The sequence below is a fragment of the Streptomyces sp. XY006 genome (genome assembly GCF_002237655.1).
GTDB lineage: Bacteria > Actinomycetota > Actinomycetes > Streptomycetales > Streptomycetaceae > Streptomyces > Streptomyces levis.
Window position 1 is genome coordinate 57,672 of record NZ_NOKT01000028.1, and the last position, 56,102, is coordinate 113,773.

Genomic DNA, 56,102 nt, shown 5'->3' on the forward strand with positions numbered 1-56,102 from the left:
CAGCCGCTCCAGACCGCGCAGCGCGTACGCCGCCCGGGCCGGGCCGGACAGCGTGGACAGCCGCTGGTCGAGGGCGAGTTCGTCGGCGCCGCCGGAGCGCGGGAAGAGCTTCAGGCCCCACACCTGCGGCAGCAGCGGCGGCAGCTGGGACCGCTTGGGCCAGGCCCGCAGCCGCAGCGGCAGACCCGCCTCCAGCGCCGTACGCAGCACCTGGAGGCGGACCAGGGCGTATCCCGGGTCGCCGTCCCGGCCGGTGGACTGGGCCGGGATCACGGGCGCCGGGGTGCGGTTGCGGGGGAGGGCCCGCTGGGTGAGGGCGTGTGCGGTCAGGACGCGCCGGCTGCGGCCCAGGCCGGGCGGCAGCACCAGATAGGCCAGCCGGACGAGCCGCGGGTAGTGCTCGACGAGGGCGGCCTCGGCCTGCTCGACGTCGACGACCGGGCCGGCGGGGGAGGAGGGTGCGGGGCGCTGGGCGACATCCTGTGACTGCACGTTCAGCAGAACGAGCGAATCGGTGGATGGTCACCTGACCACGGGGGCGTTCAGGCCCCGGGCCGCTGCGCGGGCTCGACGAGCAGCCGGGCGTAGTTCGCCATCGACCGCTGGTAGCGCGGCAGATGAGGGGCGAGGGCGCCCAGGACCAGCGACAGGCCCTCGCGGTCGCGGCCGAGGCCGGACAGACACAGGGCGAGGCAGGCCCGCACGGCGTCGTCCAGCTCGTCGGACGGGGCGTCGAGCTCGGCTTCGAGCAGCTCGACGCCCTCCTCGGCCCGCCCGATGTTCCGCAGGGAGCTGGCCAGCTGGATCTTCGTCCGGCGGGTCTTGTAGCGGCTGACGTCGGCCAGACCCCGGGCCAGCGCCTCCCGGTACAGCGGGACCGCCCGGTCCGAGTGGCCGGTCGAGTCCCAGGCGCAGGCCTGCTCGAACGGGCCCAGCGGGCTGTCCGCGGGCAGCTCCGCCACGAGGGCGTCGACGTCGGCGCGGAAGCGGGACTCCTCCTCGGCCGTCTCGGCGTAGTCGTCGAAACGGGCCCACAGGGCGGCCACGCGCTCTTCCCAGTCCTGGTTCACCGGCCCACCCTCGCACGCCCGTGCCCACCGGGGCAGCGGAATTTTGAGCAGTCCGGGCCCCGCGGCCGTATCGAAGGGGAGAGCCTCGTGCCAGGGCTCCGTGCGGCATGCGTCCGGACCGTGCCGTGACAAGGACCGGAGGAACAGATGAGGGTGACCCGACCGATGCTCGCGCTGAGCGGCGCGGTGGCGATACTGACGCTGGCCGGCTGCGGATCCGGCGGCGGACACGAGGCGGCCGTGCCCGAGGCGGTGACCGGCAGCCTGGAGCACATCGCTGCCGAGGCCGAGTGCAAGCCGAACATGCAGACCGACGCCGACACCATCCGTCAGGCCATCTGCAAGAAGGGCGAGGAGAAGTACATCCTCGCCACCTTCGCCACCGACCGCGGCCAGCGCGAGTGGCTCAACAGCGCGAAGGACTACGGCGGCTACTACCTCGTCGGCCGCAAGTGGGTCGCCGTCGGCCAGCAGAAGACGGTGACCGCGCTGCAGGGCACGCTCGGCGGGACCATGGAGGAGGGCTCCGAGCACATGAACCCCGGCGGCAGCCACAACAGCGGCAGCCATCACGGCTGACCGGGGGAATTCCGGAACGAGCGAAAAGCCGGCGGTGGGAATTCCCACCGCCGGCTTTTCGCGGTTCTCACCGGGTGCGGACTACTGGCAGTCCTCGCCGTTGTTGATGCACTGGACCATCTCGTTCATCACGTCCTCGTCGAAGAAGTTGATGAAGTCGTTGTGGTCGGTGATCGGCTTGTGCAGCTGCTCCGGGAAGGAGTCCACCGCGAAGGCGTTCTGCACCTGCCCGTTGTTTATCTGCGGCGCCTGGACGTCGTAGACCAGCCGGACCTGGAGCTGGGGGATGGCCTGGAAGCCGTTCGAGCAGGTGCCGTCCGCCTCCACGAAGTCCACGTGGGTGCGGTGGTTGGCGCTGTCGATGTTCTGGCCGTCCCAGCAGCTCTGGAAGTTGGACGTGCGCACCACGGAGCTGCCCTGGGGGCAGATCGGGTACTTGTCCGTCACCTGCCGGTCCTCGAAGCCGGTGCAGCTCCAGGAGGTGTTGGCGTTGTTCAGGCCGTTGGTGAAGGACTTGGCGTCACCGGTGATGATGCGCAGGGCCTTCGGCATGGCGACGACGTCGCTGGTGCGGTTGCCGACGAACTTCAGCTGCGCCTCGGCCGGCTCGACGATCTTGCCGACGTTGCCGTCCTGGCCACCACCGGGCTGACCCTGGTCGATGTCCTGCGAGCCGTCCTGGATGCGCAGGACCGGCCAGAAGTACGAGGACTTGTCGCCCTGGTTCTGGCAGGTGGTCTGGGCGTTGGCCAGGTCCTCGTCGCTCGCGAAGGCGTTGTTGCTCTGGTTGCCGACGTAGTCGTGCTGGTGCTGCGCGCCGTTGGAGACGCCCGGCGCCACGATCACGTTGTCGGAGTTGCGGTTCTCGTTCTCGTTGGTGCCGCAGTTCGTGGTGAACGAGCCGGTGGAGCCGCCGTCGCCGTTCGCGGCGAGGCCGTTGGGCAGGTTGCGGGAGTTGGGCTGGACGTCCTCGATGTTGACGAAGTCCGCCGCCGCCGGGCCGTTGCCGGCCTGACCGCCGTTGCCTCCGTTGCCGCCCTGGCCGTTGTCCTGACCGCCGTTGTTCTGTCCCTGGTCCTGACCGCCGTTGTTCTGGTCCTGGTTCTGGCCGTCGTTGTTCTGACCGCCGTCGTTCTGGCCGCCCCCGGCGTTGCCGTCGTTGGTGTTGGCGTCGGCGGCCATGCCCCGGCACCGGGCCAGCTTGGCGAGGTTGAACGGTGCCTTGCCGCCCACCCGCCGGATGTTGATGCCGATCCGGTCCAGAGCCGCGGTCCGCTTCGACTTCAGCGGCCCGAGGATGGCGTTGTCGACGAAGCCGGGGTCACCGGCCTGGGCCTGACGCGTGGAGGCGAGCCGCGAGTACGCCTCGCTGATCTGCTTGTCGAGGTTCGCCAGTTCCCGGTCCACCCCCCGCCGGGCGCGCTTCGGCACGTTGGTCAGTTTCTGGCCGACGTCCGGGCACTGGATCGTGGCGATCTGCGCGCCCGCGGACTTCGTCTGGTTCGCCGAGTTCTCCTCGTGCGCCGATGCGTAGAAGTTTGCCCAGATCAGCCCGCCCCCACCGAGCGCTAGGGCCGCCGATGCGGCTATGGCCTTGGTGGCCAGCGGCGTACGGCGTTTTCTTGTGTTGCGTCCCATGGAACTCCTCTGACTTCCTTTTTCGGGGGCATCGAGGCGCCCGACAGGAGTGAAGCGGCTCCCTTCCATACGGAGGCCGTCCCACGGGTGTTCAGAGGTCTCGGAAATTGATGCGAGATTCGTGTGGACCCTGTGCCCTCAACAGCCCCTGAAGTACCGGGAGTTGTTGATCCCGCACCGTCGGTGCACGGGCGGGTCCGGTTTCACCGGCCGTGGTCGAGATACGCGAGAACCGCCAGCACGCGCCGGTTGTCGTCGTCCGAGACCTCAAGGCCCAGTTTGGCGAAGATGTTCGCGGTGTGTTTGGCGATGGCCCGTTCCGTCACGACCAGCTTCCCGGCGATCGCCGCGTTGGACCGGCCCTGCGCCATCAGCTCCAGCACCTCCAGCTCCCGGGGCGTCAGCCGCGCCAGCGGCCGGTCGCCGCCCGACTGCCGCGCCAGCAGCTGCTGGATGACCTGCGGATCCATCGCCGTCCCCCCGCCCGCCACCCGGCGCACCGCGTCCACGAACTGCTCGGCGTCGAACACCCGGTCCTTCAGCAGATAGCCCACGGCGCCGCTGCCGTCGGCGAGCAGCTCGCGGGCGTACAGCTGCTCCACGTGCTGGGAGAGGACCAGTACGGGCAGCCCGGGCCGCTCGCGGCGGGCGTCGAGCGCGCACTGCAGGCCCTCGTCGGTGTGCGTGGGCGGCAGGCGCACGTCGACCACGGCGACGTCCGGGTCCAGTTCGGCCAGCGCGGCGGCCAGTTCGGGCCCGGACTCGACGGCCGCCGCGATCTCGAAGCCGTGCGCCTGCAGCAGCCGGACGAGCCCGTCGCGCAGCAGGAACAGGTCTTCGGCGAGGACTACGCGCAAGGGATCTCCATGGTGACCATGGTGGGGCCGCCCGCGGGGCTGCTGACGGCCAGGACGCCGTCGAATGTACCCAGTCGCCGCTCGACCCCCGCCAGGCCCGAACCGGGTTCGATCACCGCGCCGCCCCTGCCGTTGTCCGTCACGGTCGCCCGCAGCCTGCCGTCCGCCTGGTGCAGGTCGACCCAGATCCGGTCCGCGCCGGAGTGCTTCACGGCGTTGGTGAGCACCTCGCTGACGGCGAAGTACGCGGCCGACTCCACGGGTGCCTCCGCCCGCCCCGGCAGGTCCACGCTCACCTCGGTGACCACCGGCAGCCGCAGGGCCAGCGCCCGGACGGCGTCGCCGAGACCCCGCTCGGCGAGCACCGGCGGGTGGATGCCGCGCACCAGCTCGCGCAGCTCGGTCAGGGCCTCCACCGAGGACTTCCGGGCCTGCGCGATCAGCTCCTTGGCCCGGTCCGGGTCCTTGTCGAGAAGCGCTTCGATGGTGCCGAGGTCCATGCCGACGGCGACCAGCCGGGCCTGTGCCCCGTCGTGCAGATCCCGCTCGATGCGCCGCAGTTCGGCCGCGGAGGCGTCGACCGCGTCCCGCCGCGTCTCGGTCAGCACCCGCACCCGCTCGGCCAGCTGTTCCTGGTCGCCGCCGAGCACCGCCCGGGTGAGCCGGAAGTGGATCCGCAGCAGGCGCGGGGTGAAGAAGTGCGCGAGGAACAGCAGGACCAGGCCGAGCGCCGCCGCGCCGAAGGCGGACGCCTGCCCGGTGACCGGCACGAACCCGTACCAGTACCCGTCGGGGAAGACCCGCCACAGCCCGAGGGCGAGCGCGAAGCCCTCCAGCGGGTAGAGCAGCAGCACCGCCGGCAGCAGGGCCGTGAAGAACCCCGCGGTCATGTCGACCGGCAGCCACCGCAGGTCCCGCCAGGTCGCCGGGTCGCCCAGCATCCCGAAGGTGCGCGCCCACGGGTTGGCGTCCTTCGGCAGCGGCCGGTACGCCGGGGGGATCCGCACCCCGCCCCACTCGGCCGCGAGCACCCGCCGCCCGTTGGCGAACGCCCGCACCCCCGTGAGCACGTACGGCGTCGTGACCAGCCCGATCCCGATCGGTATGAGCCCGATGGAGAGCGCGGCCAGGCAGAAGCAGAGCACCGCCCCCGGCAGGGAGATCAGGGCCAGGGCCAGCCCCCGCACCGCGGCGAGCCCGATGTTCCGCCCCGCCGTGCGCACGTCGCCGTTCTTCGTGTCGATGGTCATGGCGTTCAGTCTGGTCGAGCGGGGAAGCGAGGTCACGGGGCCGGACACCCGGCCGGGGGGTGGTGCTACCTCCACCCCCCGGCGGGCATCGGCCGGTGGATCAGGACCCCGCGCCCGCCGCGAGCACCTTCGCCTCCACCTCCGGGTCCAGTCCCTTCACCGTCCGGTCCGGCCGCTGCGGCGCGACCCCGCCGATGGAGCGCAGCCAGCTCCAGGTGTCGGCCACGGTCTCCTCGACGGGCCGGCAGCGCAGACCCGTCGCCAGGGCCCGGGAGACGTCGGCGCTGTGCAGGGCGTCGTGCAGGTCGCTGCCCGGCGGCACCCACACCGGCAGCTGGGTCCACGGTTCGATGCCCGCCTCCACGATCACCCCGGGCTCGGTCCACCGGAGTTCGGCCGCACCGCCGGTGACCCGCGCGCAGGCGTCCAGGAGCGTGCCCATGGTGGCGTGCCCCTGGGGACCGATCAGGTTGTACGGCCCGCTCAGCCCCTGCTGCGCCGCGCCGAGGATCCACTCGGCCAGGTCCCGGACGTCGATGTACTGCAGGGGGAGCTCCCGCGGCCCCGGCGCGAGGACCGGGCCGCCGCGGGCCGTCCGGGCCAGCCACCACGGCAGGCGGCCGACGTTCTCGTACGGGCCGAGGATCAGCCCGGCCCGCACGAACACCGACCGGTCCGGGCCGAACGCGTCCAGCACGGCCAGCTCGCCGCCCCGCTTGTCCCGGGCGTAGTCGGTCTGCCCGGCGTCGGCCGACGCGCCCTCCACCACCGGCGCGTCCTCGCCGTACCCGGCGGGCGGCGCCCAGGCGTACACCGAGCAGCTCGACACGTACACGTACCGGCCGGCGCGGTCCCGCAGCAGCCGCGCCGCGTCCCGTACGGCCCGGGGCGCCGCCGACCAGGTGTCGACGACGGCGTCCCACGCGCCCGCGTCCCCGGCCAGGGCGGCGAGCCCGCCGGGCGCGGTGCGGTCGCCGTGCAGCGACCGCACGCCCGGTGGAGCCTCGTGCCGTCCCCGGTGGAAGACGGTCACCTCCCAGCCCCGCGCGAGCGCCGCCTCCACGACGGCCCGCCCCGCGAACTCCGTACCACCCAGCACCAGAAGTCTCATGCCGAGGACTCTGCCCGGTGCGGCGAGGGGACGGAACGGGAATCTGCTGTCGGCAGAGGCCGGTTCACCCCTCCGTCGGCGGCACGTACTTGTAGCCGACGCGGCGCACCGTGCGGATGGTGTCGCGGTGCTCCGCGCCCAGCTTGCGGCGCAGGCGGGCGACGTGGACGTCGACCGTGCGGCCGTCGCCCACGTGGCCGTAGCCCCACACGGTGCCGACCAACTGGTCACGGGTGTGCACCCGGCCCGGGTGGGCCACCAGGTGCGCGAGGAGCTCGAACTCCAGGTACGTGAGGTCGAGCGGCCGCCCGGCCACCTCGGCGGTGCGCTGCACGGTGTCGACCCGGATCAGCGGCTCGCCGCCCGGCTCGGCCCCGGGGCCGGTCGTCGTCGCGGGACGGTCGGGCACCGCCACCGGGAACGGGGGCTGCTGGTCGGCGGGGACGAGCACCAGGTAGCCGATCATCGGCGGCTGCCCGGGCAGCGTCGGCAGGGTGTGCGGGGGAGCCGGCAGCCAGGTGGCGCCGGGCGGCAGCAGATCCGCGACCGTCACCACCTCGTCCCGGTCGACGGCGCGCAGCCGGTGCCGGGGGGCGTGCGGGGCGGGGGAGTCGAGGGTGGCGGTGGACAGGGAACGAGTGGTCGCCATGAGAGGTCAGCTCTTTCGCGCGAGGAGTTCGTCGGGAGGTCGACGGCCGCGAGTTCGTGGTCGGGCTCGCCGAGGACGTACGCGGTTCGCGCTGGCCGAAGGCCGGGGTGTACGGCTTTAGAGGGCCGGCGCGTTCGTCGCGCGGCAACACACCCGGTCGAAGTCGTGGTGCTGACGGGAAGGCCAGAAGGGCTCGAGGTCATGGCGACCCGTCGCGGCGTTCTTCTGGTAGCTGGCCATGAGCCCATTGAAGCAGACGGGGGCCGACTGCCGGGACCCTTCTCTCACTGCTTGGACATCGAGCCGCTGTCGGCTGCGTCACCCCGCCGGCCGTTCGCGCGGCGGCAACGGCGAGGGGGCGCCCACCGTCAACGGTGGGCGCCCCCTGCGCGGGCCGTGCGGGCGGATCAGACCTGGCCGGCCTTCTCCAGCGCCGTGCAGCAGGTGTCGACGATCAGGCGGGTCACCACGTACGGGTCGACGTTGGCGTTGGGACGGCGGTCCTCGATGTAGCCCTTGCCGTCCTTCTCGACCTGCCACGGGATGCGGACCGAGGCGCCGCGGTCCGAGACGCCGTAGGAGAACTTGTCCCACGGGGCGGTCTCGTGCAGGCCGGTCAGGCGGTCGTCGATGCCGGCGCCGTAGTTCTTGACGTGGTCCAGCGGCTTGGAGCCCTCACCGAGCGACTCGCACGCGGTGATGATCGCGTCGTAGCCCTCGCGCATCGCCTTGGTGGAGAAGTTGGTGTGCGCGCCGGCGCCGTTCCAGTCGCCCTTGACCGGCTTGGGGTCGAGGGTGGCGGCGATGTCGAAGTCCTCGGCGGTGCGGTAGAGCAGCCAGCGGGCCACCCACAGCTGGTCCGAGACCTCCAGCGGGGACAGCGGGCCGACCTGGAACTCCCACTGGCCGGGCATGACCTCGGCGTTGATGCCGGACAGACCGAGGCCGGCCTTCAGACAGTTGTCGAGGTGGGCCTCGACGACGTCACGGCCGAAGATCTCGTCCGCGCCGACGCCGCAGTAGTAGCCGCCCTGCGGGGCCGGGAAGCCGCCCTTGGGGAAGCCGAGCGGGTAGCCGTCCTTGAAGAACGTGTACTCCTGCTCGATGCCGAAGATCGGCTCCTGCGCCGCGAACTTCTCCGCCACCTCGGCCAGCGCGGCCCGCGTGTTGCTCGGGTGCGGGGTGAGGTCGATGTTCAGCACCTCGCACAGCACCAGTACGTCGTCGCCGCCGCGGATCGGGTCCGGGCAGGTGAAGACCGGCTTGAGCACGCAGTCCGAGGAGTGCCCCTCGGCCTGGTTGGTGGAGGACCCGTCGAAGCCCCAGACCGGCAGCGCGTCGAGACCGGCGGGGGAGCCCGCGATGATCTTGGTCTTGGAACGCAGTTTGGCCGTCGGCTCGGTGCCGTCGATCCAGATGTACTCAGCCTTGAAGGTCACGGGCCACATCCTTCGGGGGTGTGTCTGGGCGCGTATCGCGGGTGCTGCGGCGCTGCGGCACTGAAACGCCGCGCGGTGCTGCCCGGCAGCCTCGCAACGGGCGATTTCCCGGCCATTGCTCGAATGTGAACCCCGTGTTACCTGGTCACCCTGTGCCCGATCTCACGCTGTGAGGGCGTTTCCCTCCGCGGAAGGGGCGGGGGCGGGGCGGCTCACCGGCTCCCCTCCGTCCAGCCGGTGAGCGCCGCCGCGCGGCCCCGACGTGCCGGTCCTGCCACTCCTGGCCGGGAGCGGCAGGACCCTGACACGTACGAGGGGCGGCCGAGGGGGTGGCCGCCGCCTCAGTGGTTCGATCGACCGTCCGGCCTCACCCCACCTTCTCGATCACGGCCCGGCGGATCAGGAACTTGCCGGGCTCACGGACCTGTTCGAAGGCCGCGTTGTTGAGCAGCACACAGCTGCCGGAGACCGAAGTGACCTCCACCGTCGTGGACTTGTTGTTGTCCAGGTTGGTGACCTTCAGCTTCGTGCCGGCCGGGAACTGGTTGCTGGACGCGGCGGGCGCACCGCCCTCGCCGGAGAGCGTGACCGTGGAGCCGTTGCACACCTGCTGCCCGGCGGCCGCCCCGCCACCGCCGGCATTGCCCGCCGGGGCGGACGCGGCGGGCGGGGAGGCCGGGGCCGAGGCCGCCGGGGCGGAGGCCGCCGGAGCCGACGGCTGGGCGGGCTGCGCCGGCTGCGTGGCCTGGGAGTCCTGAGCCGACTCCCCCACCACGCAGCCCGACGCCTCCTGCTTGCGCTTGATCTCCGCGACGACCGCCTCACGGTTGGCGATCCTGGCCTCGGACTGGGCGTCCGGGTTGGCCCGCTGGTCCGCGATGAACTTCTGGTTGTTGCCCAGGGCGGTGGCGAGACCCAGACAGACCGTCGATTCCGACGCCGACTTGGGAGTCGGCGCGGCGTTCGACGTGCTCGCCATGACGAAGGCCCCGCCTCCCGCCACCGTCGCCGCGCTCACGAGGAGCGCGATCTTCTTCTTCGTGCCGAGAGTTCTCCTGCGCGACATGCGCGCCTCCTGAAGAGGTAGGGGAGCGTACGCCGCTATGTACGAGATACCGAACGAGGTTACTCAGCGGTTGCGGAAGTCATTGAAGTGAGCTGCGCCACACGGTCGTTGGCCGGTGTCAGCGGCCCAGCGCGTCGCGCACGGCCTCGTCGGTGCGGGCCACCACGGCCGTGCCGTCGTCCGCGGTGATGATCGGGCGCTGGATCAGCTTCGGGTGCTCGGCGAGCGCCTTGATCCACCGGTCGCGCGCGCCGGCGTCCCGCGGCCACTCCTTGAGCCCGAGCTCCTTGGCGGCCGCCTCCTGCGTCCGGGTGATGTCCCAGGGTTCCAGTCCGAGGCGCGCGAGGACGCCGCGGATCTCGTCCTCGCTCGGCACGTCCTCCAGGTAGCGGCGGACGGTGTAGTCGGCGCCCTCGGCGTCGAGCAGCTGCACGGCACTGCGGCACTTCGAGCAGGCCGGGTTGATCCAGATCTCCATGGTGCTCACCGTACGCGCCCCGGGCTCTGTTCGATTTTCCGCCGACTCGTCCGCCCCTCCCGCAACGGCCGTGACGGACCGCCAATTCCCCCACTGAACAGGGATTTTGTGAGCCTGCGCGGGCTGCCCGTTGTCAGTGCCCGGAGGTAAACTGTAAGCAGTGTTCGAGGGTGGCGCCGAAGACGCCGACGTCTTCGGCGGACCGCCCGACCGCGACAGGAGGATGCCTGTGCCCGCTGCCGCTCTGAAGCCGAAGCCGTTGCCCACCCAGTCCACCGCGAAGCGTCCCGTCCTGCTCGACCTGCCGTACGCCCCCGTGGAGAAGCGACCGCTGCCGCCGGGCCGGCCCCGCGAGTGGTACGTGGCGCACAACCGCCGTCTCAAGGCGATGCGGCTGGCCATCGCCCTGCTCGACTCCGGCATCCACATGCCGAACCAGGCCCGCAACGAGACGATCCGTGACACGGCGGAGCTGATCGGCGTCCACCCGCCGTCGGACACGACGTGCCACATGGTGCGGGCGTTCATGCGCTACGCGCGCTGAGGCGCTGTGCGTGAGCGCCGGGTGCCCCGCTGCGGCGGGACGCCCGGCGCTTCCTCGTGTCGGCGCCTCATGCCGCCCGGCGTTTGCTCATGCCGCCCGTTCCGGGGCCGCGATCAGCGGCGGGTTCAGCCGGGCGAAGCCCTCCTGGCGCTCGTAGGGGAAGTACGGGTACGGTGCCGGGCGGTGGCTCGCCGCGTCGAGTCTCGCCACCTGCTCGGGGGTGAGGCTCCAGCCGACGGCGCCGAGGTTCTGGCGCAGTTGCCGTTCGTCGCGGGCGCCGATGATGACGGACGAGACGGTGGGGCGGCGCAGCAGCCAGTTGAGTGCGATCTGCGGGACGGCCCGGCCCGTCTCCCGCGCGATCTCGTCGAGCACGTCGACCACGCCGTAGAGGTGGTCGTCGTCGACCGGCGGGCCGTAGTCGGCGGTGCTGTGCAGGCGGCTGCCGGGCGGGAGCGGGGTGCCGCGGCGGACCCGGCCGGTGAGGCGGCCCCATCCGAGCGGGCTCCACACGAGCGCGCCGAGGCCCTGGTCCCGGGCGAGCGGCATCAGCTCCCACTCGTAGTCGCGCCCGACGAGGGAGTAGTACACCTGGTGGGCGACGGGGCGGGGGCGGCCGAGCCGGTCCGCCGCCGCGAGGGACTTCATCAGCTGCCAGCCGGAGAAGTTGGAGACGCCGGTGTAGCGCACCTTGCCCGCCCGGACGAGGGTGTCCAGGGTGTCCAGCACCTCCTCGACCGGTGTGCCGGCGTCGTAGGCGTGCAACTGGAACAGGTCGATGCGGTCGGTGCCCAGCCGGCGCAGGGCGTCCTCGCAGGCGGTGATCAGCCGGGAGCGCGAGGAGCCCGCGTCGCCCGGGCCGTCGCCCATCGGCAGACCGGTCTTCGTGGAGACGATCACCTGGTCCCGGCGGCCCTTGATCGCCTGGCCGAGCACCTCCTCGGAGGCGCCGGCGGAGTAGACGTCGGCGGTGTCGAACATCGTGAGGCCGGCGTCCAGGCAGATGTCCACCAGACGGCGTGCCTCCCGCGCGTCGGTGGCGCCCCACGCCCCGAACAGCGGGCCCCGTCCGCCGAAGGTGCCGGCGCCGAAGCTCAGCGCGGGGACCATGAGGCCGGACGCGCCCAGTCGCCTGTATTCCATTACGGACCCTCCTCGGTCGCTCTAACGGGTCTGTGGTTCCGTTAGGGGTCACTAAAGTAGCAGGGGAGAGCGCTTAATGGAACAGGAGTGCCGTTTATGGCTGACGGAGGCGAGCCGGGAACGCTGCGGCCCGGTGGGCGTACGGCGCGGGTGCGGGAGGCGGTGCTGCGGGCGGCCGAGGACGCCCTGACCGAGGAGGGCTTCACCGGCCTGGACCTGGCCGACATCGCCCGCCGCGCCGGGGTGGGCAAGACGACCGTCTACCGCCGCTGGGGGACGGTGACCGGGCTGGTGGCCGACCTCCTGGCGGACATGGCCGAGCAGTCGTCGCCGCGCACCGAGACCGGCTCCCTGCTCGGCGACCTGACCGCCAACGCCCGGCTGGTGCACCGGACTCTGACGGATCCCCGGCAAGGGGCGCTGTTCAAGGCGCTGATCGCCGCCGCGACCGGCGACGCGAGGACGGCAGCGGCCCTGCACCGGTTCTACGACATCCGCGTCCGCGAGTGGGCCCCCTGCGTCCGGCAGGCCGTCGAGCGGGGCGAGGCGCCCGAGGGCACGGACGCGCAGGAGGTGATCCGTGCCGTCTCCGCGCCGCTCTACTACCACCTGCTCATCAGCGGCGGCCGGCTCGACGAGGCGGTGGCCGACCGCGCGGCTCAGGCCGCGGCGATCGCGGCACGGTCGGGGGTGTACGTACGGCAGCCCGCCGGGGGGTGACGTGCCGGTTCCCTCCGGGCGCGGACCCGTTGCCGCGCAGAAGGCCGAGTCGGCCGCTCAGCCGCCGGGTGTCGATGTGACCGCTCAGCCCGTCGCCAGCTGTTTCTCCAGTGGGGTGCGGAAGCGAGGGGTGATCCTCGTCGGGCCCAGCCAGCCGGTCAGTCGTTGCGCCGCCGCCTCGATGGCTGTGTGGGTCTCCCGGCCGACGCCCTCCTCGTCGAGGAGCCGCCAGACGATCTCCCCGTCGGCCCGCTGGGCCCAGCCGCCGATCACGCGCCCGTTCCACCACACCGTCGGCCCGACGTTGCCGCTGCGGTCGAACAGCGCGGGCCGCAGCTCCGGCGCGAGGTACCAGTCGCGCCCTTGCCAGCCCATGGCCGTGGGGTCGAGGCCGGGCAGCAGCGCGGCCCAGGGCTCGTCCGGCTCCGGCGCCGGGCCGGTGTCGTCCTGCGTCACATAGCCCGTGCCCTCGTCCAGCGACACCGGCCGCGCCCCGATCGCGGACAGCGCCCTGCGCACCTCGCTCACCCGCCACCCGGTCCACCACCGCAGGTCCGCCTCGGTCGCCGGACCGCACGCGGCGAGCCACCGCCCCAGCAGCCCGGCCTGGGCCCCGGCCGCGTCCAGCTCCGGATGCGTGGGCGCGACGGCCCAGCGGAACTGGCTGGACGTCCAGGAGCCGAGCGGCCGGCCGCGGACGACCTTCCCCTCCACGCTCAGCACCTTCAGCAGACGGGTGGAGACCGTGTGCACCCCCTCGTAGCTCTTCCCGGCGCCGTGGACGAACCGCTCCTTCAGCCGCGGCTCGTCCCGGGCGAGTTCGGCGGCCGTCGCCTGTCCGCGCCGGGCCAGGGCGGCCAGCGTCGACTCCTCGACCTCCTTCAGCCAGGCCGCGTCCGGCGCCCCGGCCGCCGCCATGTGCTTGAGCAGCGCGGCCCGCTCCCGGGCGGCCACGGCCAGGCCCGTCGAGGCGTGCACGACGGCGGTCAGGGCCGTCGGGAACACGAACACGGTGTGCCGCATGCCGTGCATCCGCACCAGGGAACGGTCCTCGTACAGCGCCCGACCGGTCTCCCGCACCGTGTGCGACGGGTCCGCGAGCCGCGCCCCCACGGCCAGGTACACCGTCGCCGGGTCCGTGCCGTGCAGCGCGACGAGCGCGTCGGCGACCTCCTCGGGCGTGGCCGCCGCGGCCTGTCCGGCCAGCCGGTGCCGCAGCGCGAGCCGCGCCCGCCGCTCCGCCACCCCGATGTACCGCTCCGCCGCCACCATCCCGGCCTCCCTGGCTCCCTCGCCGCGCCTTTCCGGACCGCAACCGACCGCAGCACCCGCACGGCGCCGACCGCGCTGACCGCACCGGACCCATCATCACGGTCACCACTGACAATGACCGCCCCGGAACGTGCGCCCCGGGCCCGGCCTGGCCCGCCACCCCGCCGCCCTCTCAGACGTACCGCTCCAGCAGCCCCGTCACATACGCCTCCAGCCGCTCTCCGAGGACCTCCGGTGTCAGATCGGTCCGGCCGAGCTCCCGCCACGGACCCGCCAGTTTCGCCGCGTCCGGGGCGTAGGCCAGCGCGTCGAGCAGCCGCCAGTACAGATGCTCCGGGCCGTCGGCCAGGCGCCGGCCGCCCTGCTTTTCGTAACGCTCCCGGAAGGCGAGGCCGTACTCCGCTCCGAACAGCAGCGCGAGCGCCGTTGAACAGTGGGCGACGTCCAGATCGGCGGGCCCCCACGAGGTCTCCACCCAGTCGACGACACCGCTGATCCGCAGCCCGGCCCCCGAACCCGTGAACAGCACGTTCCCCGGGTGGAAGTCCCGGTGCAGGAAACAGCCTTCGTACGGGGGAGGGTCGCGGCGGATCACGTCCACCGCCCGCTCCCACACCCCGCCCTCGGGCGCGTTCACCCGCTCCGGTGAGGTCCACGCCTGGTACGTGCGCGGCCGCTCCGCGGGAACGACCCGGTGGATCGCGGCCAGTTGGGCCGCCAGCAGCTCCACACGCCGGCCGAGATCCGCCGCGGTGTCCACCCTGACCCGCCCCGGCACGACGGTCATCAGCAGGGACGGATGCTCGCAGTGGCCGGCGGTCGCGTCCACGCCGATCAGCCGGGGCGCGGGCACGCCCTCCTGCCCGGCCAGCAGGGTGAGGACGTCCGCCTCGCGCGCCAGCAGCCCGGGCGCGTGCCGCCGGAAGAAGGGCGTCACGAAGGTCCGCAGCGCCAGTGCGGTGCCGTCGTCGAGGGTGAGCCGCCGCACCTGGGCGCTCCAGCCACCCGTCAGGAAGGCGGACTCCACGACCCGGCGGCCCTCGGGGAGCCGTCCGGCCACCCACGCGCGCGTCGCCGCCCAGCCCTGCTCGCCGAGCCCGGCCAGCAGGGACGTGACGAACTCCCGCCGGTCGTCCGGGTGGTCACGGAACCACGGGCCCAACCGGTGCTCCGCGTCGGGCAGTTCCCAGTGGGTGAACTGCGCGCGCCGGGCCAGCGCCGCCGAGACGGCCTCCGTCACGCCGGGCGGGATGACCGCGTCCGTGCCGGGCACCGCGAGCACGGCCCGCCCCTGGTAGGCCCGCAGCACGTCGAGCGCGGGCGATCCGCGCCAGCTCCCGGGGCGCCGGATGAGCTCGCTGAACCGCCCGTCCCCGTCGCCGAACGGCACGTCCCACGCCTCGGCCGCGTACACCGCCGGCGCGCACAGCCCCAGGGCCGCGACCCGGTCCCCGTAGTGCCGCACCAGGTCGGCCACCGTCTGGCCGCTCATGCTGAAGCCGACCAGGATCAGCGGCCCGTGCGCGCCCCCGTGGGCGTCGATGACGGAGACGGCCTGGTCGAGCCGGCGGCGCAGGCTGAGTTCGCGCAGCAGGCCGCTGCTGTGCCCGTGCCCGGAGAAGTCGAAGGCGAGGGCACGGCATCCCTGGGCGGCGAACTCCTCCACCAGCGGCAACAAGCGCTCCTTGCTCCCGCTACCCGCCCCGTGCAACAGAACGGCGGTCACCGCCACGGACCCGCCACCCCGGCCCTCGACCCACCACCCACTGAGCCGCTCCCCGTCGGCACTGTGCGAGAACTCGGTACGGACGAAGTCGTTTCGGACGGCACCGGCCCGCGTGACCCCGGTCGCCGCGGCGGAAGTCAGCTCACTCATCCAGCCATTCACTCACGCGACACGACCCCGTACGGAGATCAGCCGGAAACCGGCCAGGGGCGGCTCCCGGCCGCCCCCGGGCCCGGCAGGGACGTCAGCCGCCGCCCGCCACCGCGTACCCGGGTACGGAGGGCCACCGCACGGTGAGCACCACCGACTCCTCCTCCGCGTACCAGGAGTGATCGACACCGGGTCCCCACACGACGTAGTCCCCCTGCCGCTCCAGCACCACGCTGCGCCCCGGCAACTCGACCCGGAACCGCCCGCTGATCAGCACGAGCACCGCTGTGCGCTCCTCACCGCGCACCCACTCGGCCCGCTCGTCCCCGCGGGGGTGCACGCCCCACTTCACCTCCACGGCGTCACTGTGCCGTGGATCTCCCGCGTCCTTGAAGTGCCCGAGGATCCACCCCCGGTCCAGGGCGGCGTCCTCGTCCGCGTTGCCTGTGTACACGCTGTCGCTCACGGGGGCGGACTCCAGCAGTGGCGGTCAATTGTCAAGGCGCGCGGAAGTTGATGTAGCCGAGCAGGACGATCAGTGCCGCCATGCTGCCGAGGACCACGGCCGTCGAGACCCAGGACGAGCGCGCGGCCCGCCGGCGCGGCCGTCCGTGCTCCGGATCGGGCCGGAACGGCACGGGCCCGGGCGGGTTGTGCTTCCACCGCGCGGCGAGCATCCGGGCCCGCGCGGAGGGCTCCTTGTGCTCGGCGCCGTCCGCCCAGCGGAGATCGAACTCGCGCTCCTGGCCGTCCTGTTCGTGCTCGGGCATCACCGCTCCACCCCCGTGTGGTCCTGCCCACAGAATAGAACAAACGCCCGCGCCCCCGCTGCGCGAGGCACAGCGGGGGCACGGACGTTCGATCCGCCCCGGTCAGGCGTCGACCGGGCGTCGATCACACGTCGAAGTACAGCTCGAACTCGTGCGGGTGCGGACGCAGCTGCAGCGGCGCGATCTCGTTCGTGCGCTTGAAGTCGATCCACGTCTCGATCAGGTCCGGCGTGAACACGTCGCCCTGGAGGAGGAACTCGTGGTCGGCCTCCAGCGAGTCCAGGACCGCCGGGAGCGAGGTCGGGACCTGCGGGACGCCCGCGTGCTCCTCGGGGGCCAGCTCGTAGAGGTCCTTGTCGATCGGCTCGGCCGGCTCGATCTTGTTCTTGATGCCGTCCAGGCCCGCGAGCAGCAGCGCCGAGAAGGCCAGGTACGGGTTGCCGGAGGAGTCGGGCGCGCGGAACTCGACGCGCTTGGCCTTCGGGTTCGAGCCCGTGATCGGGATACGCATGGCCGCGGAGCGGTTGCGCTGCGAGTACACCAGGTTGACCGGGGCCTCGAAGCCGGGCACCAGGCGGTGGTACGAGTTCACCGTCGGGTTGGTGAAGGCCAGCAGCGACGGAGCGTGCTTGAGGATGCCGCCGATGTAGTAGCGGGCGGTGTCCGACAGGCCCGCGTAACCGGCCTCGTCGTAGAACAGGGGCTGGCCGCCGGTCCACAGCGACTGGTGGACGTGCATGCCCGAGCCGTTGTCACCGAAGATCGGCTTCGGCATGAAGGTCGCGGTCTTGCCGTTCTTCCACGCCACGTTCTTCACGATGTACTTGAAGAGCTGGAGGTCGTCGGCGGCGGCGAGCAGCGTGTTGAACTTGTAGTTGATCTCGGCCTGGCCGGCGGTGCCCACCTCGTGGTGCTGGCGCTCGACCTTCAGGCCGGCCCGCTCCAGCTCCAGGGAGATCTCGGCACGCAGGTCGGCGAAGTGGTCGACCGGCGGGACCGGGAAGTAGCCGCCCTTGTACCGGACCTTGTAACCACGGTTGTCCTCCAGGGCGCCGGTGTTCCAGGCACCCGCCTCGGAGTCGATGTGGTAGAAGGACTCGTTCGCGCTGGTCGCGAAGCGGACGGAGTCGAAGACGTAGAACTCGGCCTCGGGGCCGAAGTACGCAGTGTCGGCGATCCCGGTGGAGGCGAGGTAGGCCTCGGCCTTCTTCGCCACGTTGCGCGGGTCACGGGAGTACTGCTCGCCCGTGATCGGGTCGTGGATGAAGAAGTTGATGTTCAGCGTCTTGTCACGGCGGAACGGGTCGACCCGGGCGGTCGACAGGTCCGCGCGCAGCGCCATGTCGGACTCGTGAATGGCCTGGAAACCCCGGATCGAGGAGCCGTCGAAGGCGAGCTCCTCGTCAGCGTCGAACGCCTCCGCAGGCACCGTGAAGTGCTGCATCACGCCCGGGAGGTCGCAGAAGCGGACGTCGATGAACTTGACGTCCTCGTCCGCGATGAACTTCTTGGCCTCGTCGGCGTTCTGGAACATCCAGCTCCTCCTACTCCCGACCGTCCCGCCGGGGTGGTAGATCGATCGTGCGGCCAGTGCGGGTGGCACACGCTGACCTCGACCCTAGGGACGGGTGATTTCTCGGGCGTGACTCATTTGTTTCGCACAAGTTAACCGGACCTCCCTCCACCGTAGCCCCGACGCACCCCGGCCTGCCCTGGTCGATTCGGGGCGCAGTACCGTGGACGGGTGGACAACAGGCAAGCACTCGGATCGTGGCTCTCCGGGCCCCGCGCGGCCGCGGAAGAGGCCGGTGTCGACTTCGGATACCGGGGCGAGCAGCTCGGTCTGCCCGAGGAGGGGCCCGGCTCGATCGCCCGCCCGGGCCGCCGTCTGGGCGCCCTCGCCGTGGACTGGGGCCTGAGCCTGCTGATCGCATACGGCCTCATCACCCAGAGCTACACCGAGGCGGCACAGATCTGGGCGCCGCTCATCATGTTCGCGCTGATGGTGCTCACGATCGGTACGGTCGGCTTCACCCCGGGCAAGCGCCTGTTCGGTCTGCGGGTGCTCGCGCTGGACACCGGCCGCGTCAGCCCCTGGCGCTCCGCCCTGCGCACGGTCCTGCTGTTCCTGGCGATCCCGGCCCTGATCTGGGACCGCGACGGCCGCGGCCTGCACGACCGGCTCGCGGGCACCGTCGAGGTCCGTATCTAGTCGAGGCCGGCATCCAGCGGACGTCCCGTACCGCGCCGCACAGTCGCGACGACGTCGCCTACCGCGCCGCACATACGCCGACGTACCGCACCGCACAGACGCCGAAGGGGTGCCCGGAGTGATCCGGGCGCCCCTTCGGCGTCTCGCGTACGGGTGCGGGGTCAGCGGGCCTTGGGCCCGCCCTTCGGCAGCCGCATGCCCTTGGGCATCGGTCCCTTCGGCAGCGGCATGTTGCTCATCAGGTCGCCGAGGGCGCGCAGCCGGTCGTTGGTGGCGGTGACCTGGGGGCCGGTCAGCACGCGCGGCAGCTTCAGCATGGTCGTGCGCAGCTTCTTCAGCTCGACCTGGCCCTCGCCCGTGCCCACGACCAGGTCGTGCACGGGGACGTCCGCGACGATGCGGTTCATCTTGCGCTTCTCGGCGGCCAGCAGGGTCTTCACCCGGTTCGGGTTGCCCTCGGCCACCAGCACGATGCCGGCCTTGCCGACCGCGCGGTGCACCACGTCCTGGTTGCGGTTCATCGCCACCGCGGGGGTCGTCGTCCACCCCCGGCCGATGTTGTCGAGCACCGCCGCCGCGGCGCCGGGCTGGCCTTCCATCTGCCCGAAGGCGGCCCGCTCGGCCCGGCGCCCGAACACGATCGCCGTCGCGAGGAAGGCGAGCAGGAGGCCCAGGATGCCGAGATAGATGGGGTGACCGATCAAGAAACCGATCGCGAGGAAGACACCGAAGGTGACGATTCCGACAGCCGCGAGTACAAGACCGATCTTCTTGTCGGCCCTGCGGGTCATCTTGTAGGTAAGGGCGATCTGCTTCAGTCGCCCGGTGTTCGCAGCGTCCGCTGCGGTTTCCTTCCTCGCCATGCCACGAAGTCTACGTGGCCGCACAAGCGCGGACGACGGCAGTGTCCGCCGGGGCCCCGTGGGGGAGGGCCCGGACTCAGGGACGGACGGAGACGGACCGGGAAAGGGACTGCTCGAGGACGCGCTGCGCCTCGACCCGGTCCTTGGCGCGACGGCGGTCCTCCAGCACGGAGGTCCAGGCGTTGCGACGGGCGGTGCGCTGACCGCCGCTCATCAGCAGCGACTCCACGGCGCGCAGGGCGGTCGTGAAGGACGGGATCGCGGTGGCGCGAACAGGCGCGGCCTGCATGGGTGAGGTCCCCCCTCGGTCAGGGTGTACGTGCTGTGAGTCCAGCGTCACTGTTTGGTGTTACCAGGGCGTGACCGACCGGTCAAACACCCATGAAGCCCTGGCGGGGGGCGGTGAAACGCCGACGCGGCCCCGACGTGTGCCCTCATCTGCGAGGACGGTCGGGACCGCGTCATATCGGTCGCTACCGGCGGGTAGTCTCTTGTGCGCGAATTCACACGCTTGTCCCCGGCCGGACGGGGAGGGGGTGGTGACGGTTCGTCAGACGGCCTGGGCCGCGATGCGCGCGTCCCGCTGCTCCATGGCCATCCGGTACAGCCGCCCGGCGCGGTACGAGGAGCGCACCAGCGGGCCGGACATCACACCGGAGAAGCCGATCTGCTCGGCCTCCTGCTGCAGCTCCACGAACTCCTGCGGCTTGACCCAGCGCTCCACCGGGTGGTGCCGCACGGAGGGGCGCAGGTACTGCGTGATGGTGACCAGCTCGCAGCCCGCGTCGTGCAGCTGCTTCAGCGCGTCGCTGACCTCCTCGCGGGTCTCGCCCATGCCGAGGATCAGGTTCGACTTCGTGACCAGGCCGTAGTCGCGCGCCTCGGTGATGACCTTCAGGGAGCGCTCGTAGCGGAAGCCGGGGCGGATGCGCTTGAAGATCCGGGGGACCGTCTCGACGTTGTGCGCGAAGACCTCGGGGCGGGAGGAGAAGACCTCTTCGAGCTGCTCGGGGATCGCGTTGAAGTCGGGGGCCAGCAGCTCGACCTTGGTGTGGCCGCCCTCGCGGCCCGCGGTCTGCTGGTGGATCTGGCGGACCGTCTCCGCGTACAGCCAGGCGCCGCCGTCCTCCAGGTCGTCGCGGGCGACGCCGGTGATCGTGGCGTAGTTCAGGTCCATCGTGACCACGGACTCGCCGACGCGGCGGGGCTCGTCACGGTCGAGCGCCTCGGGCTTGCCGGTGTCGATCTGGCAGAAGTCGCAGCGCCGGGTGCACTGGTCGCCGCCGATGAGGAAGGTCGCCTCGCGGTCCTCCCAGCACTCGTAGATGTTCGGGCAGCCGGCTTCCTGGCAGACCGTGTGCAGGCCCTCGCTCTTCACGAGGTTCTGCATCTTCGTGTACTCGGGGCCCATTTTCGCCCGGGTCTTGATCCACTCGGGCTTGCGCTCGATGGGGGTCTGGCTGTTGCGGACCTCCAGGCGCAGCATCTTGCGTCCGTCGGGTGCGACTGCGGACACGACCGGCTCCCTAGCGTTTGATTCTTCGGCGTCCTCAAGGGTACGCCCGTCGATTTGAATGCCTGTGTGTGGTGTCAGCCCCTCCCCGGGCGCTTTTATGCCGCCGGCGTCCTCTCGATCTCGCGGGGCCGCAGCTCGGCGTTCTCCAGGACGTCCCGCAGGTGCCGCTCCACCACCGGCAGGACCTCCTCGATCGTGACGTCCCGGCCGAGCTCGCCGGCCAGCGAGGCCACGCCCGCGTCGCGGATGCCGCAGGGGATGATCCGGTCGAACCACTTGTTGTCGGGGTTCACGTTGAGCGCGAAGCCGTGCATGGTGACGCCCTTGGCGACCCGGATGCCGATGGCCGCGATCTTGCGGTCCTCCCGGCGCTGGCCCGCGTTGGACGGGGCGTACTCCGGGCCGTTCAGCCGGGGGTCGAAGTCCTCGTCCTGCAGGCGCGGGTCGAAGTCCAGCGACAGGCCGCCGAGCGCCGGGCGCTGCTCGACCGGGTCGCCCAGCACCCACACGCCGCTGCGGCCCTCGACCCGGGTGGTCTCCAGGCCGAACTCGGCGCAGGTGCGGATCAGGGCCTCTTCGAGGCGGCGGACGTGGGCCACGACGTCCACGGGCCGCGGGAGCTTCTGGATCGGGTAGCCGACAAGCTGGCCGGGGCCGTGCCAGGTGATCTTGCCGCCGCGGTCCACGTCGACGACCGGCGTGCCGTCGAGGGGCCGCTCGTTGTCCGCCGTGCGCCGGCCTGCCGTGTAGACCGGGGGGTGCTCCAGGAGCAGTACGGTGTCGGGGATCTCGTCGGCGAAGCGCGCCGCGTGCACCCGGCGCTGCTCGTCCCACGCCTCCTGGTACTCGACGGCCTCGTCACCGAACCCCATACGGACGAACCGCAACTCACTCACGGCAAGCGCCTCCCTCGAACGGGTGTGTAAGGCACGTATCGCGCCCAAGCCACTGTACGTCCGGCCCGTGCGCGTCAGTCCCGGGGTCAATCCTCACACGATCGGATGAATGTCCGGGAAAATGTGTGATGGGGTGCTTACTCTCCGCTACATTCGCGCCGTCCAGCAAGGCATAAGGCCTGCTCACAGGCAATCCGCGCACATCACGAAGGCCGGAAGGCAGGAGACCGCACCGCAGATGACGGAACGACCCGCGCAGCGCACCCCCAACCGACAGCTCGCCGCGCTCATCGCAGAAGCGGGGTTCTCCAACGCGGGACTCGCCCGTCGCGTGGACCAGCTCGGTCTCGAACACGGGCTCGACCTCAGATACGACAAGACATCCGTCACCCGGTGGCTGCGCGGCCAGCAGCCCCGCGGCACCACACCGGCGCTGATCGCCGAGGTCTTCACCCGGCGCCTCGGCCGCCGCCTGACCGCCCAGGACCTCGGCCTGGACGCCTGCGCCCCGGTCTACGCGGGCCTGGAGTTCGCCGCGACCCCCGAGGAGGCCGTCGACATCGTCAGCGGGCTGTGGCGCAAGGACTCCGGCAGCCACGCCGAGCTGCGCAAGATCGCCTTCACTCCCGCCGGGCTCGTCGTGCCCAGCCGCGACTGGCTGATCGGGCGGGCCGACGAGAAGGTCGCCCGGGGCGAGCAGCCCGCCGCCCGCATCCCGGCCCAGGGCCGCCCCGCCGCCCGCTTCCCGGTCACGGCCGAACAGGGTGTGCCGGTCCTGCCCCGCCAGCGCGGCGGGGCCGAGCGCGGACCCGGCCAGAAGGTCACCGCCGGGGACATCGCCGCCCTGCGCTCGGTCGGCGACCTGTTCCGCACGCTCGACGACGCCTACGGCGGCGGCCACGCCCGCCAGGCCCTCGTGCGCTACCTGGAGCACGAGTGCGAGCCCATGCTGCGCGGCACCTACGGCGAGCAGACCGGCCGCCGCCTCTTCGCGGCCGCCGCCGACCTGACCCGGCTGGCCGGCTGGACGTCGTACGACATCGCCGCGCACGGGCTCGCCCAGCGCTACTTCGTGCAGGCACTGCGGCTGTCCCAGGCGGCGGGCGACCGGGCCTTCGGGGCGTACGTGCTGGTCACGATGAGCCGCCAGGCCGTCTACCTCGGGCACGGGCGGGAGGCCGTCCAGCTGGCCCGGGTGGCCCAGCAGGGTGTCGGCACCTCCGGCCCGCCCGTCGTCCAGGCCCTGCTGCACGCCTCCGAGGCGCGCGGGCACGGCGTGCTCGGCGAGGTCCGGGCCTGCACGGCGGCCCTGGTCCGCGCCGAGCGCGCCCTGGAGACGGCCCGGCCCGGGGACGAGGTGCCGCACTGGGCGAGGTTCTTCGACGAGGCCCAGCTCGCCGACGAGTTCGGCCACTGCCACCGCGATCTGCAGCAGTTCCGCGCCGCCGCCCAGCACGCCGAGCGCTCACTGCAGCTGAGGGCCCCGTCCTACGCCCGCAGCCGCCTGTTCTGCCGGGTCGTCCTCGCCACCGCCCGCCTGGGCCTGGGCGAACTCGACCAGGCCTGCCAGCTGGCGGCGGAGGCGGCGGGCCAGGCGGCCGAGATGCGCTCGGTGCGGGCGGTGGAGTACGTGCGGGACTTCGAGCGCAGGCTGGAGCCGTACAAGGACGCGGCGCCGGTGCGCAGCTACCGCGACAAGGTGGCGGCCCTGGGGTAGCCGGCTCGGGGGCGCGGGGCCGTGTCGATGTGCGGCCGCGCCGCGTGGGCGCGGCCGGCCCCCGCGCACCCGCACCCGGGGAAGCGCCTACGCGGCCCTCGGCACGGTCGGCAGCGGATCGGCGGCATGCATCGACCGCCCCGCCCCCAGATCCGCCAGGATCGCCGCGGAAGCCCGGTGCCCGCTGTGCAGAGCCCCCTGCACCGTGCTGGTGTCCCGGTGGTCCCCGCACACGTACAGCCCCGCGAGCAACCGCACCGGCCGCCGCAGATCGTGCGGCGGCCGCATCGCGGGCACGGCCTGCGGGGTGTGGTGCACGGCCAGCGTCTCCCACCGCGCGGTCGACACCCCGTACAGCCGGGCCAGATGCATCCGCACGGCCGTGTCGACGTCCCCCGGCGGCCGTCCCAGCACGGTCGACGACACCAGCGTCCGTCCTGCCGGGGCCCGGGTCGGGTCGACCCGGCTGACCACCGCCGTGTGCGCGACCGGTCCGCCCAGGTCCGCGTCGAGCAGCAGCGACGCCCCCGTCCCCGGCGGCTCGTCGGTCGTGTGGTGCACCACCGTCACCGGGTGGAAATCCGGCACCCGCAGCCCGGGCAGGAGCTCGGCCGCGGCCCGGGCGTCCGTGGCCACCAGCACCGCCCGGCACCGGATCTCGCCGTGCTCCGCGGTGGTCACCGAGGTCGTCGACACGGACGTGACCCGTACGCCCGTGCGGACCGTGCCCGCCGGGAGCATCTGTGCCAGCCGCTCCGGCAGGGCCTCGGCACCGCCCTCCGGCACACACAGCCGGCCGCTCGCGAAGGCGCGCAGCGCCAGATCCGCGCACCGGCTGGACGTCGTCAGGTCCGGGTCGCACAACAGGGCGGCGAGCAGCGGGCGCAGGAAGCCGTCGATCGTACGGGCGGGCAGTCCGCGGGCCGCCAGGGCCTCACCGGCGGGCAACTCCGGCCGGGCCAGCAGCCGTTCGGCCGGGGTGCCCGCCAGCCGGGTCAGCGCGGCGCCCAGCCGCGCCTGGTCCACGGGCGTGCCGAGCGGGGCGCCGGACCGGCTCCGCGGCACGGAGACCTGCCGGCCGGGCACGGCCGCCGGCCTCCTGGGCGCCCTGGGGAGCCGGGGCGCGGACGGCGACCGGGGCGCGCTCGCCAGCGCGCGCACCGCGTGCAGTGCGCCCCGTGCGCCCCCTGCGCCGGGCTGGACGCCCGCGCGGTGGTGGCGGCCGTCGCCGTGCAGCAGGACACCGGGCGCGAAGGGCCGCAGGGCCAGCCCGCCGAGACCGGGTGTCAGTCGTAGTTCCGGATACGCCGTGGACAGCAACTGGCCGACCCGGTCGAGCCGGAAGCCGTCGATCTTCTCCGTCGCCATGCGGCCGCCGACACCGTGGGCGGCCTCCAGGACCATGGTCGTCACTCCTGCGCTGGTCAGCCGGTGCGCGGCCGAGAGTCCGGCGACCCCGGCCCCCACGACGACCACGTCCGCCTGGTACGCGGGCTCAAGCACGTGCCCCTCCTCGAGGTTGCGCGGGCGCTGGAGACGTCATGCCCTCAACAGGCCGCAGGGATACGCGAGTTCTGGTCGAGGGTAGGGCCGTGATCGGTCAGGGGGAGTCGCGCATCGACAGGGCACGGTCGCACAGCGGTCGCATACGGAGGCCGGGTGGGCGTGAAGTGGTCGCAGGGGTCACAGAGCCGCCCGGATCGCCCCCTCGATGTCCGGGAACGCGAACCGGAAACCCGACTCCAGCAGCCGCGTCGGCAGGACCCGGGCGCTGCCCAGGACGTCCCCGGCCATCTCGCCGAGCACCGACCGCAGCACGGGCGCGGGCACGGCGAACAGCGTCGGCCGGCGCAGCACCCGCCCCATCGCCGCCGTGATCTCACCGTTCGTCAGCGGGTTCGGCGCGGTGAGGTTGAACGGCCCCGACAGCCCGTCGGTGTCGATCAGATGCCGGATCGCGGCGACCTCGTCGTGCAGCGCGACGAACGACCAGTACTGCCGCCCGTCGCCCATCCGCCCGCCGAGGCCCGCCTGGAAGAGCGGGAACAGCCGCCCCCACGCCCCGCCGTGGCGGGAGACGACCAGGCCGGTCCGGGTGAACACCGTGCGGACCCCGGCCTGACGGGCGGGCTCCGCCGCCGCCTCCCACTCCACGCAGAGCTCGGGCAGGAAGCCCGTCCCGGGAGGCGCGTCCTCGTCCACCGCCCGGTCCCCGGTCTCGCCGTAGTAGCCGATGGCACTGCCGTTGACGAGGACCCGTGGCCGGTCCGCGTCGTCCAGTGAGGCGACCGCCCGGGCGAGCGCCGCCGTGCCGTTCACCCGGCTGTCGCGGATGCGCTGCTTGTAGGCGTCGGTCCAGCGGCGGTTGCCCACCCCGGCCCCCGCCAGATTCACCACCGCGTGGCAGCCGGCGAGCCCGGCCGCGTCCGCGCGCCCGCCCTCCGGGTCCCACCGGACCTCGTCCTCCGTGCGGGGCGTACGGCGCACCAGGCGCACCACTTCGTGCCCGTCCGCGGTCAGGGACCGCACCAGGGCGCTGCCGATGAGACCGGAAGCGCCGGTCACCGCGATGCGTCGCATGGCTCAATCTTGCCCGCCCACGGGGAAAAACCCCCGTCGGCGGAGCATGCGCCCGACGTAACGTGCCCCCATGCCGACTGCGCACATACGCCCCGCACGCCCCGAGGACGACGACGCCCTGGGGCGGCTCGACCGAGCCACCTGGTCTCCGCTGCACGCCGTCCAGCCCCGCCCCGAGCCGCCGTACGGGCCGTTCTTCAGCGAGCGGGGCCCGGCGGCGGAGTGCCTCGTCGCCGAACTCGGCGGAACCCTCGCCGGCTATCTGCGGCTGGGCACGGCGACGCCGCTCGCCTGCAACGCCCACGTCCGGATGATCCGCGGGCTGGCCGTCGCCGAGGAGGCACGGGGGCAGGGCGTCGCCCGGGCCCTGCTGCGGGCGGCGGGCCAGGAGGCCCGGCGGCAGGGGGCGCGGCGCCTCACCCTGCGCGTCCTGGCACACAACGCTCCGGCCCGCGCGCTCTACGCGTCCGAGGGGTTCGCCGTGGAGGGAGTCCTGCCCGAGGAGTTCTTCCTCGACGGCGCGTACGTCGACGACGTGTTCATGGGCCGCTTCCTCTGAGCCCGGCGACCGTGCCCTAGGACTGTGCCGGCTCGCCCGTGTCCACCGGCGCCGTCGCGCCGGCCGCGCGCTCGGCGGCGGAGGCCACCTCGTCCGCCGTCAGCACGTAGCCCGTCTCGGCGTCGGAGGTGGAGCGGGCGAAGACCACGCCGAACACCCGGCCGTCCGTGGTCAGCAGGGGGCCGCCGGAGTTGCCGGGGCGGACCGTGGAGCGGATCGAGTAGATCTCGCGCACGGCCGTCCCGTCGTTGTAGATGTTCTGGCCCGTCGCCCGCACCCGGTTCGCGACCGTCGCCGCCTGGAGGTTCAGGTCGCCGTCCTCCGGATAGCCCGCCACCACCGCCGAATCGCCGCGCTCGGCGTCGTCGTCGAACCGGAGCACCGGCGCCTTCAGGCCCGGCACGTACAGCACGGCCACGTCCTTCTGCGGGTCGAAGAGCACCACCCGCGCCTCGTACGTCCGCCCGACCCCGCCGATCTGCACGGTCGGCTCGTCGATGCCGGCCACCACGTGCGCGTTGGTCATCACGTGCTCGCGCGCGTACACGAAGCCGCTGCCCTCGCGGCCCTGGGTGCCCGCGACGCCCTCGACCTTCACCGTGCTCCGCTTGGCGGCCTCGGTGGCGGCCGCCGTGACACTGTCGCCGGTGGGCTTGGCGACCTCGGCCGTCGACTCGTTCTCGAACGGGTTGAAGACCTGCGGGAAACCCGCCTGGGTCAGTGCCGAGGTGGCTTCCGAGAACCAGGCCGGAGTGGTGTCCGGCATCGTCCGCTGCACCGCGCCGAGCAGCCGGGAGTCCCGGATCGCCGAGGTGACCAGCGGTGACGAGGAGGCGCCCAGGACGCTCGCGGCCACCCACGCCACGATCAGCACGGCGACCGCGTTGGCCACGGCCCCGCCGATCCCGTCCGCCACCCTCAGCGGCCCCCGGTCCAGCTCCCGCCGCAGCCGCAGCGCCAGGCGCCCCGCCAGCTCGTGACCCACCACCGCCGGCAGCAGCACCGTGAACACCGCCGTCACCGTCGCCCGCGTCGTCCCCGGCTCCACCGAGTCCATGACCCACGGCAGGATCCACACGCCGACGGCCGCGCCGCCCACGAAGCCCGCCAGCGACACACAGCCGGCCACCAGCCCGCGCCGGTACCCGGACGCCGCGTAGGCCAGGACGACCAGCAACAGCAGGATGTCGAGCAGGTCCACGCAACGCCGCCTTTCTCTCGGAACCCTCTAGTACGTGGGGGAAGGGCCCGGTGATCAGTCACCCGCGCACGGATGACCGGAACCGGTCACGCGCGCGTGCACCCGGAGAAACGTCGCGGACCGTGACGATGGTTCCACCGGGTGGCACATCACACATCGCGGACGGACCGGATCGGGCCGACAGTGGGACCATGCGTGTCTTCCGAGGGCGGCGGGGTGCGCGGGGACGCCGCGCCGCCGGGACACCCGGCACGGCGGGTATGCCGCGCGCGGCCCGCGTGGCGCTCGGCTGCGTGCCGGGCGTGGCCGCCGTCGCCGCGCTGGTGCTGTGCGCCCACGGCGTGGAGAACGCCGCCGAGACCTCCGCCCGCGCCACCCCGGCCCGCTCCGCCGCCACGCCGTACACCGCCCCGCGGCCGCCCATCGTGCCGCGCTCGCACTGGCTGGGCGACGCCGCCCGCGACCAGCCCCGCCCGCGCTACGACGACCGGGTCGCCGCCGTCTTCGTCCACCACACCGACTCGCCCAACGGCTACGACTGCGCCGACGCGCCCCGCATCATCCGGGGCCTCTACACCGGGCAGACCGGCAGCCGGGACTGGGACGACATCGGCTACAACTTCGTCGTCGACCGCTGCGGCACCATCTACGAGGGCCGCGCCGGAGGCGTCGAACGGGCCGTCACCGGCGCGCACACCCAGGGCTTCAACCACCGCACCACCGGCATCGCCGCCCTCGGCACCTTCACCGCGGGCCTGCCCGTGCCCCGGGCCATGATCCACGCCATCGCCGCGCTCTCCGCCTGGAAGCTGGGCCTGACCGGCACCGACCCGCGGGCCGGCGTCCGCCTGGTCTCCAGCAACGGGCTGAGCCGCTACGCGGCCGGCACCACCGCCAGGCTGCCCGCCGTGGCCGGCCACAACGACGGGTACATGACCTCCTGCCCGGGCGCCGCCCTGCACGCCCGCCTGCCCGAGATCCGGCAGCTCGCCGCCCGGCTCCAGGGCCGGCCCGGCCCCGCACAGGAGGGCCACAGCGAACGCGCGGTGTCGTCACAACCGGGCCCCGTACCGTCGTCCCCTCGGACAGCCGACCGGAGGTGGGGACCTTGAACAGCAGCAGCGGTACGCGGGACGCCCGGGCGCGCACGCGGGGCCGGGCCCGCAGCCCGTGGGCGGTGTTCGGCGCGGTCCTGTCCGTCGTCCTGGGACCCGCCGCGGTGACCGCCTCCGCGCTCGGCCGGGCCAACGCGGCCCCGCTGCATCACGCGGTGCGGGCCGAGCGGACAGCCCGGCCCCGGCCGCCGCCGGGGCGCCTGATCAGCCCCTGAAGCGCTCCCAGAGCCGGGGATAGCGCTCCGCCAGCAGGCGCTCGTTCTCGAAGTCCAGCGGGGTGCCCTCCGGCTCGGCCGGCGGGGGCGGGAGCTCCAGATCGGGTGCGACCACGCCGGTGAGCTGCTCGTAGGCCTCGTCGGCCGCGTAGCCCAGCTCCTCGCCGTCGCCGTCGATCTCCTCGTCGAAGTCCCCGAGGAGGTCGGCGAGCCCGTCCGGGTCGTGCAGGGCGCCCTCGAAGACCTCCCGGCCCTGGCCGATCAGCCAGCACCGGAAGAAGTCGAAGGCGTCGTCGCTGGCCCCGTCGAGCAGCACCCACGCGGCGCCCCACAGGTCCCAGCGGTAGGCGCGGTTGTAACGGGACTCGAAGTGCCGGGCGAAGTCCAGGACCGAGTCCGGATCCAGCCGGGCGAGCCGCTCCACGAGCAGGTCCGCCTGCTCCTCCGGGTCGCCCTCGGCGGCCTCCCGGGCGTCGTCCACCAGCTCCCAGAACTCCGTCTCGTCCATCACGGGTCAAGCATCGGCCCTGGGGCACAGGGGCGCACCCGGAGTGCGCGGGATCGTTATGCGCCGCCCTCGGGACGGTAGAGGCGGGCCAGCCGCGCCGCGTCCGCCGAGAACCGCCGGCGCAGCCCCTCGGGCGCCAGCACCTCGGCCTCCGGGCCCAGCGCCGTCAGCTGGGTGTGGGCGACCTCCTCGGACTCCACCGGCAGATCCACCGTCACCCATCCGTCGCCGTCCGGCGCGCCCGCCTCCGCCAGGGCCTCCCGGGCCGACAGCGAGTCCAGCGCGTACGGCAGCCGGCGCACCCCCTCGGGGGAGAGACGCACCACGACCCGCGCGCGCAGGATGGACCGCGCGAACTGCTCCGCCCGCTCCTCCCAGAACGCGGGCAGGTCGAACTCCGGCTCCCGCTCGAAGCGCTCCACGCCCGGCTCCACCGCCGTGAACCGGTCGATCCGGTACACCCGGAAGGACGCGCCCCCGGCCACCCGCGCGCACAGGTACCAGACACCGGCCTTCAGCACGAGCCCGTACGGCTCCAGCTCCCGGGAGACCTCCTCCTCGCCGCGCCGGTAGCGGGCGCTGATCCGCCGGTCGTCCCACACCGCGTCCGCGACCGCCGGCAGCAGCGCGGGCGTCTTCGGCTCCTTGAACCAGTTCGGGGCGTCCAGGTGGAAGCGCTGCGCCGCCGTCCGGGACGCGTCCCGCAGCGACGGCAGCAGCGCCGCCGAGACCTTCAGCCGGGCCGCCGAGGCCGCGTCCTCCAGGCCCATCTCGCGCAGCGCCCCCGGCACCCCGGACAGGAACAGCGCCTCGGCCTCGCCGCGGTGCAGCCCGGTCAGCCGCGTCCGGTACCCGCCGACCAGCCGGTAGCCACCGGCCCGGCCCCGGTCCGCGTACACCGGCACACCCGCTTCCGACAGTGCCTGCGCGTCCCGCGTCACGGTCCGCTCCGACACCTCCAGCTCCTCGGCGAGCTCGGCGGCCGTCATGGAGGGCCGGGACTGGAGCAGCAACACCATCTTGATCAGCCGGGCAGCGCGCATGGCCACATCATGCAGCAGGCCCCCGCCGGGGCGGGGGCCTGCCGATCAACGGTCCGAGTCCGGGGGAGGACTCACAGACCGTACTTCTCGCGCGCTTCCTTCACGGACGCGGCCTTGACCTCGCCGCGCTTGGCGAGCTGGGCCAGGGCCGCGACGACGATGGACTCGGCGTCGACCCCGAAGTGGCGGCGGGCCGCCTCGCGGGTGTCCGACAGGCCGAAGCCGTCGGCGCCCAGCGAGGACCAGTCCTGCTCGACCCACTGCGCGATCTGGTCCGGGACCTGGCGCATGTAGTCGGAGACCGCCAGCACCGGGCCCTCGGCGCCCTGCAGCGCCTGCCGCACGAACGGCACCCGCTCCTCGCCGCGCAAGCCAGCCTCGTCCGCCTCCAGGGCGTCCCGGCGCAGCTCGCTCCAGGACGTCGCCGACCACACGTCGGCCGCCACGCCCCACTCGTCGGCGAGCAGCTGCTGCGCCTTGAGCGCCCAGTGGATGGCCGTGCCGGAGCCGAGCAGCTGGATCCGCGGGGCGTTCGCCGGCACGGTCACGCCCGCCGACTCCGCCGTGTTGAAGCGGTACAGGCCCTTGACGATGCCCTCGTCGATCCCGGCGACGGACGGCTTCGCCGGCTGCGGCAGCGGCTCGTTGTAGACGGTCAGGTAGTAGAAGACGTCCTGGTCCTCGCCCGGGGCGGCCTCGCCGTACATCCGGCGCAGACCCTCCTTGACGATGGCCGCGACCTCGTAGGCGAACGCCGGGTCGTACGTCAGGGCCGCCGGGTTGGTCGCGGCGATGACCGGGGAGTGGCCGTCGGCGTGCTGCAGGCCCTCACCGGTGAGCGTGGTGCGGCCGGCCGTGGCGCCGACGAGGAAGCCGCGGCCGAGCTGGTCGCCGAGCTGCCACATCTGGTCGGCCGTGCGCTGCCAGCCGAACATCGAGTAGAAGATGTAGAACGGGATCATCGTCTCGCCGTGCGTCGCGTACGACGTCGACGCGGCGATGAAGTCGGCCATCGAACCGGCCTCGGTGATCCCCTCGTTGAGGATCTGGCCGTTCTTGGCCTCCTTGTAGTACATCAGCTGGTCGCGGTCGACCGGCTCGTACGTCTGGCCCTTGGGCGAGTAGATGCCGAGCGAGGGGAACAGCGACTCCATGCCGAAGGTGCGCGCCTCGTCGGGGACGATCGGCACCCAGCGCTTGCCGGTCTCCTTGTCGCGGACCAGGTCCTTGACCAGGCGGACGAACGCCATGGTGGTGGCCACGTTCTGCGAGCCGGAGCCCTTGTCGAAGGAGGCGAACGCCTTCTCCGCGGGGGCGGGCAGCGGGGCGACCGGGTGCACGCGCCGGGCCGGGGCCGGACCGCCGAGGGCGGCACGCCGCTCCTGGAGGTAGCGGACCTCGGGGGAGTCGGCGCCCGGGTGGCCGTAGGGGACCACGCCGTCGACGAAGTCGCTGTCCTTGATCGGCAGGCCGAGCAGGTCGCGCATGTTCTTGAACTCGTCCACCGAGAGCTTCTTCATCTGGTGGTTGGCGTTCTTCGACGCGAAGCCCTCGCCGAGGGTGTGGCCCTTGACCGTCTGGGCCAGGATCACGGTCGGCGCGCCCTTGTGCTCGACGGCGGCCTTGTACGCGGCGTACACCTTGCGCGCCTCGTGACCACCGCGCGAGAAGTGGAAACACTCGAGGATCTTGTCGTCGCTCAGCAGCTTCGCCAGCTCCACCAGCGCCGGGTCGGCGCCGAAGAAGTCCTGGCGGATGTAGGCCGCGTCGCGCGTCTGGTACGTCTGGATCTGCGCGTCCGGTACCTGGCGCAGCCGGCGTACGAGCGCGCCCGTGGTGTCGAGCTGGAACAGCTCGTCCCAGGCCGTGCCCCACAGCGTCTTGATCACGTTCCAGCCGGCGCCGCGGAACTGGGCCTCCAGCTCCTGCACGATCTTGAAGTTGGCGCGGACCGGGCCGTCCAGGCGCTGCAGGTTGCAGTTGATGACGAAGGTGAGGTTGTCGAGCTCCTCACGGGCCGCCAGCGCCAGGGCCGCCGTCGACTCGGGCTCGTCCATCTCGCCGTCGCCGAGGAACGCCCACACGTGCGAGGCGGAGGTGTCCTTGATGCCGCGGTTGGTCAGGTAGCGGTTGAAGCGCGCCTGGTAGATGGCCGACAGCGGGCCGAGGCCCATGGAGACCGTCGGGAACTCCCACAGCCAGGGCAGGCGGCGCGGGTGCGGGTAGGAGGGCAGGCCGTTGCCCCCCGCCTCGCGGCGGAAGTTGTCGAGCTGCTCCTCGCTGAGCCGGCCGTCGAGGAACGCGCGGGCGTAGATGCCGGGGGAGGCGTGGCCCTGGATGTAGAGCTGGTCGCCGGAGCCGTCGGCCTCTTTGCCCTTGAAGAAGTGGTTGAAGCCGGTCTCGTAGAGCCAGGCGGCGGAGGCGAAGGTGGCGATGTGGCCGCCGACGCCGTACTTGCTGCCCCGGGTCACCATCGCGGCCGCGTTCCAGCGGTTCCACGCGGTGATCCGCTGCTCCATCGCCTCGTCACCGGGCACGTCCGGCTCGGCGGAGGTCGGGATGGAGTTGACGTAGTCGGTCTCGAGGAGCTTCGGCAGCGCGATGCCGGCGCCCTCGGCGCGCTCCAGCGTGCGGCGCATCAGGTACGCGGCACGGTGCGGCCCGGCTGCCTTGGCGACCGCGTCCAGGGAGGCCTGCCATTCGGCGGTCTCCTCCGGGTCCCGGTCGGGGAGCTGGTCGAGCTCGCTCGGCTGGATGGCGTTGGGGTCGGTCATGTCGCCGCCTTCCTCAGTCGAAGGGGGTTCCCTCACGTAAGGGGATCGGGGGTGCCCTTGGTCTTTGGCAGGACAGGGCTGGGGCTCGGGTGGCAAGCCCGTCGGCGACTGTAACTCCCTGATCGATGATCGATCAAAGGGTTGAGGGGGAAAACCTCTTGATCACGAGAAAGTAGGCACGCGGTGCCTCCGACGATGGCACGCGGTGACGGATTTCGGCGTGATTTTCGCAGGTCGGAGGCGTTTGAGCGGGGTGGCGCTCGGGTGTCACGCCCGGGGCGCGCAGCCCAGCACGTGCGCCTTCACGAGTTCCGCGATCCGGGGGTCGCGGCGCTTGAAGGCGGCCACCAGCTCCTCGTGCTCCTCCGCGTACGACTGCTGCCGCGTGCCCAGCCAGCGGATGGACAGGGCCGTGAACACCTCGATGCCCAGGCCCTCCCAGGTGTGCAGCAGCACGGAGTTCCCGGCGGCGCGGACCAGCTCGCGGTGGAAGGCGACGGTGTGCCGGACCTGGGCCGTGCCGTCGGACATGCGGTCGGCCTCGTACAGGGCGCTGACGTGCGGTTCCAGCGCCGAGCAGTCCTCCGCGAGGGAGCGGGCCGCCAGCTCCGCCGCGATGGCCTCCAGACCGGCCCGGACCGGGTAGCTCTCCTCCAGGTCGGCGGCCGTCAGGTTGCGCACGCGCACGCCCTTGTTCGGGGCGGACTCGATCAGGCGCAGCGACTCCAGTTCGCGCAGGGCCTCGCGGACCGGGGTCTGGCTGACCTCCAGCTCGGTCGCGATCCGGCGCTCCACGATCCGCTCGCCCGGCTGCCAGCGGCCGCTGATGATGCCCTCCAGGATGTGCTCGCGGATCTGCTCGCGCAGCGAGTGGATGACGGGCGCGGTCATTGAGGGCTCCTCGGTCGGGATCGACGCTTAGACAATACGGCCGGTTCGCTCCGCGGGTGGGGCCGACGAGCGTGCTTGCACGCAGGTGAGACATGTTGCACATGGTGTGTGTGGCACCTGGCGGCCCGGGCTGCTCCGCGCGTGGGCGACTGCCCGTCGTCCGTGGCTCGTCGCGCCCACGCGGCGGAGCCGCACATGTCACGGCCCCGCGCCCCTCGGGTACGACGGTGCCCCGCTCGGGACATCCGAACGGGGCACCGTACAGCCGTGGAACCGGAGGTCAGAGGCCGAGCTCGACCTCGAACTCGCCGGCCTCCAGGATGGCCTTGACCGCCGTCAGGTAGCGGGCGGCGTCGGCGCCGTCCACCAGGCGGTGGTCGTAGGACAGGGTCAGGTACGTCATGTCGCGGACGCCGATGACGGGGCCGTCCTCGGTGTCGATGACGGCCGGACGCTTGACCGTGGCGCCGATGCCGAGGATGGCGACCTGGCCCGGCGGCACGATGATCGTGTCGAAGAGCGCGCCGCGCGACCCGGTGTTGGAGATGGTGAAGGTCGCGCCGGACAGCTCGTCCGGGGTGATCTTGCTGGCCCGGACCTTGCCCGCGAGCTCCGCCGTGGCCTTGGCGATGCCGGCCAGGTTGAGGTCGCCGGCGTTCTTGATGACCGGGGTCATCAGGCCCTTCTCGGAGTCCACCGCGATACCGATGTTCTCGGTGTCGAAGTAGGTGATGGTCCCCTCGGCCTCGTTGATCCGGGCGTTGATCGGCGCGTGGGCCTTCAGCGCCTGGGCCGCGGCCTTGACGAAGAACGGCATCGGGGAGAGCTTGACGCCCTCACGGGCCGCGAACGCGTCCTTGGCACGGGCGCGCAGCTTCATCAGGCGGGTGACGTCGACCTCGACGACCGAGGACAGCTGGGCCTGCTCGTGCAGGGCCTTGACCATGTTGTCGCCGATGACCTTGCGGATCCGCGGCATCTTCACGGTCTGGCCGCGCAGCGGGGACGCCTCCAGCGTGGGGGCCTGCTTCGCGGCGGCCGGAGCGGCGGCGGCCGGAGCCGGGGCAGCGGCGGCGGCCTTCGCGGCCTCGGCGGCGGCGACGACGTCCTGCTTGCGGATGCGGCCGCCGACGCCCGTGCCCTTGACGGTGGACAGGTCGACGCCCTGCTCGGCGGCGAGCTTGCGCACCAGCGGGGTGACGTAGGCACCGTCGTCGGCCGGCTTGGCGGCGGCCGGAGCGGCCGGGGCCTGGGCCGGAGCCGGGGCGGGCACCGGAGCGGCCGGGGCCGGCTCGGGAGCCGGGGTGACCTGCTGCTGCGGGGCCGGAGCCGACGGCGCCTGCGGGGCCGGGGCCTGCTGCGCCGGGGCGGGCTGCGCCGGGGCGGGCTGCGCCGGAGCCGGAGCCGGAGCCGGAGCCGGAGCGGGCTCGGGCTGGGCCGGGGCGGCCGGGGCCTCCTGCGCGGGGGCGGCGGCCGGAGCGGCACCCGCCTCGCCGATGACGGCGAGCTTGGCGCCCACCTCGGCGGTCTCGTCCTCGCCCACCACGATCTCCAGCAGGGTGCCGGAGGCCGGGGCGGGGATCTCGGTGTCGACCTTGTCCGTCGACACCTCCAGCAGCGGCTCGTCGGCCTCGACCGTGTCGCCGACCGACTTCAGCCAGCGGGTGACGGTGCCCTCGGTGACGGACTCGCCGAGCGCGGGCAGGACGACGTCCGTGCCCTGGGCGGAGCCGCCGCCGGCGGCGGCGTCGGCCGTCGGGGCGGGCGCCGGGGCGGCCTGCTCGGTGGAGGGGGCGGCCGGGGCCGGCTCCGGAGCGGGCTCGGCGACCTGCTCGGCCTGCGGGGCCTGCTCGGCGGCGGGCGCGCCGCTGCCGTCGTCGATCAGGGCCAGCTCGGCGCCGACCTCGACCGTCTCGTCCTCGGCGACCTTGATGGAGGACAGCACGCCGGAGGCGGGGGAGGGGATCTCGGTGTCGACCTTGTCGGTGGAGACCTCGAGCAGCGGCTCGTCGGCCTCGACGCGCTCACCCTCGGCCTTCAGCCAGCGGGTGACGGTGCCCTCGGTGACGCTCTCGCCGAGCGCCGGAAGGGTTACGGAAACCGCCATGGTTTCGGTTGCTCCTTACGGAAAGTGCGGAAGTCTGTCGTCGCGTTCGTCGACCGAGGGGTCAGTCGTGCGCGTGGAGGGGCTTGCCGGCCAGGGCCAGGTGGGCCTCGCCGAGCGCCTCGTTCTGCGTCGGGTGGGCGTGGATCAGCTGCGCGACCTCGGCGGGCAGCGCCTCCCAGTTGTAGATCAGCTGGGCTTCGCCGACCTGCTCGCCCATGCGGTCGCCGACCATGTGGACGCCGACCACGGCACCGTCCTTGACCTGGACGAGCTTGATCTCGCCCGCGGTGTTCAGGATCTTGCTCCTGCCGTTGCCCGCGAGGTTGTACTTCAGAGCGACGACCTTGTCCGCGCCGTAGATCTCCTTGGCCTTGGCCTCGGTGATGCCGACGGAGGCGACCTCGGGGTGGCAGTACGTCACCCGCGGGACACCGTCGTAGTCGATCGGGACGGTCTTCAGACCGGCCAGGCGCTCCGCCACCAGGATGCCCTCGGCGAAGCCGACGTGCGCGAGCTGGAGGGTCGGGACCAGGTCACCGACGGCGGAGATGGTCGGCACGTTCGTGCGCATGTACTCGTCGACCAGGACGTAGCCGCGGTCCATGGCGACGCCCTGCTCCTCGTAGCCCAGGCCCTGGGAGACCGGGCCGCGGCCGATGGCGACGAGCAGGATCTCGGCCTCGAACTGCTTGCCGTCGGCGAGGGTGACCTTGACGCCGTCCTGGGTGTACTCGGCCTTCTCGAAGAAGGTGCCCAGGTTGAACTTGATGCCGCGCTTGCGGAAGGCGCGCTCCAGCAGCTTGGAGCTGTTCTCGTCCTCGACCGGGACGAGGTGCTTCAGACCCTCGACGATGGTGACGTCGGTACCGAAGGACTTCCACGCGGAGGCGAACTCGACGCCGATGACGCCGCCGCCCAGGATGATCGCGGACTTCGGCACGCGGTCCAGGACGAGGGCGTGGTCGGAGGAGATGATCCGGTCGCCGTCGATGTCCAGGCCCGGCAGCGACTTCGGCACGGAGCCGGTCGCGAGCAGGACGTGGCGGCCCTCCACGCGGCGGCCGTTCACGTCGACGGAGGTGGGGGAGGACAGCCGGCCCTCACCCTCGATGTAGGTCACCTTCCGGGAGGCGATCAGACCCTGCAGGCCCTTGTACAGGCCCGCGACCACGCCGTCCTTGTACTTGTGGACACCGGCGATGTCGATGCCCTCGAGGGTGGCCTTGACACCGAACTGCTCGCTTTCGCGGGCCTGGTCGGCGATCTCGCCCGCGTGCAGCAGGGCCTTGGTGGGGATGCATCCCCGGTGCAGGCAGGTGCCGCCGACCTTGTCCTTCTCGATCAGGGCGACGTCCAGGCCCAGCTGCGCCCCGCGCAGGGCCGCGGCGTAACCACCGCTGCCACCGCCGAGGATCACTAGGTCGAAAACGGTGCTGGCGTCGTTCGCCACGTCACGTCCTCCATGCATGTGCGCCGTGAGCCGGTCTTCTCCGACCGGCAGGCGGCTGGTGTCCGGCCGCTCGTTCTTCGGCCCTTCGGTGGGGCCCTGTCCTGCCGAGCCCCATCTTCGCACTTGTCGGCACACAAGGAGACGCCGGGCTGCTGTGTGAGACGCCCCACGTTCAGATGAGCCGCGCCCCGGCAGGGGCGGGGCTGTGTTGATCTGCGGCTCCGCGCGCGGGCGCGACCAGCGCCCCGGCAGGGGCGCGGGGAACTGCGCGACCAGCCCCCACGCCCCCGCACGCGCCGCGCCACCGGCGAGACCGGGCTCTCGGGCGGAGGTCAGCCCAGCTCGCCCGCAGCCGTCAGCTCCGCCAGCCGCACCAGCGTCCGCACGCCGCTGCCCGTGCCGCCCTTGGGCGTGTAGCCGAACGGCCCGCCCTCGTTGAAGGCCGGACCCGCGATGTCGAGGTGCGCCCAGGTGATGCCGTCGCCGACGAACTCGCGCAGGAACAGACCGGCGACCAGTCCGCCGCCCATCCGCTCGCCCATGTTCGCGATGTCGGCCGTCGGCGAGTCCATGCCCTTGCGCAGGTGCTCCGGCAACGGCATCGGCCACGCCGGCTCGCCGACCTCCTCCGCCACCTCGTACAGCGCCGTGCGGAACGCGTCGTCGTTGCCCATGATCCCGAAGGTCCGGTTGCCGAGCGCCAGCACCATCGCCCCGGTCAGCGTCGCCACGTCCACGATCGCGTCCGGCTTCTCCTGCGAGGCCGCCCACAGCGCGTCCGCCAGCACCAGCCGGCCCTCGGCGTCCGTGTTGAGCACCTCCACCGTCTTGCCGCTGTACATCCGCAGCACGTCACCCGGACGGGTCGCCGAGCCCGACGGCATGTTCTCGGCCAGGGCCAGCCAGCCGGTGACGTTGACCTCCAGGCCGAGCCGCGCGGCGGCGACGACCGCGGCGAACACCGAGGCCGCGCCGCTCATGTCGCACTTCATCGTCTCGTTGTGGCCGGCCGGCTTCAGCGAGATGCCGCCCGAGTCGTACGTGATGCCCTTGCCGACGAAGGCGAGGTGCTTCTTCGCCTTGGACGAGGTGTACGACAGCTTCACCAGGCGCGGTCCGGCCGCCGAGCCGGCGCCGACCCCGAGGATGCCGCCGTAGCCGCCCTTGACCAGGGCCTTCTCGTCGAGCACCTGCACCTTGATGCCGTGCTCCTTGGCCGCGGCCTGGGCGATCGCGGCGAACGACTCGGGGTTCAGGTCGTTCGGCGGGGTGTTGACCAGGTCGCGGGCGCGGTTGAGCTCCTCGGCGACGGCGACGGCGCGCTCGACCGCGGCCTTGTACGCCTTGTCGCGGGGCTTGCCGCCGAGCAGGGCGACCTCGGCGAGCGGCGCCTTGCCGTTCTTCGCCTTGGGGTCCTTGCCGTTCTCCTTGTACGCGTCGAAGGAGTACGCGCCGAGCAGCGCGCCCTCCCCGATCGCACCGGCGTCGGCGGCCTCGGCCACCGGCAGGGCGAAGGCGGCCTTCCGGGCGCCGGACAGGGTGCGGGCCGCGACACCCGCGGCCTTGCGCAGCGCCTCGGCGTCGTAGCCGGCGTCCTGCTCGGGCACCGCGCCCAGGCCCACCGCCAGCACGAGCGGTGCCTTGAAGCCGGACGGCGCCGGCAGCTTCGTCACCTCGCCCTCGGCACCGGAGGCGCCGAGCGTCTCCAGGACGCCGGCGAGCCTGCCGTCGTACGCCTTGTCCACGGCCTCGGCGCCCGGTGCGACGACCGGCCCCTTGGCTCCCTTGGCGACACCGATCACGATCGCGTCGGCCCGCAGACCGGGCGCCGCGGCGGTGCTGAGAGTGAGAGCAGTCACGGTGGTGAAATCTCGCTTCCGATGTGAAGTTGCGTTGGTCGAACGGTGTGGGTCGACCGGGCCCGACAGCCGACCCTATGCGGACCTCGCGGAGCGGGTCTCACGGGGCCTTTCCCGGTGCGGCGAACACTCGACGACGAGACTACGCGCGTGGCCCCGTTCGCTCATTCCTGCGGTCGTTCACCTGTCGGTGGCGTAGTGGCCATTTCCTGATCCCTCACACCGGTGAACCGGGTCACACTCGTCGGGATCCGGTGAGCGCCCTGCTCACCGCGCCCTGTACGGCACGGCGGCCGAGGAGTTCGCGCACTGCCGGCGGCTCGCCGTCGCGGCCCGGGGCGTCGGCTGCGCCACCCTCGTCCTCGACCACGGCACGGCACCGCACCCCTGCTACGCCCGCGTCGCCGACGTCCTGGTCACCTTCGAGGCCGGAGGTGCACTGCGCGGTGCCCGGAACCGGGGATCATCCTTGGGGCACCCTGCCGTACACCCTGGAGAACACCTCGTGAGACGCCCGCTGTTGCCCGTCGTGCTGCTGCTCCTGCTGCTGGCGGGCTGCACCCAGGCCCCCGACGACAAGCCCGGCCCCCGCTGGCAGCCCCGCCCCGGCACCGCCTGGCAGTGGCAGCTCAGCGGTCGCCTGGACACCTCCGTCGACGTACCGGTCTACGACATCGACGGCTTCGACCACTCCGCGGAGACGGTCGCCGAACTGCACGACGACGGCCGCAAGGTCATCTGCTACCTGTCGACGGGCGCCTGGGAGGAGTTCCGCCCGGACGCGGGGAAGTTCCCGAAGGCCGTCCTCGGCCGGGGCAACGGCTGGCGGGGCGAGCGCTGGCTCGACATCCGCCGCACCGAGGTCCTGGAACCGCTCATGGCGGCCCGTATCGACATGTGCCGCGACAAGGGCTTCGACGCCGTCGAGCCCGACAACATGGACGGCTACCGCAACGACACGGGCTTCCCGCTCACGGCCGCCGACCAGCTCCGCTACAACCGCCTCATCGCCCGCCTGGCCCACGACCGGGGCCTGGCCGTCGGGCTGAAGAACGACCTCGACCAGATCCCGGAACTCGTCGGCGACTTCGACTTCGCGGTCAACGAACAGTGCGCCCAGTACGGCGAGTGCGGGGCGCTGAAGCCGTTCACCGCGGCGGGCAAGGCGGTCTTCCACGTGGAGTACGAGGTGCCCACCGGCCGCTTCTGCGCCGAGTCCCGCCGGCTGAAGCTGAGTTCGCTGCTCAAGAAGTACGAACTGGGGGCCTGGCGGCAGGCGTGCTGAGCCCGGTGCCCGGGCGGGCGCGGGATGCCGGTCAGCCCAGCGCCAGCACGAGCAGGGACGTCGTCGCGGCCGTCTCCGCGAGCCCGCCGAACACGTCCCCGGTCACCCCGCCGAACCGCCGCGTGCAGTGCCGCAGCAGCGCCTCGGCGGCGGCGAGGGGCAGGAGCACGGCGAGCGCGGTACGAGCCGCCTCGTCCGCCCCGAGGAGGGCACCGGCCGCGACCGCCGCCACCGCCGTGACGGCGGCCGCGGCACCGAGCGCCGCCCGCACCGGCACCACGCCCGCGACGGCCGCCCCCAGCCCCTCCGGCCGCGCCGCCGGCACCCCGGCCCGGGCCGCCAGCGTCAGGGCCAGCCGGGCGACGGCCGCGGAGACGACGGCGGCGCACGCGCCCCGGGCCCAGGAGGCCTCGTAGGCCTGGGCGAGCGCGGCGACCTGCGCCAGCAGGACCAGGACGAGGGTGACGACGCCGAACGGGCCGATGTCCGACTGTTTCATGATCCGCAGCGCGTCCTCGGCGGGCTTCCCGCTGCCCAGCCCGTCGGCGGTGTCCGCGAGCCCGTCCAGATGGAGCCCCCGGGTGAGCACGGCCGGCACGGCGACGCCGGCCACGGCGGCGAGCGGCGCGCCCGCGCCGAGGAGCAGCAGCACCAGACCGACGGCGGCTGCCGCGGCACCGACCGCCAGACCGGCTAGCGGCGCGCACAGCATGCCGGCGCGCGCCGCCTCCCGGTCCCACCGCGTCACCCGGACCGGGAACACCGTGAGCGTGCCGAAGGCGAAGCGGACACCGTCGAGGGGCGAGGTTCCGGTCACCGGCGCAGGCTACCGGCCGGTCAGGAGAGCGGAGACGGGGGCCGAGGATAAAGTTCACATATGGGATGGCTGGAGCGGAACATCATCGAACCCGGCAAGCTTCCGCTGCTCCTGGCCCTCGTCGCCTTCGTCGTGACCTTCGTGATCACCCGGATGATCACCCGCCTCATCAGGGCGGGCAAGGGCCCCTTCCGCAACATCAGCGGCAGCGGCGGCGTCCACGTCCACCACGTCGTCCCCGGCGTCATCCTCACGCTCATCGGCGGCTTCGGCGCGGTCGCGGGCGGTCAGCACGGCTTCGGCTCCTGCCTGGCCGCGGTGATCTTCGGCATCGGCGCCGGTCTCGTGCTGGACGAGTTCGCCCTGATCCTGCACCTGGCGGACGTCTACTGGACCCCCGACGGCCGCAAGAGCGTGGAGATGGTCGTGCTCACGGCCTCCCTGGTCGGGCTGCTGCTGATCGGCTTCTCGCCGCTGGGCGTCGACGACCTCTCCGAGGACCAGCAGCAGAACCGCGCCACCGTCCTCGCCAACGTCCTGGTGAACTTCGCCTTCGCCCTCGTCGCCCTGTTCAAGGGCAAGCTCCGCCTTGCGCTCGTGGGCCTGGTCGTCCCGCTGGTCGCCCTGATCGCCGCCGTGCGGCTGGCCCGGCCGACCTCGCCGTGGGCCAAGCGCTTCTACCGCAACCGCCCCAAGGCGCGGGCCAAGGCCGGGCTGCGGGCCTACCACCACGACCGCCGCTGGGTGGGTCCCCGGCGGGCCTTCCAGGACTGGATCGGCGGCGCGCCCGACCCGGAGCCGGCCCGGTCCCTGGAACGCCGCTGACGCCACCGGCGCAGCTCGCCGAGCGCGCACAGCACCAGGACGGCCGTGATCGCCGCGAGGTGCTCCTTGCCGGCGAGGTTCTCCTTCACGGCCACCTCGGCCACCATCGCCAGGATCACCACCGAGGCGGTGACGTACGCGTGGTGGCGCCGGCCCAGGAACACCGCGAGGCCGACGACCGCCGCGGACGGCCCCGTGTCCACGACCCACTGGTCGGAGGCGGGCAGCCCCAGCGGCGAGTCCGGGCCGAGCCGGATGCCCAGCCGTGCGTAGAGCGTGCCCGCGAGGGTGGCGGCGTAGGCCAGGGCGAGCGTGCGCCACCGCCCCAGGCTGAGCTCGGCGAGGCCGAACACCAGCAGGATCTGGGCCAGCGCACCCCAGACCGGCAGGTCCAGCGCAGGCACGAACAGCGACAGCGGCGTGCGCAGCAGCGCGAGCCACAACGGGTCCCCGGCGCGCACGGCCCCCACGTTCTCCACGAACTGGTGGCCCCACGCCTGACGGTGCACGGCGTGCAGCACGGCCGTGAGGCACACGGCCCCGACGGCCAACGGCACGGCCCGCCACCGCCGCTCCCGCAACGGGCCCCGCACCGCCGCGAGCAACGGCCCCCATTCGGCCCGGGCCCAGCGGGCGAGCGTGTTCATCGGGTCGTCCCCGTCCGTGCGACAGCGGATGCCTGCGGCCAGTCAAGCCGACACCGTGTGCCTAGACCTTCCGGAGGCCAGGGAAGTTGACCCGAGCGTGAGTGAGGCGGCTGTCGAGAGGGCTGACACCGGGCGACCACGTCGGCGGCCGGGCCGCGTACGCTCTGCCGAGCCGGGCTGGACCGACCGCGCCACCGGCGCCCGGGCGACCGCCCCGGACGCCGGGCCGCGCCGAGCCGTTTCGACTCCGTCGGGCCGGACCAGCCGAGCCACCGGCCCCCGGGCGACCGCCCTGCCGCGCCAAGCCGTTCCGCCGGGCCGCGTCGGCCGGCCGTGCCACCGGCTGCCCGGGACACCTCCGCCGATGCCTGCCCGGCCAGATGCCTGCCCGGCCAGATGCCGGCCTGGCCCCGATGCCGGCCGGGCCCCGCGGCCTGTCCGGACCCTGGGCCCGCACCGGCCCTGCGGCCTGTCCGGCCCTGCCGGCCTGCCCGGGGTCTCTGGTCTGTCCGGCCCCGCCCGTGCTCGCTTCCCGGCTAGTTCGCCTCCCCCGTCGGCCCCACTGCCCCGGCCGGTCCCTCGGTCGCCGTCGGGTCCCCGGTCTCCGTCGGAGGCTCCGGGGTCTCCGAGTCCTCGGGCTTTTCCGGGAGTTCCGCCGCCAGGGCGGCGGCCGACTGGATCAGGGGCAGGGCCAGGAGGCCGCCCGTGGCCTCGCCGACCGTCACCCCGTGGGTGAGGAGCGGCTCCAGGGCCATCCGGTCCAGGGCCTTCGCCTGCCCGGGCTCGCCGCTGTCGTGCGCGGCCAGCCACCAGTCCGGCGCGCGGAACGCGATCCGCTGCCCGACCAGCGCGCACGCCGCCGTCACGACCCCGTCCAGCACCACGGGCAGCTTCCGCACCGCGCACTGCAGCAGAAAGCCCGTCATCGCCGCCAGGTCGGCGCCGCCCACCGCCGCCAGCAGCTGCAGCTGGTCCCCGAGCACCGGCCGGGCCCGGCGCAGCGCGTCCCGGATCGCCGCGCACTTGCGCATCCACGCCAGGTCGTCGATGGCCAGCCCGCCGCGCCCGGTCACGACCGACGCGTCGACCCCGCACAGCGCCCCGACCAGCACACCCGCCGCCGTCGTCCCGCCGACGCTCACATCGCCGAGGACGATCAGGTCCGTACCCGAGTCGGCCTCCTCGTCCGCCACCGCGACCCCGGCCCGGAACGCCGCCTCGGCCTCCTGTGCCGTCAGCGCGTCCTCGATGTCGATCCGCCCGCTGCCGCGCCGCACCCGGTGCCGTACGACGTCGGCGGGCAGGGCCTCGGGGTCGCAGTCCAGGGCCATGTCGACGATCCGCACCGGCACGCCCAGCCGGCGCGCCAGCACCGACACCGGCCGGCCGCCCTCCAGCACCTCGCGCACCAACTCCGCGGCACTGCCCGCCGGCCGTGCCGAGACGCCCAGCTCGGCGACGCCGTGGTCACCGGCGAAGAGCACCACCCGCGGCTGCTCGACCGGCCGCACGGGCACGGCCGACTGCGCCGCCGCGAGCCACTCACCCAGTTCGTCGAGGCGCCCCAGCGACCCGGGCGGCACGACCTGTCGCTCCCGGCGCGCCTCGGCGTCACGGCGGATCCCGCCGTCCGGACGCTCGATCAGATCGGTGAAGTCGTCGAGATTAAGCGAGCTCATTCGCCGAACAGTACCGGCACCGATCGAACAGCACGGCGCCACATCACCACACCGCCGGGACGACGTCGTTGCACCCGGGATCGGCATCCCATACGTTCCGGTTTGCAGCGGATTGTCGTGCGTACGGGTCGTCCCCGGCCCCCGCCGCACGTCCCCGCGTACGCCCTCGCGCCCGGGAGCCGCCCATGCCCGCCCGTCCCGCCCCCTCCGCCCCGTCCGCAGCCCACGCCCCGCACGCCACCGCACGGGTCCACGAACCGCGCCGCGACGACTGCCCCTGGTGCGGTTCCGCCCGGCTGCGCAACCGGCTGCGCACCGGTGACCTGCGGCAGTACAAGCCCGGCAGCTTCACCGTCGACGAGTGCCGGGACTGCGGCCACACCTTCCAGAACCCCCGCCTGACCGCCGAGGGCCTCGCCCTGCACCACCGGACCGTGCGCGGCGCACCGCGGGACCCGGCCAGCGACGGGCTGCTCGCCCTGCGCGGCAGCCGCGCACGGCACCGCTCGGCCGCCCGCGCGATGCGGCGCTTCGGGGAACCGGAGAGCTGGTTGGACGTCGGCACGGGCCACGCGCGCTTCCCGGCGACCGCCCGCGAGTTCTTCCCCTACACCGCGTTCGACGGCCTGGACACCACCCCCCGCGTGGTCCGCGCCCGCTCGGCCGACCGCGTCGAGGAGGCCCACGTCGGCCGTCTGACGGACCCCCGGATCGCCTCACCGCTGCGCGGCCGCTACGACGTGGTCAGCATGCTCCACCACCTGGAGGGCACGCCGGACCCGCGAGCCGAACTCCACGCGGCCCTGAGCGTCCTGCGCCCCGGCGGCCACCTCCTGGTCGAGACCCTGAACCCCCACAGCGTCTTCGCCGCACTCCTGGGCCGCTGGTGGCTCGCCTACGACCAGCCGCGCCACCTCCACCTGATCCCCCCGAGGAACCTGCGGGCCGAACTGGAGGCGGCCGGATGCACGATCGTCACCGTGGACCACCGCCCCACCCACGTCCCGCACGACCTCTCCGGAGCCCTGGCCCTGTCCCTCTCCCACGCCCTGCCGGCACCCGACACGCCCTGGCGAGCGATCCCGCCGCCCCCGGTCCACCGCCACGCCCGTGAGGTGCTGCTGCGCGCGGGCATGCCCCTGGTCGCCCTGGCGGCGACGGCCGACCACCTCATCGCGCCGGTGGCCCGCCGCACCCGCTTCGCCAACGCCTACCGGCTGATCGCCCGCGCGGCCCCCTGAGCGCGGGGTCCGGGCCCGTCAGCGCTTCAGCACCAGGGCCTGCCCCGCCACGACCAGGAGCACGTGCTCGCACTCGTCCGCGAACCCCGCGTTCAGCCGCCCGAGTTCGTCCCGGTACCGCCGGCCGGACGCCGTCGCGGGCACGATCCCCGACCCCACCTCGTTGGACACGGCGACCACCGTCCGGCGCGTGGCCCGCACCGCCTCGGTCAGCTCCCGCACCCGCTCCCGCAGCACCTTCTCGCCCCGCTCCGCCCACACCGCGTCGTCCCACGCCCCGGCCGCGTCCATCGCGTCCGTCAGCCACAGCGACAGACAGTCGACGAGCAGCGGCGGCCCCTCCGCCTCCAGCAGCGGCACCAGATCACAGGTCTCCACCGTCTGCCACGAGCCGGGCCGCCGCTCCCGGTGCGCGGAGACCCGCGCCGACCACTCCGTGTCCCCGTTGCGCGACCCGCCCGTCGCCACGTACAGCACGTCCGGGAACGCCGCGAGACGCCGCTCGGCCTCCACCGACTTCCCCGACCGCGCCCCGCCCAGCACCAGCGTCCGGCGCGGCACGTCCGGCACGTCCTCGTACGCCCCGACCGCCAGCGTCGCCCCGTCCGGCACGGCCCGCGCCCCGGCCGCCGCGAGCCGCCGCCCGAGTTCGGGGCCCGGCGGCACGTCGTGGTCCAGGTGCACGGCGACCACGTCCGTCGTCGGCCCGACCGCCCCGACGGCCCGCAGCTTCGCCAGCGCGTCCGGCCGCCCCACGACGTCCAGGAGCACCATGTCGTACGGCTCGGCCGGCTCCTCCAGGCCCGCCGGCGCCCCGCCCGGCGGCAGATACAGCAGCCGCTGCCCCTCCGGCCCGCTCACCGCGTACCCCGTGCCCGGCGCGTCCAGCGCCACGGCCCGCACCCGGTGCCCGGTCAGCAGCGTCAGCTCCCGTCCGTCGGGCACCCGCCCCGGCTGCGGCAGCCCCGCCGGCACCTCCACCGCCGGGCCGTCGTGCGGATGCGACAGCAGCACCTGCCGTACGCCGGTCAGCGAACGGCCCGCGCGCGCCGCGGCGAACGCCGCCCCGGGCGTCAGGTCGAGCAGCAGCACCCCGTCCAGGAGCAGCGCGGTGGCCGCCCGCGCGTCCGGGCCCACAGCGGCCGCGCAGACCGCGCAGGGACAGTCGGGGCGGGGAAGTCCCGCGGGTGCACCGGTGCCGAGCAGAGTCAGTTCCACGCCCCGATTCTCACCCGTGGCCCTGTGACACGCGTGTCGGCGGTGTCCCCGAAGGGGCGCGGGGAACCGCGCGACCGGCCCGCACGACCCGCACCGGCCCGGCCACCGGACCGTCCGCACACCCGGCCACCTGTCCCGCCCCACCCCGTGGAGCGCATAGGCTCGGATCAGGAGCCGGACCGAGATCCGGCTTTTCGCTGTGCAGTGTGCTCACACACATGGGAGGCGTACATGGCGGCATGGACGTGGCGGTTCGAGAAGACCGACGGGACGGAGGTCGAGCCCGCGGTGCCGCTGGAGGATTTCCCCACGCAAGGGGACGCCGAGTCCTGGATCGGGGAGCACTGGAAGGCGCTGAAGGAGGGCGGCACCGACCAGGTGCGGCTGTTCGAGGACACCACGGAGATCTACGGCCCGATGAGCCTGCACGAGGCGGAGGCCGAGGCCGAGGCGTGAGCCGGGGGCGGGGGCCGGCCGACGGCCCTCGCCCACCCCCCCGTTCGTCCGGAACGCCGGTGCGATCAGCCCCGTACGCCGCACAGGTGCAGCAGCGCCGCCACCCCGCGGTACGGATCCGTCCGCCCGGCCCGCTCCTCCACCGCGAGGAGCGTCTCGACGTCCTCCGGGACCCCGGCGCCGTCCGCCGCCGTGTCGGTGAACACCCGCACCCCGTACCAGGCGTGCAGCGGCGCCCCGATCCCCGCGAGGGTCGCCGTGAGGTCCTTCAGCCGGTCGGCGCGCACGTCGAGTCCCAGCCGGTTGCGGTAGGAGACCGTGTCGAACGCGGCCAGCGCGCCCGCCCAGTCGCCGGACAGCCCCGGCCGCAGCGCGAGCGCGTCCCCGTTGCGCACGAGGAGCGACAGCAGCCCGCCCGGCGCGAGCATCCGGGCCAGACCCGCCAGCAGCGGGTCGGGCTCCTCGACGTACATCAGCACGCCGTGGCAGAGCACCACGTCGAAACTGCCGGGCAGGAAGTGCACGCCGGTGTCCCGGCCGTCCCCCTCGATGATCCGCATCCGCTCCCGGATGCCCTCCGGTTCCCCGGCGAGGGACTCCCGGGCCGCGGCGATCATCGTCGCGTCCTGCTCCAGACCGGTCACCTGGTGCCCGGCCCGGGCCAGCCGCAGCGCCTGCGTGCCCTGGCCCATCCCCACGTCCAGCACCCGCAGGCGCTTGCCGACCGGGAACCGGCCGACTATCTGCTCGTCCAGCTGGCGGGCCACCAGCTCCTGCCGGACGACATCGCGCAGCCCGCCCAGCCGGTCCAGCCAGGCCTGTGCCGCACCCCCGGAGAACGGCGTCGTGGTCAGGGCCGCTCTCCGCGCTTGACCTGCGGCTTCGGCAGCCGGAGCCGGCGCATCTGGAGGGAGCGCATCAGGGCGTAGGCGACCGCGCCGCGCTTGTTCTCACCGGCGAAGCGCTCGTTCAGCTGCTTCTTCAGGCGGAAGGCCGTGACGAACGAGTCGAGCACGATCAGCACGATCACCACGAGCCACAGCAGCAGCGCGATGTTCTGCAGCGACGCCACCCGCACCATGCTCAGCACGAGGATGACCACGGCCATCGGCAGGAAGAACTCCGCGATGTTGAACCGCGAGTCGACGAAGTCACGCGCGAACCGGCGCACCGGCCCCTTGTCACGCGCGGGCAGGTACCGCTCGTCGCCGCTGGCCAGCGCCTGACGCTGCCGCTCCAGCGCGACACGGCGCTCCTCGCGCTGGCGCTTGGCGGCCTCCTTGCGCGTCATCGACGTGTTGGCCACGCTGCGGCGCTGGCTCTGGGCCTGGCTGCGCTTGGGCGTGGGGCGGCCCTTGGGGGCCTGGGGATCGCGGGGCTGCTTGGAGAAGTTCACCGGCGCCTTGTCGGCGTCCTGGGCCTTCTCATCCTTCGCACGGCTACGGAACACAAAACCCAAGGGTAAGGGCTTCCGGGCATGGACCCCAGCCCCGTGGGGAACGATCCGGCAACACCAGTCGTCAGTAAGGGGACAGAGGGGACGTTGCGTACGCACCCGGCCGTTCCCGGGACGTACGCCCGGGAGACCCCGGGGACCACCTACTCCCTACGCCGGAGCGGGAGCGCACGCAGTCGTCCTTGGGGATGAGCGCATCCGTCCCCGAACAGTGCGGTAATGGATGCAGGGCCCGTACTGTGGGTTCTGTCGCTGGAGCTGGAACCGGAGTCGGTCAGAAGGGGGCGCGCGAAGCCCATGAGCGGTGTCATGAAGCGTATGGGGATGATCTTCCGCGCGAAGGCGAACAAGGCCCTTGACCGGGCCGAGGACCCGCGCGAAACCCTCGATTACTCGTACCAGAAGCAGCTGGAGCTGCTCCAGAAGGTGCGCCGCGGTGTCGCCGACGTGGCGACCAGCCGCAAGCGCCTGGAGCTCCAGCTGAACCAGCTGCAGTCGCAGTCCACCAAGCTGGAGGACCAGGGCCGCAAGGCGCTCGCGCTGGGCCGTGAGGACCTGGCCCGCGAGGCGCTCTCCCGCCGGGCCGCGCTCCAGCAGCAGGTGACCGACCTGGAGACCCAGCACGCGACGCTCCAGGGCGAGGAGGAGAAGCTCACCCTCGCGGCCCAGCGGCTCCAGGCCAAGGTCGACGCCTTCCGCACGAAGAAGGAGACGATCAAGGCGACGTACACGGCGGCCCAGGCGCAGACCCGCATCGGCGAGGCCTTCTCCGGCATCTCCGAGGAGATGGGCGACGTCGGACTGGCGATCCAGCGCGCCGAGGACAAGACGGCCCAGCTCCAGGCCCGCGCCGGCGCGATCGACGAACTGCTCGCCTCCGGCGCCCTGGACGACCCCTCCGGCATGCACAAGGACGACATCCAGGCCGAGCTGGACCGGCTCTCCGGTGGTACGGATGTAGAGCTGGAGCTGCAGCGCATGAAGGCCGAGCTCGCCGGCGGTACGAGCGGTGGGCAGCAGGCCATCGAAGGTGGCACGGGCCAGCAGCAGTCCCAGCAGCAGCCGCAGGACACCCCGCGCTTCGACAAGCAGTAGGGGCCCACGCCTAGGAGGGCGACATGATCGTACGGATCATGGGGGAGGGGCAGGTGAGGCTGGCCGACGGCCACCTCGCCGAGCTGAACAAGCTGGACGACGAGCTCCTGGCGGAGATGGAGAACGGCGACGGCCCCGGCTTCCGCCGCACCCTGCACGCCCTCCTGACCCGGGTCCGCGACCTGGGCGACCCCCTCCCCGACGACTCCCTGGAGCCGTCGGAGCTGATCCTGCCGTCTCCCGACGCGACCCTGGAGGAGGTCCGGGAACTGCTCAGCGACGACGGCCTGATCCCGGGGTGACGACCGCGGGCACACATGCCGCTCGGGGCGGCACGGGTGGGCGCCGGGGGTACCCCCCGCTCGCGATCGAAGAGCTCGGCGGAGGCGGGAGGCACCCCGCCGCGCCGGGTCGCGTCGACGCCCCGGCCCCGGCCCGGACGGCCGGCACCTCACACGGCCGCACCCGCCCCGGCTACCGTGAACACCCGTGAGCACCCTCGCGCGGGCCCGCTGCCGGGCCAAGGCGCACCCCCTGGCCGTGGACGCCGTCCTCGCCGCAGCCGTCCTGGTCTGCATGGTCGCCGGCTCGTTCGTCGAACCCCGCCACCGCGACAGCGTCAGCTGGGTGCTGCGCACCCCCGACCCCCTCAGCCTCGTCCTCATGGCCCTCGGCGCCGCCGCCCTGGTCTTCCGCCGCCGTGCCCCGATGACCGTCCTCGCCCTCACCGGCGCCGTCTCCGTCCTCGAGTCCGTCACCGGCGACCCCCGCGCCCCCGTCGCCATGTCCGCTGTCATCGCGCTGTACACCGTCGCCTCCACCACCGACCGCCCCACCACCTGGCGGGTCGGGCTGCTCACCATGACCGTGCTGACCGGCACCGCCATGGCCGCCGGCGGCCTGCCCTGGTACGCCCAGGAGAACCTCGCGATCTTCGCCTGGACCGGCATCGGCGCCACCGCCGGCGACGCCGTGCGCAGCCGCCGCGCCTTCGTGCAGGCCATCCGGGAGCGCGCCGAACGCGCCGAGCGCACCCGCGAGGAGGAGGCCCGGCGCCGGGTCGCCGAGGAGCGCCTGCGCATCGCCCGGGACCTGCACGACGTCGTCGCCCACCACATCGCCCTGGTCAACGTCCAGGCCGGGGTCGCAGCCCACGTCATGGACAAGCGCCCCGACCAGGCCAAGGAGGCCCTCGCCCATGTGCGCGAGGCCAGCCGCTCCGCGCTGAACGAGCTGCGCGCCACCGTCGGCCTGCTCCGCCAGTCCGGCGACCCCGAGGCCCCCACCGAGCCCGCCCCGGGCCTGGACCGCCTCGACGAACTCACCGGCACCTTCCGCAACGCCGGCCTGCACATCGAGGTCGCCCGCGCCGACCAGGACACCACCCTGCCCGCAGCCGTCGACCTGGCCGCCTACCGGATCATCCAGGAGGCCCTCACCAACGTGCAGAAGCACGCCGGGCCGCAGGCCAAGGCCGAGGTCAGCGTCGTGCGGGTCGGGCCGAACATCGAGATCACCGTCCTCGACGACGGCACAGGCGAGGGCGAGACCCCGCACGACGGCGGCGGGCACGGGCTGCTCGGCATGCGCGAGCGGGTCACCGCCCTGCGCGGCACCCTCACCACCGGTCCCCGCTACGGCGGCGGCTTCCGCGTCCATGCCATCCTGCCCGTCAAGAGCCGCACATCCACCGGGGAGGACCCCGCATGACCATCCGTGTCCTGCTCGCCGACGACCAGGCGCTGCTGCGCAGCGCCTTCCGGGTGCTCGTCGACTCCGAGCCCGACATGGAGGTGGTGGGCGAGGCCTCCGACGGCGCGGAGGCGGTCCGGCTGACGAAGGAGCAGCGCGCGGACGTCGTCCTGATGGACATCCGGATGCCCGGCACCGACGGACTCGCCGCGACCCGCATGATCAGCGCCGACCCCGCCCTCGCCGGTGTCCGCGTGGTCATCCTGACGACGTTCGAGGTGGACGACTACGTCGTGCAGTCGCTGCGCGCCGGCGCCTCCGGCTTCCTCGGCAAGGGCTCCGAGCCCGAGGAACTGCTGAACGCCATCCGGATCGCGGCCGGCGGCCAGGCCCTGCTGTCCCCGGCCGCCACCACCGGACTGATCGCCCGCTTCCTCGCCCAGGGCGACCCGGCCGACGAGAACCGCGACCCCGCCCGCGGCGAGCGGCTCGACTCGCTCACCGTCCGGGAGCGCGAGGTGCTCGTCCAGGTCGCCGGCGGCCACTCCAACGACGAGATCGCCGAGCGGCTGGAGGTCAGCCCGCTGACGGTGAAGACGCACGTCAACCGCGCCATGGCCAAACTGGGCGCCCGCGACCGGGCCCAGCTGGTGGTCATCGCGTACGAGTCCGGCCTGGTCCGTCCAAGGGTGGAGTGAACCCGCCCCGGCCGTACTGCGGCCGGAGTACGCGCCGCACAGGGAACGGGACCTGGGGCCTACGGAACAGGCTCCGGCCATGGCTCAGGGTGTAGGGGCGGGCGCTCGTCTGCGCGCCCGCTGCCGCTTCTGCCGTTAAACAGAAGAGAGACCCTGACCCATGTCCTGGCTGTCGAGATTCAGCCTCGCCCAACGGGCCCTGATAGGGCTGATGTCGATCATCGCGCTCGTCTTCGGGGCGATCGCGATACCCCAGCTCAAGCAGCAGCTGCTGCCCACCATCGAACTGCCCATGGTGTCCGTGCTGGCGCCGTACCAGGGCGCGTCGCCGGACGTGGTCGAGAAGCAGGTCGTCGAACCCATCGAGGACAGTCTCGAAGCCGTCGACGGCATCAGCGGCGTCACCTCCACCGCCAGCGAGGGCAACGCCGTGATCATGGCGTCCTTCGACTACGGCAACGACACCAAGCAGCTGGTCGCCGACGTCCAGCAGGCCGTCAACCGGGCGCGTGCGGTGCTCCCGGACGACGTCGACCCGCAGGTCGTCGCCGGCTCCACGGACGACATCCCGACCGTCGTCCTCGCCGTCACCTCCGACCGCGACCAGCAGGCCCTGGCCGACCAGCTCGACAAGACGGTCGTGCCGGACCTGAAGGGCATCGACGGCGTCGGCCAGGTCACCGTCGACGGCGTGCGCGACCTCCAGGTCACCGTCACGCCCGACGACGTCAAGCTGGCCAAGGCCGGTCTGACCACGCAGTCCCTCGCGCAGGCGCTCCAGGCCGGCGGCGCGACCGTCCCGGCCGGCTCCTTCGACGAGGACGGCGCCAACCGCACCGTCCAGGTCGGCGGCGGCTTCACCTCGCTGCGGCAGATCCAGGACCTCAGGGTCACGGGCGAGCCCGGCAAGGGCGAGCCGGTGCGCCTCGGCGACGTCGCCACGGTGAAGCAGCAGCAGGCCCCGGCCGACTCCATCACCCGCACCGACGGCAAGCCCAGCCTCGCCGTCGCCGTGACGATGGACCGCGACGGCAGCGCGGTCGCCATCTCCGACGCCGTCCAGGACATGCTCCCGGACCTGCGCGAGGACCTCGGCTCCGGCGCGACCCTCACCGTCGTCAGCGACCAGGGCCCGGCCGTGTCCAAGTCCATCAAGGGCCTGACCACCGAGGGCGCCCTCGGTCTGCTCTTCGCGGTCCTGGTGATCCTGGTCTTCCTGGCCTCGATCCGCTCCACCCTCGTGACGGCGGTGTCCATCCCGCTGTCCGTGGTCCTCGCCCTGATCGTGCTGTGGACGCGCGACCTGTCGCTGAACGTCCTCACGCTGGGCGCCCTGACCATCGCCATCGGCCGGGTCGTCGACGACTCGATCGTGGTCCTGGAGAACATCAAGCGCCACCTCGGCTACGGCGAGGAGCGCCAGTCGGCCATCCTCACCGCGGTGCGCGAGGTCGCGGGCGCGGTGACGTCCTCCACGCTCACCACGGTCGCCGTGTTCCTGCCGATCGGCCTGGTCGGTGGCGTGGTGGGCGAGCTGTTCGGTTCCTTCAGCCTCACGGTCACGGCCGCGCTGCTGGCGTCCCTGCTGGTCTCCCTGACGGTCGTCCCGGTGCTGTCGTACTGGTTCCTGCGGCCCCCCAAGGGCACCCCCGAGGACGCCGACGAGGCGCGCCGGATCGCCGAGGAGAAGGAGGCCAGGAGCCGCCTGCAGCGGATCTACGTCCCGGTCCTGCGCTTCGCGACCCGCCGCCGCCTGACCAGCGTGGCCATCGCGGCCGTCGTCCTGGTCGGCACGTTCGGCATGGCGCCGCTGCTGAAGACGAACTTCTTCGACCAGGGCGAGCAGGAGGTCCTCACGGTCAAGCAGGAGCTGAAGCCCGGCACCAGCCTGGCCGCCACCGACGCCCAGGCGAGGAAGGTCGAGAAGCTGCTCGCCGGCACCGAGGGCGTGAAGGACTACCAGGTCACGGTCGGCTCGTCCGGCTTCATGGCGGCCTTCGGCGGCGGCACGGACACCAACCAGGCCTCGTACCAGGTGACGCTGGAGGACTCGGCGTCCTACGAGGGCGTCCAGGACCGCATCGAGAAGGGTCTCGCCGGCCTGAAGGGCATCGGCACCACCACCATCGCCGCCGGTGACGGCTTCGGCTCCCAGGACCTGAGCGTCGTGGTGAAGGCCGCCGACGCCGGCGTCCTGCGCACGGCGGCCGAGGAGGTCCGCAAGGCGGTCGCCTCCCTCGACGACGTCACGGACGTCACCAGCGACCTGGCCTCCAGCGTCCCGCGCATCTCGGTCAAGGCCAACGACAAGGCGGCAGCGGCCGGCTTCAGCGACCAGACCCTCGGCGCCGCCGTCGCCCAGGCCGTCCGCGGCACCACCACGGCCAAGGCGGTCCTGGACGACACCGAGCGCGACGTCGTCATCCGCTCGGCGAAGCCCGCGCAGACCCTGAAGCAGCTGCAGAACCTGCGCCTGGGCGGCACGGTGAAGCTCGGCGACATCGCCACGGTGAAGGTGGTCGACGGCCCGGTCTCCATGACCCGCATCGACGGCCAGCGCGCCGCCACCGTCACGGCGAAGCCGACCGGGGACAACACCGGCGCGGTCAGCACCCAGCTCCAGTCGAAGATCGACGCGCTGAAGCTCCCGGACGGGGCCACGGCGTCGATCAGCGGGGTGTCCGAGGACCAGGACGAGGCGTTCGCCAACCTGGGCCTGGCGATCCTGGCGGCCATCGCGATCGTCTTCCTGCTGCTGGTCGGCACCTTCCGGTCCCTGGCCCAGCCGCTGATCCTGCTGGTCTCCATCCCGTTCGCCGCCACCGGCGCGATCGGCCTGCTGGTGGTGACCGGCACCCCGATGGGCGTCCCGGCGCTGATCGGCATGCTGATGCTCATCGGCATCGTGGTGACCAACGCGATCGTGCTGATCGACCTGATCAACCAGTACCGCAGGCAGGGCCACGGCATCGTCGAGGCCGTCATCGAGGGCGGCCGGCACCGGCTGCGGCCCATCCTCATGACC

54 protein-coding genes (2 of these 54 cut by a window edge) are annotated in these 56,102 nt (G+C 73.0%); 17 read left to right on the forward strand and 37 right to left on the reverse strand.

Going from position 1 to position 56,102, the window contains the following annotated elements; translation table 11 throughout:
* Both CHR28_RS28475 and CHR28_RS28480 read right to left on the reverse strand, forming a co-directional pair.
* On the reverse strand, positions 1 to 492 hold the 5' end (the start) of the coding sequence (locus tag CHR28_RS28475; protein WP_094056572.1) for a hypothetical protein. The gene continues 1,431 nt to the left of window position 1, outside the view; the window shows 492 of its 1,923 coding nt (coding positions 1-492); the start codon lies at positions 490 to 492; the stop codon falls past the left edge of the window.
* A gap of 50 nt (positions 493 to 542) precedes the next feature.
* Positions 543 to 1,070, reverse strand: a complete 528-nt coding sequence (locus CHR28_RS28480) for a tetratricopeptide repeat protein (protein ID WP_094056573.1) — start codon at positions 1,068 to 1,070, stop codon at positions 543 to 545.
* Positions 1,071 to 1,217: 147 nt separating this feature from the next.
* Between CHR28_RS28480 and CHR28_RS28485 the strand changes: the two genes are divergently transcribed.
* Positions 1,218 to 1,649: a hypothetical protein gene (locus tag CHR28_RS28485; protein ID WP_179272590.1), complete on the forward strand. Its 432-nt coding sequence runs from the start codon at positions 1,218 to 1,220 to the stop codon at positions 1,647 to 1,649.
* An 81-nt stretch (positions 1,650 to 1,730) separates the two neighbouring features.
* On the opposite strand, the gene CHR28_RS28490 is transcribed toward CHR28_RS28485, so the two are convergent.
* From CHR28_RS28490 to CHR28_RS28530, 9 genes are all read right to left on the reverse strand, one after another.
* Positions 1,731 to 3,287 (reverse strand): DUF1996 domain-containing protein, encoded by a 1,557-nt coding sequence (locus CHR28_RS28490; protein ID WP_094056574.1) that lies wholly within the window; start codon positions 3,285 to 3,287, stop codon positions 1,731 to 1,733.
* 203 nt (positions 3,288 to 3,490) lie between these two features.
* Complete coding sequence (locus CHR28_RS28495; RefSeq protein ID WP_094056575.1) at positions 3,491 to 4,144, reverse strand: response regulator transcription factor; 654 nt, start codon at positions 4,142 to 4,144, stop codon at positions 3,491 to 3,493.
* Positions 4,135 to 5,394: a sensor histidine kinase gene (locus CHR28_RS28500; RefSeq protein ID WP_094056576.1), complete on the reverse strand. Its 1,260-nt coding sequence runs from the start codon at positions 5,392 to 5,394 to the stop codon at positions 4,135 to 4,137. The genes CHR28_RS28495 and CHR28_RS28500 overlap by 10 nt, the downstream gene beginning before the upstream one ends.
* Before the next feature lie 100 nt (positions 5,395 to 5,494).
* Positions 5,495 to 6,505 (reverse strand): SDR family oxidoreductase, encoded by a 1,011-nt coding sequence (locus CHR28_RS28505; RefSeq protein WP_094056577.1) that lies wholly within the window; start codon positions 6,503 to 6,505, stop codon positions 5,495 to 5,497.
* Positions 6,506 to 6,569: 64 nt separating this feature from the next.
* Complete coding sequence (locus tag CHR28_RS28510; protein ID WP_094056578.1) at positions 6,570 to 7,154, reverse strand: winged helix-turn-helix domain-containing protein; 585 nt, start codon at positions 7,152 to 7,154, stop codon at positions 6,570 to 6,572.
* Between the two features lie 117 nt (positions 7,155 to 7,271).
* Positions 7,272 to 7,394: a hypothetical protein gene (locus CHR28_RS38565; RefSeq protein WP_094056630.1), complete on the reverse strand. Its 123-nt coding sequence runs from the start codon at positions 7,392 to 7,394 to the stop codon at positions 7,272 to 7,274.
* A 167-nt stretch (positions 7,395 to 7,561) separates the two neighbouring features.
* The gene (gene glnII / locus CHR28_RS28520; RefSeq protein WP_094056579.1) at positions 7,562 to 8,593 is read right to left on the reverse strand and encodes a glutamine synthetase; all 1,032 of its coding nucleotides are present in this window, start codon (positions 8,591 to 8,593) and stop codon (positions 7,562 to 7,564) included.
* Between the two features lie 367 nt (positions 8,594 to 8,960).
* The gene (locus CHR28_RS28525) at positions 8,961 to 9,659 is read right to left on the reverse strand and encodes a hypothetical protein (protein ID WP_094056580.1); all 699 of its coding nucleotides are present in this window, start codon (positions 9,657 to 9,659) and stop codon (positions 8,961 to 8,963) included.
* Between the two features lie 118 nt (positions 9,660 to 9,777).
* The gene (locus CHR28_RS28530) at positions 9,778 to 10,137 is read right to left on the reverse strand and encodes an arsenate reductase family protein (protein WP_094056581.1); all 360 of its coding nucleotides are present in this window, start codon (positions 10,135 to 10,137) and stop codon (positions 9,778 to 9,780) included.
* Positions 10,138 to 10,366: 229 nt separating this feature from the next.
* Between CHR28_RS28530 and CHR28_RS28535 the strand changes: the two genes are divergently transcribed.
* Positions 10,367 to 10,681 (forward strand): hypothetical protein, encoded by a 315-nt coding sequence (locus tag CHR28_RS28535; protein ID WP_094056631.1) that lies wholly within the window; start codon positions 10,367 to 10,369, stop codon positions 10,679 to 10,681.
* Between the two features lie 87 nt (positions 10,682 to 10,768).
* On the opposite strand, the gene CHR28_RS28540 is transcribed toward CHR28_RS28535, so the two are convergent.
* A complete protein-coding gene (locus tag CHR28_RS28540) occupies positions 10,769 to 11,824 on the reverse strand; it encodes an aldo/keto reductase (protein ID WP_094056582.1) in 1,056 nt (351 codons plus the stop codon).
* Positions 11,825 to 11,920: 96 nt separating this feature from the next.
* Here CHR28_RS28540 and CHR28_RS28545 point away from each other — a divergent pair, with 96 nt between their 5' ends.
* Positions 11,921 to 12,544, forward strand: coding sequence for a TetR/AcrR family transcriptional regulator (locus CHR28_RS28545; RefSeq protein ID WP_094056583.1), 624 nt, complete (start codon positions 11,921 to 11,923; stop codon positions 12,542 to 12,544).
* Between the two features lie 84 nt (positions 12,545 to 12,628).
* On the opposite strand, the gene CHR28_RS28550 is transcribed toward CHR28_RS28545, so the two are convergent.
* The 5 genes from CHR28_RS28550 to glnA form a co-directional block, all read right to left on the reverse strand.
* Positions 12,629 to 13,816, reverse strand: a complete 1,188-nt coding sequence (locus CHR28_RS28550) for a winged helix DNA-binding domain-containing protein (protein WP_094056584.1) — start codon at positions 13,814 to 13,816, stop codon at positions 12,629 to 12,631.
* Between the two features lie 172 nt (positions 13,817 to 13,988).
* Positions 13,989 to 15,692 (reverse strand): alpha/beta fold hydrolase, encoded by a 1,704-nt coding sequence (locus CHR28_RS28555; RefSeq protein WP_094056585.1) that lies wholly within the window; start codon positions 15,690 to 15,692, stop codon positions 13,989 to 13,991.
* Between the two features lie 94 nt (positions 15,693 to 15,786).
* Positions 15,787 to 16,158, reverse strand: a complete 372-nt coding sequence (locus CHR28_RS28560; RefSeq protein ID WP_094056586.1) for a signal peptidase I — start codon at positions 16,156 to 16,158, stop codon at positions 15,787 to 15,789.
* A 31-nt stretch (positions 16,159 to 16,189) separates the two neighbouring features.
* Entirely contained in the window at positions 16,190 to 16,462 is a 273-nt protein-coding gene (locus CHR28_RS28565) for an SCO2583/SCO2584 N-terminal domain-containing protein (RefSeq protein ID WP_094056587.1), read from the reverse strand.
* A 124-nt stretch (positions 16,463 to 16,586) separates the two neighbouring features.
* Positions 16,587 to 17,996, reverse strand: a complete 1,410-nt coding sequence (glnA, locus tag CHR28_RS28570; protein WP_094056588.1) for a type I glutamate--ammonia ligase — start codon at positions 17,994 to 17,996, stop codon at positions 16,587 to 16,589.
* A gap of 210 nt (positions 17,997 to 18,206) precedes the next feature.
* On the opposite strand from glnA, the gene CHR28_RS28575 reads away from it, so the two are divergent.
* Positions 18,207 to 18,674, forward strand: a complete 468-nt coding sequence (locus tag CHR28_RS28575; RefSeq protein ID WP_094056589.1) for an RDD family protein — start codon at positions 18,207 to 18,209, stop codon at positions 18,672 to 18,674.
* Between the two features lie 161 nt (positions 18,675 to 18,835).
* Here CHR28_RS28575 and CHR28_RS28580 read toward each other — a convergent pair whose 3' ends face one another.
* The 4 genes from CHR28_RS28580 to lipB form a co-directional block, all read right to left on the reverse strand.
* Positions 18,836 to 19,537, reverse strand: a complete 702-nt coding sequence (locus tag CHR28_RS28580; RefSeq protein ID WP_094056590.1) for a DUF4191 domain-containing protein — start codon at positions 19,535 to 19,537, stop codon at positions 18,836 to 18,838.
* A 76-nt stretch (positions 19,538 to 19,613) separates the two neighbouring features.
* Complete coding sequence (locus CHR28_RS28585) at positions 19,614 to 19,826, reverse strand: SCO2195 family GlnR-regulated protein (protein ID WP_094056591.1); 213 nt, start codon at positions 19,824 to 19,826, stop codon at positions 19,614 to 19,616.
* 261 nt (positions 19,827 to 20,087) lie between these two features.
* Positions 20,088 to 21,053, reverse strand: a complete 966-nt coding sequence (lipA, locus tag CHR28_RS28590) for a lipoyl synthase (RefSeq protein ID WP_094056592.1) — start codon at positions 21,051 to 21,053, stop codon at positions 20,088 to 20,090.
* A 95-nt stretch (positions 21,054 to 21,148) separates the two neighbouring features.
* A complete protein-coding gene (gene lipB, locus CHR28_RS28595; RefSeq protein ID WP_094056593.1) occupies positions 21,149 to 21,949 on the reverse strand; it encodes a lipoyl(octanoyl) transferase LipB in 801 nt (266 codons plus the stop codon).
* A 238-nt stretch (positions 21,950 to 22,187) separates the two neighbouring features.
* Between lipB and CHR28_RS28600 the strand changes: the two genes are divergently transcribed.
* Positions 22,188 to 23,666 carry a regulator gene (locus CHR28_RS28600; RefSeq protein WP_094056594.1) on the forward strand — a complete coding sequence of 493 codons (1,479 nt, stop codon included), beginning with the start codon at positions 22,188 to 22,190 and terminating at the stop codon, positions 23,664 to 23,666.
* A gap of 87 nt (positions 23,667 to 23,753) precedes the next feature.
* On the opposite strand, the gene CHR28_RS28605 is transcribed toward CHR28_RS28600, so the two are convergent.
* Both CHR28_RS28605 and CHR28_RS28610 read right to left on the reverse strand, forming a co-directional pair.
* Positions 23,754 to 25,169: an NAD(P)/FAD-dependent oxidoreductase gene (locus CHR28_RS28605; protein ID WP_094056595.1), complete on the reverse strand. Its 1,416-nt coding sequence runs from the start codon at positions 25,167 to 25,169 to the stop codon at positions 23,754 to 23,756.
* A gap of 180 nt (positions 25,170 to 25,349) precedes the next feature.
* Positions 25,350 to 26,246, reverse strand: a complete 897-nt coding sequence (locus tag CHR28_RS28610; protein ID WP_179272591.1) for a TIGR01777 family oxidoreductase — start codon at positions 26,244 to 26,246, stop codon at positions 25,350 to 25,352.
* Between the two features lie 70 nt (positions 26,247 to 26,316).
* On the opposite strand from CHR28_RS28610, the gene CHR28_RS28615 reads away from it, so the two are divergent.
* Positions 26,317 to 26,805, forward strand: coding sequence for a GNAT family N-acetyltransferase (locus CHR28_RS28615; RefSeq protein ID WP_094056596.1), 489 nt, complete (start codon positions 26,317 to 26,319; stop codon positions 26,803 to 26,805).
* A 16-nt stretch (positions 26,806 to 26,821) separates the two neighbouring features.
* On the opposite strand, the gene CHR28_RS28620 is transcribed toward CHR28_RS28615, so the two are convergent.
* Positions 26,822 to 28,006, reverse strand: a complete 1,185-nt coding sequence (locus tag CHR28_RS28620; RefSeq protein WP_094056597.1) for a MarP family serine protease — start codon at positions 28,004 to 28,006, stop codon at positions 26,822 to 26,824.
* 260 nt (positions 28,007 to 28,266) lie between these two features.
* Between CHR28_RS28620 and CHR28_RS28625 the strand changes: the two genes are divergently transcribed.
* On the forward strand, positions 28,267 to 29,118 hold the full coding sequence (locus CHR28_RS28625) for a peptidoglycan recognition protein family protein (RefSeq protein ID WP_256984462.1): 852 nt from the start codon (positions 28,267 to 28,269) through the stop codon (positions 29,116 to 29,118).
* Positions 29,106 to 29,336: a hypothetical protein gene (locus CHR28_RS28630; protein WP_373453396.1), complete on the forward strand. Its 231-nt coding sequence runs from the start codon at positions 29,106 to 29,108 to the stop codon at positions 29,334 to 29,336. Before CHR28_RS28625 ends, CHR28_RS28630 begins: the two co-directional genes overlap by 13 nt.
* Here the strand turns inward: CHR28_RS28630 and CHR28_RS28635 are convergent.
* From CHR28_RS28635 to CHR28_RS28665, 7 genes are all read right to left on the reverse strand, one after another.
* Positions 29,326 to 29,844 carry a DUF4240 domain-containing protein gene (locus tag CHR28_RS28635; protein ID WP_094056600.1) on the reverse strand — a complete coding sequence of 173 codons (519 nt, stop codon included), beginning with the start codon at positions 29,842 to 29,844 and terminating at the stop codon, positions 29,326 to 29,328. The two genes, CHR28_RS28630 and CHR28_RS28635, sit on opposite strands and share 11 nt — an antisense overlap.
* 56 nt (positions 29,845 to 29,900) lie before the next feature.
* Positions 29,901 to 30,887 (reverse strand): helix-turn-helix transcriptional regulator, encoded by a 987-nt coding sequence (locus CHR28_RS28640; protein ID WP_094056601.1) that lies wholly within the window; start codon positions 30,885 to 30,887, stop codon positions 29,901 to 29,903.
* 71 nt (positions 30,888 to 30,958) lie between these two features.
* Complete coding sequence (aceE, locus tag CHR28_RS28645) at positions 30,959 to 33,661, reverse strand: pyruvate dehydrogenase (acetyl-transferring), homodimeric type (RefSeq protein ID WP_094056602.1); 2,703 nt, start codon at positions 33,659 to 33,661, stop codon at positions 30,959 to 30,961.
* Positions 33,662 to 33,928: 267 nt separating this feature from the next.
* A complete protein-coding gene (locus CHR28_RS28650; RefSeq protein ID WP_094056603.1) occupies positions 33,929 to 34,552 on the reverse strand; it encodes a GntR family transcriptional regulator in 624 nt (207 codons plus the stop codon).
* A gap of 280 nt (positions 34,553 to 34,832) precedes the next feature.
* The gene (gene sucB / locus CHR28_RS28655; protein WP_094056604.1) at positions 34,833 to 36,659 is read right to left on the reverse strand and encodes a 2-oxoglutarate dehydrogenase, E2 component, dihydrolipoamide succinyltransferase; all 1,827 of its coding nucleotides are present in this window, start codon (positions 36,657 to 36,659) and stop codon (positions 34,833 to 34,835) included.
* Positions 36,660 to 36,720: 61 nt separating this feature from the next.
* Entirely contained in the window at positions 36,721 to 38,109 is a 1,389-nt protein-coding gene (gene lpdA, locus CHR28_RS28660) for a dihydrolipoyl dehydrogenase (protein ID WP_094056605.1), read from the reverse strand.
* Between the two features lie 332 nt (positions 38,110 to 38,441).
* Positions 38,442 to 39,968 (reverse strand): leucyl aminopeptidase, encoded by a 1,527-nt coding sequence (locus CHR28_RS28665; protein ID WP_094056606.1) that lies wholly within the window; start codon positions 39,966 to 39,968, stop codon positions 38,442 to 38,444.
* A 505-nt stretch (positions 39,969 to 40,473) separates the two neighbouring features.
* Between CHR28_RS28665 and CHR28_RS28675 the strand changes: the two genes are divergently transcribed.
* On the forward strand, positions 40,474 to 41,253 hold the full coding sequence (locus tag CHR28_RS28675) for an endo alpha-1,4 polygalactosaminidase (protein WP_094056607.1): 780 nt from the start codon (positions 40,474 to 40,476) through the stop codon (positions 41,251 to 41,253).
* Between the two features lie 31 nt (positions 41,254 to 41,284).
* Here CHR28_RS28675 and CHR28_RS28680 read toward each other — a convergent pair whose 3' ends face one another.
* Complete coding sequence (locus CHR28_RS28680) at positions 41,285 to 42,070, reverse strand: adenosylcobinamide-GDP ribazoletransferase (protein WP_094056608.1); 786 nt, start codon at positions 42,068 to 42,070, stop codon at positions 41,285 to 41,287.
* A gap of 60 nt (positions 42,071 to 42,130) precedes the next feature.
* On the opposite strand from CHR28_RS28680, the gene CHR28_RS28685 reads away from it, so the two are divergent.
* Entirely contained in the window at positions 42,131 to 42,895 is a 765-nt protein-coding gene (locus tag CHR28_RS28685) for a hypothetical protein (RefSeq protein ID WP_094056609.1), read from the forward strand.
* Here the strand turns inward: CHR28_RS28685 and CHR28_RS37870 are convergent.
* Both CHR28_RS37870 and cobT read right to left on the reverse strand, forming a co-directional pair.
* On the reverse strand, positions 42,793 to 43,542 hold the full coding sequence (locus tag CHR28_RS37870; protein ID WP_179272592.1) for a hypothetical protein: 750 nt from the start codon (positions 43,540 to 43,542) through the stop codon (positions 42,793 to 42,795). The two genes, CHR28_RS28685 and CHR28_RS37870, sit on opposite strands and share 103 nt — an antisense overlap.
* A gap of 536 nt (positions 43,543 to 44,078) precedes the next feature.
* The gene (gene cobT, locus CHR28_RS28695; RefSeq protein WP_094056610.1) at positions 44,079 to 45,221 is read right to left on the reverse strand and encodes a nicotinate-nucleotide--dimethylbenzimidazole phosphoribosyltransferase; all 1,143 of its coding nucleotides are present in this window, start codon (positions 45,219 to 45,221) and stop codon (positions 44,079 to 44,081) included.
* Positions 45,222 to 45,406: 185 nt separating this feature from the next.
* Between cobT and CHR28_RS28700 the strand changes: the two genes are divergently transcribed.
* Positions 45,407 to 46,462, forward strand: a complete 1,056-nt coding sequence (locus CHR28_RS28700) for a class I SAM-dependent methyltransferase (protein WP_094056611.1) — start codon at positions 45,407 to 45,409, stop codon at positions 46,460 to 46,462.
* Positions 46,463 to 46,480: 18 nt separating this feature from the next.
* Here CHR28_RS28700 and CHR28_RS28705 read toward each other — a convergent pair whose 3' ends face one another.
* On the reverse strand, positions 46,481 to 47,680 hold the full coding sequence (locus tag CHR28_RS28705) for a bifunctional adenosylcobinamide kinase/adenosylcobinamide-phosphate guanylyltransferase (protein WP_094056612.1): 1,200 nt from the start codon (positions 47,678 to 47,680) through the stop codon (positions 46,481 to 46,483).
* 231 nt (positions 47,681 to 47,911) lie between these two features.
* On the opposite strand from CHR28_RS28705, the gene CHR28_RS28710 reads away from it, so the two are divergent.
* The gene (locus CHR28_RS28710) at positions 47,912 to 48,136 is read left to right on the forward strand and encodes a hypothetical protein (RefSeq protein ID WP_094056613.1); all 225 of its coding nucleotides are present in this window, start codon (positions 47,912 to 47,914) and stop codon (positions 48,134 to 48,136) included.
* A gap of 65 nt (positions 48,137 to 48,201) precedes the next feature.
* Here CHR28_RS28710 and CHR28_RS28715 read toward each other — a convergent pair whose 3' ends face one another.
* Both CHR28_RS28715 and CHR28_RS28720 read right to left on the reverse strand, forming a co-directional pair.
* The gene (locus CHR28_RS28715) at positions 48,202 to 48,903 is read right to left on the reverse strand and encodes a class I SAM-dependent methyltransferase (protein WP_094056614.1); all 702 of its coding nucleotides are present in this window, start codon (positions 48,901 to 48,903) and stop codon (positions 48,202 to 48,204) included.
* An 83-nt stretch (positions 48,904 to 48,986) separates the two neighbouring features.
* A complete protein-coding gene (locus CHR28_RS28720; protein ID WP_094056615.1) occupies positions 48,987 to 49,586 on the reverse strand; it encodes a DUF3043 domain-containing protein in 600 nt (199 codons plus the stop codon).
* A gap of 315 nt (positions 49,587 to 49,901) precedes the next feature.
* Between CHR28_RS28720 and CHR28_RS28725 the strand changes: the two genes are divergently transcribed.
* The 5 genes from CHR28_RS28725 to CHR28_RS28745 form a co-directional block, all read left to right on the forward strand.
* A complete protein-coding gene (locus CHR28_RS28725; RefSeq protein WP_256984460.1) occupies positions 49,902 to 50,687 on the forward strand; it encodes a PspA/IM30 family protein in 786 nt (261 codons plus the stop codon).
* Positions 50,688 to 50,710: 23 nt separating this feature from the next.
* Positions 50,711 to 50,989 carry a PspA-associated protein PspAA gene (gene pspAA, locus CHR28_RS28730; protein ID WP_094056617.1) on the forward strand — a complete coding sequence of 93 codons (279 nt, stop codon included), beginning with the start codon at positions 50,711 to 50,713 and terminating at the stop codon, positions 50,987 to 50,989.
* Between the two features lie 187 nt (positions 50,990 to 51,176).
* Complete coding sequence (locus CHR28_RS28735) at positions 51,177 to 52,397, forward strand: sensor histidine kinase (RefSeq protein WP_094056618.1); 1,221 nt, start codon at positions 51,177 to 51,179, stop codon at positions 52,395 to 52,397.
* Entirely contained in the window at positions 52,394 to 53,077 is a 684-nt protein-coding gene (locus CHR28_RS28740) for a response regulator (RefSeq protein ID WP_094056619.1), read from the forward strand. Before CHR28_RS28735 ends, CHR28_RS28740 begins: the two co-directional genes overlap by 4 nt.
* A 160-nt stretch (positions 53,078 to 53,237) precedes the next feature.
* On the forward strand, positions 53,238 to 56,102 hold the 5' portion of the coding sequence (locus tag CHR28_RS28745) for an efflux RND transporter permease subunit (RefSeq protein WP_094056620.1). Its footprint extends 270 nt past the window's final position; the window shows 2,865 of its 3,135 coding nt (coding positions 1-2,865); its start codon is at positions 53,238 to 53,240; its stop codon lies off the right edge, out of view.

Coding starts and splice junctions, on each gene's coding strand:
- CHR28_RS28485 (WP_179272590.1), top strand. CDS start 1,218: ATGAGGGTGACCCGACCGATGCTCGCGCTGAGCGGCGCGGTGGCGATA.
- CHR28_RS28490 (WP_094056574.1), bottom strand. CDS start 3,287: ATGGGACGCAACACAAGAAAACGCCGTACGCCGCTGGCCACCAAGGCC.
- CHR28_RS28500 (WP_094056576.1), bottom strand. CDS start 5,394: ATGACCATCGACACGAAGAACGGCGACGTGCGCACGGCGGGGCGGAAC.
- CHR28_RS28505 (WP_094056577.1), bottom strand. CDS start 6,505: ATGAGACTTCTGGTGCTGGGTGGTACGGAGTTCGCGGGGCGGGCCGTC.
- CHR28_RS28510 (WP_094056578.1), bottom strand. CDS start 7,154: ATGGCGACCACTCGTTCCCTGTCCACCGCCACCCTCGACTCCCCCGCC.
- CHR28_RS38565 (WP_094056630.1), bottom strand. CDS start 7,394: ATGGCCAGCTACCAGAAGAACGCCGCGACGGGTCGCCATGACCTCGAG.
- CHR28_RS28525 (WP_094056580.1), bottom strand. CDS start 9,659: ATGTCGCGCAGGAGAACTCTCGGCACGAAGAAGAAGATCGCGCTCCTC.
- CHR28_RS28530 (WP_094056581.1), bottom strand. CDS start 10,137: ATGGAGATCTGGATCAACCCGGCCTGCTCGAAGTGCCGCAGTGCCGTG.
- CHR28_RS28540 (WP_094056582.1), bottom strand. CDS start 11,824: ATGGAATACAGGCGACTGGGCGCGTCCGGCCTCATGGTCCCCGCGCTG.
- CHR28_RS28545 (WP_094056583.1), top strand. CDS start 11,921: ATGGCTGACGGAGGCGAGCCGGGAACGCTGCGGCCCGGTGGGCGTACG.
- CHR28_RS28550 (WP_094056584.1), bottom strand. CDS start 13,816: ATGGTGGCGGCGGAGCGGTACATCGGGGTGGCGGAGCGGCGGGCGCGG.
- CHR28_RS28555 (WP_094056585.1), bottom strand. CDS start 15,692: ATGAGTGAGCTGACTTCCGCCGCGGCGACCGGGGTCACGCGGGCCGGT.
- CHR28_RS28565 (WP_094056587.1), bottom strand. CDS start 16,462: ATGCCCGAGCACGAACAGGACGGCCAGGAGCGCGAGTTCGATCTCCGC.
- glnA (WP_094056588.1), bottom strand. CDS start 17,996: ATGTTCCAGAACGCCGACGAGGCCAAGAAGTTCATCGCGGACGAGGAC.
- CHR28_RS28580 (WP_094056590.1), bottom strand. CDS start 19,537: ATGGCGAGGAAGGAAACCGCAGCGGACGCTGCGAACACCGGGCGACTG.
- CHR28_RS28585 (WP_094056591.1), bottom strand. CDS start 19,826: ATGCAGGCCGCGCCTGTTCGCGCCACCGCGATCCCGTCCTTCACGACC.
- CHR28_RS28600 (WP_094056594.1), top strand. CDS start 22,188: ATGACGGAACGACCCGCGCAGCGCACCCCCAACCGACAGCTCGCCGCG.
- CHR28_RS28610 (WP_179272591.1), bottom strand. CDS start 26,246: ATGCGACGCATCGCGGTGACCGGCGCTTCCGGTCTCATCGGCAGCGCC.
- CHR28_RS28615 (WP_094056596.1), top strand. CDS start 26,317: ATGCCGACTGCGCACATACGCCCCGCACGCCCCGAGGACGACGACGCC.
- CHR28_RS28625 (WP_256984462.1), top strand. CDS start 28,267: ATGCCGCGCGCGGCCCGCGTGGCGCTCGGCTGCGTGCCGGGCGTGGCC.
- CHR28_RS28635 (WP_094056600.1), bottom strand. CDS start 29,844: ATGGACGAGACGGAGTTCTGGGAGCTGGTGGACGACGCCCGGGAGGCC.
- CHR28_RS28640 (WP_094056601.1), bottom strand. CDS start 30,887: ATGCGCGCTGCCCGGCTGATCAAGATGGTGTTGCTGCTCCAGTCCCGG.
- aceE (WP_094056602.1), bottom strand. CDS start 33,661: ATGACCGACCCCAACGCCATCCAGCCGAGCGAGCTCGACCAGCTCCCC.
- CHR28_RS28650 (WP_094056603.1), bottom strand. CDS start 34,552: ATGACCGCGCCCGTCATCCACTCGCTGCGCGAGCAGATCCGCGAGCAC.
- sucB (WP_094056604.1), bottom strand. CDS start 36,659: ATGGCGGTTTCCGTAACCCTTCCGGCGCTCGGCGAGAGCGTCACCGAG.
- CHR28_RS28685 (WP_094056609.1), top strand. CDS start 42,131: ATGGGATGGCTGGAGCGGAACATCATCGAACCCGGCAAGCTTCCGCTG.
- CHR28_RS37870 (WP_179272592.1), bottom strand. CDS start 43,542: ATGAACACGCTCGCCCGCTGGGCCCGGGCCGAATGGGGGCCGTTGCTC.
- cobT (WP_094056610.1), bottom strand. CDS start 45,221: ATGAGCTCGCTTAATCTCGACGACTTCACCGATCTGATCGAGCGTCCG.
- CHR28_RS28700 (WP_094056611.1), top strand. CDS start 45,407: ATGCCCGCCCGTCCCGCCCCCTCCGCCCCGTCCGCAGCCCACGCCCCG.
- CHR28_RS28710 (WP_094056613.1), top strand. CDS start 47,912: ATGGCGGCATGGACGTGGCGGTTCGAGAAGACCGACGGGACGGAGGTC.
- CHR28_RS28725 (WP_256984460.1), top strand. CDS start 49,902: ATGAAGCGTATGGGGATGATCTTCCGCGCGAAGGCGAACAAGGCCCTT.
- pspAA (WP_094056617.1), top strand. CDS start 50,711: ATGATCGTACGGATCATGGGGGAGGGGCAGGTGAGGCTGGCCGACGGC.
- CHR28_RS28740 (WP_094056619.1), top strand. CDS start 52,394: ATGACCATCCGTGTCCTGCTCGCCGACGACCAGGCGCTGCTGCGCAGC.